Origin of the sequence: Nonomuraea composti (assembly GCF_012034275.1) — a bacterium.
Classification (GTDB): Bacteria; Actinomycetota; Actinomycetes; order Streptosporangiales; family Streptosporangiaceae; genus Nonomuraea; species Nonomuraea composti.
In genome coordinates this window covers 1-55813 of record NZ_JAATEP010000046.1, presented here as the reverse complement: position 1 = coordinate 55813, position 55813 = coordinate 1, and the positions used below count along the sequence as shown (strand labels likewise).

The 55813-nt window shown below is 70.1% G+C and carries 57 protein-coding genes and 2 riboswitches (1 of these 59 cut by a window edge); of the genes, 18 read left to right on the top strand and 39 right to left on the bottom strand.

The annotated features are described in order from the left end of the window. The 4 genes from HCN51_RS43340 to HCN51_RS43325 all read right to left on the bottom strand — a co-directional run. Positions 1-2016: the 5' portion of a heterodisulfide reductase-related iron-sulfur binding cluster gene (locus HCN51_RS43340; protein ID WP_168017805.1), read on the bottom strand. The gene continues 90 nt to the left of window position 1, outside the view; only the first 2016 of its 2106 coding nucleotides appear in the window; its start codon is at positions 2014-2016; the stop codon falls past the left edge of the window. A gap of 139 nt (positions 2017-2155) precedes the next feature. Then, positions 2156-2740: a TetR/AcrR family transcriptional regulator gene (locus tag HCN51_RS43335; RefSeq protein WP_168017804.1), complete on the bottom strand. Its 585-nt coding sequence runs from the start codon at positions 2738-2740 to the stop codon at positions 2156-2158. A 90-nt stretch (positions 2741-2830) separates the two neighbouring features. Continuing rightward, positions 2831-3604 (bottom strand): class I SAM-dependent methyltransferase, encoded by a 774-nt coding sequence (locus HCN51_RS43330; RefSeq protein WP_206068566.1) that lies wholly within the window; start codon positions 3602-3604, stop codon positions 2831-2833. After that, complete coding sequence (locus HCN51_RS43325; protein WP_080044371.1) at positions 3601-4410, bottom strand: sugar phosphate isomerase/epimerase family protein; 810 nt, start codon at positions 4408-4410, stop codon at positions 3601-3603. The genes HCN51_RS43330 and HCN51_RS43325 overlap by 4 nt, the downstream gene beginning before the upstream one ends. A gap of 56 nt (positions 4411-4466) precedes the next feature. Here HCN51_RS43325 and HCN51_RS43320 point away from each other — a divergent pair, with 56 nt between their 5' ends. The 5 genes from HCN51_RS43320 (at position 4467) to disA (ending at position 8517) form a co-directional block, all read left to right on the top strand. Beyond that, a complete protein-coding gene (locus HCN51_RS43320; protein WP_168017803.1) occupies positions 4467-5165 on the top strand; it encodes a class I SAM-dependent methyltransferase in 699 nt (232 codons plus the stop codon). A gap of 41 nt (positions 5166-5206) precedes the next feature. Next, positions 5207-5575 carry a MerR family transcriptional regulator gene (locus HCN51_RS43315; RefSeq protein WP_080044369.1) on the top strand — a complete coding sequence of 123 codons (369 nt, stop codon included), beginning with the start codon at positions 5207-5209 and terminating at the stop codon, positions 5573-5575. 2 nt (positions 5576-5577) lie between these two features. Beyond that, entirely contained in the window at positions 5578-5883 is a 306-nt protein-coding gene (gene trxA, locus HCN51_RS43310) for a thioredoxin (RefSeq protein ID WP_206068565.1), read from the top strand. 110 nt (positions 5884-5993) lie between these two features. Then, positions 5994-7400: a DNA repair protein RadA gene (gene radA, locus HCN51_RS43305; protein WP_080044367.1), complete on the top strand. Its 1407-nt coding sequence runs from the start codon at positions 5994-5996 to the stop codon at positions 7398-7400. 40 nt (positions 7401-7440) lie between these two features. Beyond that, complete coding sequence (disA, locus tag HCN51_RS43300) at positions 7441-8517, top strand: DNA integrity scanning diadenylate cyclase DisA (RefSeq protein WP_346434005.1); 1077 nt, start codon at positions 7441-7443, stop codon at positions 8515-8517. Between the two features lie 547 nt (positions 8518-9064). On the opposite strand, the gene HCN51_RS43295 is transcribed toward disA, so the two are convergent. Beyond that, entirely contained in the window at positions 9065-9772 is a 708-nt protein-coding gene (locus HCN51_RS43295; RefSeq protein WP_206068564.1) for a hypothetical protein, read from the bottom strand. A 229-nt stretch (positions 9773-10001) separates the two neighbouring features. On the opposite strand from HCN51_RS43295, the gene HCN51_RS43290 reads away from it, so the two are divergent. Beyond that, on the top strand, positions 10002-10760 hold the full coding sequence (locus HCN51_RS43290) for an HhH-GPD family protein (protein WP_240973858.1): 759 nt from the start codon (positions 10002-10004) through the stop codon (positions 10758-10760). 28 nt (positions 10761-10788) lie between these two features. On the opposite strand, the gene HCN51_RS43285 is transcribed toward HCN51_RS43290, so the two are convergent. Next, positions 10789-11205 carry a cupin domain-containing protein gene (locus HCN51_RS43285; protein ID WP_168017802.1) on the bottom strand — a complete coding sequence of 139 codons (417 nt, stop codon included), beginning with the start codon at positions 11203-11205 and terminating at the stop codon, positions 10789-10791. 15 nt (positions 11206-11220) lie between these two features. Further along, a complete protein-coding gene (locus HCN51_RS43280) occupies positions 11221-11598 on the bottom strand; it encodes a cupin domain-containing protein (RefSeq protein ID WP_168017801.1) in 378 nt (125 codons plus the stop codon). 61 nt (positions 11599-11659) lie between these two features. Between HCN51_RS43280 and HCN51_RS43275 the strand changes: the two genes are divergently transcribed. Then, positions 11660-12130: a MarR family winged helix-turn-helix transcriptional regulator gene (locus HCN51_RS43275; protein WP_346434003.1), complete on the top strand. Its 471-nt coding sequence runs from the start codon at positions 11660-11662 to the stop codon at positions 12128-12130. A gap of 75 nt (positions 12131-12205) precedes the next feature. Here the strand turns inward: HCN51_RS43275 and HCN51_RS43270 are convergent, their stop codons facing one another. Both HCN51_RS43270 and HCN51_RS43265 read right to left on the bottom strand, forming a co-directional pair. Next, positions 12206-13144 (bottom strand): sugar phosphate isomerase/epimerase family protein, encoded by a 939-nt coding sequence (locus HCN51_RS43270; protein ID WP_080044361.1) that lies wholly within the window; start codon positions 13142-13144, stop codon positions 12206-12208. A 477-nt stretch (positions 13145-13621) separates the two neighbouring features. Then, positions 13622-13921: an ArsR/SmtB family transcription factor gene (locus HCN51_RS43265; protein ID WP_168017800.1), complete on the bottom strand. Its 300-nt coding sequence runs from the start codon at positions 13919-13921 to the stop codon at positions 13622-13624. 58 nt (positions 13922-13979) lie between these two features. Between HCN51_RS43265 and HCN51_RS43260 the strand changes: the two genes are divergently transcribed. Then, entirely contained in the window at positions 13980-14306 is a 327-nt protein-coding gene (locus HCN51_RS43260) for a putative quinol monooxygenase (protein ID WP_168017799.1), read from the top strand. Between the two features lie 122 nt (positions 14307-14428). Here the strand turns inward: HCN51_RS43260 and HCN51_RS43255 are convergent, their stop codons facing one another. The 6 genes from HCN51_RS43255 to HCN51_RS43230 all read right to left on the bottom strand — a co-directional run bounded on the left by HCN51_RS43255 (position 14429) and on the right by HCN51_RS43230 (position 22476). After that, positions 14429-16930, bottom strand: a complete 2502-nt coding sequence (locus HCN51_RS43255; protein ID WP_080044358.1) for an ATP-dependent Clp protease ATP-binding subunit — start codon at positions 16928-16930, stop codon at positions 14429-14431. A 610-nt stretch (positions 16931-17540) separates the two neighbouring features. After that, complete coding sequence (locus tag HCN51_RS43250; RefSeq protein WP_168017798.1) at positions 17541-17999, bottom strand: Clp protease N-terminal domain-containing protein; 459 nt, start codon at positions 17997-17999, stop codon at positions 17541-17543. A gap of 799 nt (positions 18000-18798) precedes the next feature. Then, positions 18799-19131 carry a histone-like nucleoid-structuring protein Lsr2 gene (locus HCN51_RS43245; protein ID WP_080047412.1) on the bottom strand — a complete coding sequence of 111 codons (333 nt, stop codon included), beginning with the start codon at positions 19129-19131 and terminating at the stop codon, positions 18799-18801. Between the two features lie 514 nt (positions 19132-19645). Continuing rightward, the gene (locus tag HCN51_RS43240) at positions 19646-20134 is read right to left on the bottom strand and encodes an RDD family protein (protein WP_168017797.1); all 489 of its coding nucleotides are present in this window, start codon (positions 20132-20134) and stop codon (positions 19646-19648) included. Positions 20135-20246: 112 nt separating this feature from the next. Continuing rightward, complete coding sequence (locus HCN51_RS62645; protein ID WP_168017796.1) at positions 20247-21809, bottom strand: RDD family protein; 1563 nt, start codon at positions 21807-21809, stop codon at positions 20247-20249. A gap of 85 nt (positions 21810-21894) precedes the next feature. Further along, positions 21895-22476 (bottom strand): amino-acid N-acetyltransferase, encoded by a 582-nt coding sequence (locus HCN51_RS43230; protein WP_080044354.1) that lies wholly within the window; start codon positions 22474-22476, stop codon positions 21895-21897. A gap of 266 nt (positions 22477-22742) precedes the next feature. Next, a riboswitch (cyclic di-AMP (ydaO/yuaA leader) is annotated at positions 22743-22894 on the top strand. Between the two features lie 99 nt (positions 22895-22993). Between HCN51_RS43230 and HCN51_RS43225 the strand changes: the two genes are divergently transcribed. Beyond that, a complete protein-coding gene (locus tag HCN51_RS43225) occupies positions 22994-23947 on the top strand; it encodes a C40 family peptidase (protein WP_230465727.1) in 954 nt (317 codons plus the stop codon). Positions 23948-24081: 134 nt separating this feature from the next. Here the strand turns inward: HCN51_RS43225 and HCN51_RS43220 are convergent, their stop codons facing one another. Beyond that, the gene (locus tag HCN51_RS43220; protein ID WP_043615366.1) at positions 24082-24294 is read right to left on the bottom strand and encodes a LuxR C-terminal-related transcriptional regulator; all 213 of its coding nucleotides are present in this window, start codon (positions 24292-24294) and stop codon (positions 24082-24084) included. A 503-nt stretch (positions 24295-24797) separates the two neighbouring features. Here HCN51_RS43220 and HCN51_RS43215 point away from each other — a divergent pair. Further along, a complete protein-coding gene (locus tag HCN51_RS43215) occupies positions 24798-25610 on the top strand; it encodes a cytochrome P450 (protein ID WP_168017795.1) in 813 nt (270 codons plus the stop codon). Here HCN51_RS43215 and HCN51_RS43210 read toward each other — a convergent pair. Next, the gene (locus HCN51_RS43210; RefSeq protein WP_168017794.1) at positions 25543-25938 is read right to left on the bottom strand and encodes a winged helix-turn-helix transcriptional regulator; all 396 of its coding nucleotides are present in this window, start codon (positions 25936-25938) and stop codon (positions 25543-25545) included. The genes HCN51_RS43215 and HCN51_RS43210 overlap by 68 nt on opposite strands. Before the next feature lie 84 nt (positions 25939-26022). On the opposite strand from HCN51_RS43210, the gene HCN51_RS61790 reads away from it, so the two are divergent. Continuing rightward, positions 26023-26952, top strand: coding sequence for an NADP-dependent oxidoreductase (locus tag HCN51_RS61790; RefSeq protein ID WP_277350229.1), 930 nt, complete (start codon positions 26023-26025; stop codon positions 26950-26952). An 81-nt stretch (positions 26953-27033) separates the two neighbouring features. On the opposite strand, the gene lysX is transcribed toward HCN51_RS61790, so the two are convergent. After that, positions 27034-28515 carry a bifunctional lysylphosphatidylglycerol synthetase/lysine--tRNA ligase LysX gene (lysX, locus tag HCN51_RS43200; RefSeq protein ID WP_168017793.1) on the bottom strand — a complete coding sequence of 494 codons (1482 nt, stop codon included), beginning with the start codon at positions 28513-28515 and terminating at the stop codon, positions 27034-27036. Positions 28516-28683: 168 nt separating this feature from the next. Here lysX and HCN51_RS43195 point away from each other — a divergent pair, with 168 nt between their 5' ends. Further along, positions 28684-29154, top strand: coding sequence for a hypothetical protein (locus HCN51_RS43195; RefSeq protein WP_168017792.1), 471 nt, complete (start codon positions 28684-28686; stop codon positions 29152-29154). A gap of 50 nt (positions 29155-29204) precedes the next feature. Here the strand turns inward: HCN51_RS43195 and HCN51_RS43190 are convergent, their stop codons facing one another. The 6 genes from HCN51_RS43190 to HCN51_RS43165 all read right to left on the bottom strand — a co-directional run bounded on the left by HCN51_RS43190 (position 29205) and on the right by HCN51_RS43165 (position 35446). Beyond that, a complete protein-coding gene (locus tag HCN51_RS43190; RefSeq protein WP_168017791.1) occupies positions 29205-29987 on the bottom strand; it encodes a type III pantothenate kinase in 783 nt (260 codons plus the stop codon). Positions 29988-29990: 3 nt separating this feature from the next. Next, a complete protein-coding gene (locus tag HCN51_RS43185; protein WP_168017790.1) occupies positions 29991-32516 on the bottom strand; it encodes an L-aspartate oxidase in 2526 nt (841 codons plus the stop codon). A gap of 112 nt (positions 32517-32628) precedes the next feature. Then, positions 32629-33135 (bottom strand): DUF6624 domain-containing protein, encoded by a 507-nt coding sequence (locus HCN51_RS43180; RefSeq protein WP_168017789.1) that lies wholly within the window; start codon positions 33133-33135, stop codon positions 32629-32631. A gap of 20 nt (positions 33136-33155) precedes the next feature. Next, positions 33156-33992, bottom strand: coding sequence for a pantoate--beta-alanine ligase (panC, locus tag HCN51_RS43175; RefSeq protein ID WP_168017788.1), 837 nt, complete (start codon positions 33990-33992; stop codon positions 33156-33158). 22 nt (positions 33993-34014) lie between these two features. Then, positions 34015-34905, bottom strand: a complete 891-nt coding sequence (locus HCN51_RS43170; RefSeq protein ID WP_080044343.1) for a Rossmann-like and DUF2520 domain-containing protein — start codon at positions 34903-34905, stop codon at positions 34015-34017. A 310-nt stretch (positions 34906-35215) separates the two neighbouring features. Then, on the bottom strand, positions 35216-35446 hold the full coding sequence (locus HCN51_RS43165) for a chaplin family protein (RefSeq protein WP_346434002.1): 231 nt from the start codon (positions 35444-35446) through the stop codon (positions 35216-35218). A 190-nt stretch (positions 35447-35636) separates the two neighbouring features. On the opposite strand from HCN51_RS43165, the gene HCN51_RS43160 reads away from it, so the two are divergent. Continuing rightward, positions 35637-36599 (top strand): SAM-dependent methyltransferase, encoded by a 963-nt coding sequence (locus HCN51_RS43160; protein ID WP_168017787.1) that lies wholly within the window; start codon positions 35637-35639, stop codon positions 36597-36599. A 12-nt stretch (positions 36600-36611) separates the two neighbouring features. Here HCN51_RS43160 and HCN51_RS43155 read toward each other — a convergent pair whose 3' ends face one another. Together HCN51_RS43155 and HCN51_RS43150 are read right to left on the bottom strand one after the other, a co-directional pair. Continuing rightward, a complete protein-coding gene (locus tag HCN51_RS43155; protein WP_346434001.1) occupies positions 36612-37775 on the bottom strand; it encodes a cytochrome P450 in 1164 nt (387 codons plus the stop codon). A 29-nt stretch (positions 37776-37804) separates the two neighbouring features. After that, entirely contained in the window at positions 37805-38545 is a 741-nt protein-coding gene (locus tag HCN51_RS43150) for a TerC family protein (protein ID WP_168017785.1), read from the bottom strand. A gap of 119 nt (positions 38546-38664) precedes the next feature. Next, positions 38665-38780: riboswitch (SAM riboswitch) on the top strand. A 45-nt stretch (positions 38781-38825) separates the two neighbouring features. Here HCN51_RS43150 and HCN51_RS43145 point away from each other — a divergent pair. Beyond that, positions 38826-40118, top strand: coding sequence for an aminotransferase class V-fold PLP-dependent enzyme (locus HCN51_RS43145; protein ID WP_168017784.1), 1293 nt, complete (start codon positions 38826-38828; stop codon positions 40116-40118). Between the two features lie 111 nt (positions 40119-40229). Here the strand turns inward: HCN51_RS43145 and HCN51_RS58455 are convergent, their stop codons facing one another. Beyond that, a complete protein-coding gene (locus tag HCN51_RS58455) occupies positions 40230-40895 on the bottom strand; it encodes a DoxX family protein (RefSeq protein ID WP_206068562.1) in 666 nt (221 codons plus the stop codon). Between the two features lie 123 nt (positions 40896-41018). On the opposite strand from HCN51_RS58455, the gene HCN51_RS43135 reads away from it, so the two are divergent. From HCN51_RS43135 to HCN51_RS43125, 3 genes are read left to right on the top strand one after another with little or no spacing between them, the layout of a single operon-like run. Next, the gene (locus HCN51_RS43135; RefSeq protein ID WP_168017783.1) at positions 41019-42164 is read left to right on the top strand and encodes an NADH-quinone oxidoreductase subunit D; all 1146 of its coding nucleotides are present in this window, start codon (positions 41019-41021) and stop codon (positions 42162-42164) included. Further along, complete coding sequence (locus tag HCN51_RS43130; protein ID WP_206068561.1) at positions 42161-43288, top strand: acyltransferase family protein; 1128 nt, start codon at positions 42161-42163, stop codon at positions 43286-43288. The genes HCN51_RS43135 and HCN51_RS43130 overlap by 4 nt, the downstream gene beginning before the upstream one ends. Continuing rightward, entirely contained in the window at positions 43281-43466 is a 186-nt protein-coding gene (locus HCN51_RS43125; RefSeq protein ID WP_168017782.1) for a hypothetical protein, read from the top strand. The genes HCN51_RS43130 and HCN51_RS43125 overlap by 8 nt, the downstream gene beginning before the upstream one ends. Here HCN51_RS43125 and HCN51_RS43120 read toward each other — a convergent pair. The 11 genes from HCN51_RS43120 to dacB all read right to left on the bottom strand — a co-directional run bounded on the left by HCN51_RS43120 (position 43463) and on the right by dacB (position 53492). Next, complete coding sequence (locus HCN51_RS43120) at positions 43463-43915, bottom strand: DUF3180 domain-containing protein (RefSeq protein ID WP_168017781.1); 453 nt, start codon at positions 43913-43915, stop codon at positions 43463-43465. The two genes, HCN51_RS43125 and HCN51_RS43120, sit on opposite strands and share 4 nt — an antisense overlap. Continuing rightward, on the bottom strand, positions 43912-44415 hold the full coding sequence (folK, locus tag HCN51_RS43115; protein ID WP_168017780.1) for a 2-amino-4-hydroxy-6-hydroxymethyldihydropteridine diphosphokinase: 504 nt from the start codon (positions 44413-44415) through the stop codon (positions 43912-43914). The genes HCN51_RS43120 and folK overlap by 4 nt, the downstream gene beginning before the upstream one ends. Further along, on the bottom strand, positions 44412-44777 hold the full coding sequence (gene folB, locus HCN51_RS43110; protein WP_168017779.1) for a dihydroneopterin aldolase: 366 nt from the start codon (positions 44775-44777) through the stop codon (positions 44412-44414). The genes folK and folB overlap by 4 nt, the downstream gene beginning before the upstream one ends. After that, positions 44767-45213 (bottom strand): nuclear transport factor 2 family protein, encoded by a 447-nt coding sequence (locus HCN51_RS43105; protein ID WP_168017778.1) that lies wholly within the window; start codon positions 45211-45213, stop codon positions 44767-44769. The genes folB and HCN51_RS43105 overlap by 11 nt, the downstream gene beginning before the upstream one ends. Next, positions 45210-46067 carry a dihydropteroate synthase gene (gene folP / locus HCN51_RS43100; protein ID WP_168017777.1) on the bottom strand — a complete coding sequence of 286 codons (858 nt, stop codon included), beginning with the start codon at positions 46065-46067 and terminating at the stop codon, positions 45210-45212. Before folP ends, HCN51_RS43105 begins: the two co-directional genes overlap by 4 nt. Before the next feature lie 68 nt (positions 46068-46135). Then, positions 46136-46714, bottom strand: coding sequence for a GTP cyclohydrolase I FolE (gene folE / locus HCN51_RS43095; protein ID WP_080044329.1), 579 nt, complete (start codon positions 46712-46714; stop codon positions 46136-46138). Beyond that, the gene (gene ftsH, locus HCN51_RS43090) at positions 46711-48705 is read right to left on the bottom strand and encodes an ATP-dependent zinc metalloprotease FtsH (RefSeq protein ID WP_080044328.1); all 1995 of its coding nucleotides are present in this window, start codon (positions 48703-48705) and stop codon (positions 46711-46713) included. Before ftsH ends, folE begins: the two co-directional genes overlap by 4 nt. Before the next feature lie 237 nt (positions 48706-48942). Next, complete coding sequence (hpt, locus tag HCN51_RS43085; protein ID WP_080044327.1) at positions 48943-49494, bottom strand: hypoxanthine phosphoribosyltransferase; 552 nt, start codon at positions 49492-49494, stop codon at positions 48943-48945. A 10-nt stretch (positions 49495-49504) separates the two neighbouring features. After that, positions 49505-50506 carry a tRNA lysidine(34) synthetase TilS gene (gene tilS / locus HCN51_RS43080; RefSeq protein ID WP_168017776.1) on the bottom strand — a complete coding sequence of 334 codons (1002 nt, stop codon included), beginning with the start codon at positions 50504-50506 and terminating at the stop codon, positions 49505-49507. A gap of 440 nt (positions 50507-50946) precedes the next feature. Continuing rightward, entirely contained in the window at positions 50947-52023 is a 1077-nt protein-coding gene (locus HCN51_RS43075; RefSeq protein WP_186404522.1) for a zinc-dependent metalloprotease, read from the bottom strand. Between the two features lie 68 nt (positions 52024-52091). Continuing rightward, positions 52092-53492 (bottom strand): D-alanyl-D-alanine carboxypeptidase/D-alanyl-D-alanine endopeptidase, encoded by a 1401-nt coding sequence (gene dacB, locus HCN51_RS43070; RefSeq protein WP_206068560.1) that lies wholly within the window; start codon positions 53490-53492, stop codon positions 52092-52094. A 108-nt stretch (positions 53493-53600) separates the two neighbouring features. Here dacB and HCN51_RS43065 point away from each other — a divergent pair, with 108 nt between their 5' ends. After that, the gene (locus tag HCN51_RS43065; protein ID WP_043615308.1) at positions 53601-54092 is read left to right on the top strand and encodes an inorganic diphosphatase; all 492 of its coding nucleotides are present in this window, start codon (positions 53601-53603) and stop codon (positions 54090-54092) included. A gap of 7 nt (positions 54093-54099) precedes the next feature. Here HCN51_RS43065 and HCN51_RS43060 read toward each other — a convergent pair whose 3' ends face one another. Continuing rightward, positions 54100-55200 carry a C40 family peptidase gene (locus HCN51_RS43060; RefSeq protein ID WP_168017774.1) on the bottom strand — a complete coding sequence of 367 codons (1101 nt, stop codon included), beginning with the start codon at positions 55198-55200 and terminating at the stop codon, positions 54100-54102. Between the last annotated feature and the right edge of the window lie 613 nt (positions 55201-55813).

Genomic DNA, 55813 nt, shown 5'->3' with positions numbered 1-55813 from the left:
GTTGATCGCGTCGCCCAGCATCACCATGCAGAACGGGCAGGCGGTGGAGACCGTGTCGGGGTTGGTGGTCAGCGCCTCGTCCACCCGCTCGGTGTTGATGCGCTTGCCGATGCGCTCCTCCATCCACATGCGCGCGCCGCCGGCGCCGCAGCAGAAGCCGCGGTCCTTGTGGCGGTGCATCTCCTGCGTCTGGACGCCGGGCACCTTCGCCATGATGTCGCGCGGCTGGGAGTAGACCTTGTTGTGGCGGCCGAGGAAGCACGGGTCGTGGTAGGTGATCTTCTCCTCGATCGGCGTGATCGGGGTGAGCAGCCCCTCGTCCACCAGCTTCGCCAGCAGCTGCGTGTGGTGCACGACCTCGTACGTGCCGCCGAGCTGCGGATACTCGTTGGCCAGCGTGTTGAAGCAGTGGGGGCAGGTGGCCACGATCTTCTTGACGCCGGCCTCGTTGAGCGTCTCGATGTTCTGCTGGGCCAGCATGTTGAACAGGTACTCCATGCCCAGCCGCCGCGCCGGGTCGCCGGAGCACGCCTCCATCGGGCCGAGCACCGCGAACTTGACGCCCGCGATGTGCAGCAGCTCCGCGACGGCCTTGGTGGTCTTCTTGGCCCGGTCTTCGAGCGCGCCCGCGCACCCGACCCAGAACAGGTACTCGGTGTCCTCGGGCATCTTGTCCTCGACCATCGGGACCTCGAAGTCGAGCTCCTCGATCCAGTCGGCCCGCTTCATCTCGGACATGCCCCACGGGTTGCCCTTGTTCTCCAGGTTCTTCACCATCACCCCCGCCTCGGACGGGAACGACGACTCCACCATCACCTGGTAGCGGCGCATGTCGAGGATGTGGTCGATGTGCTCGATGTCCACCGGGCACTGCTCGACGCAGGCGCCGCAGTTGGTGCACGACCAGAGCACGTCGGGGTGGATCACGCCCTCCTCGCCGACGAGCGGCTTCTCCAGCAGCGCCAGCACGTCGGTGTCCTTGTGCTCGACGCCCGCCTGGGCGGCCAGCAGGTACGGGGCCACCTTGAAGGCGTGGTCACGCTGGTCGAGGATGAGCATCTTCGGCGACAGGGGCTTGTCGGTGTTCCACGCCGGGCACTGCGACTGGCAGCGGCCGCACTCCGTGCAGGAGTAGAAGTCGAGGAAGCCCTTCCACGTGGTGTCACCGATCTTGCCGCGGCCCAGCCGCTCGGGGTCGAGGTCCTCGTCCTCGAAGTCGACCGGCTTGCCGTCCACGCGCATCTCGGGCGCGCCGCCGAGGCCGTCGGGGCGGCGCGAGAAGAGCACGTTCAGCGGCGCGGTGAAGATGTGCAGGTGCTTGGAGTTCACCACGATGACCAGGAACACCAGCATGAAGCCGATGTGCAGGAGCAGCGCGATCTCCTCCAGCAGCCCGCTGGCCGGCAGTACGTCGCCGAGCGCCAGCGAGACGAAGGCGCCCGAGGAGTAGGGGAAGTTGCCGTTGGCGGCGGCGGCGCCGCGGGCCAGGAAGAGCGTCCAGATGATGTTGAAGATCATGAACAGGACGAGCCAGGCGCCGCCGAGGTGAGAGCCGGAGAAGCGGGAGCGGCGGCCGAGCGTCTTCGGCGAGTTCTTCACCCGGATGATCGCGAAGGCGACCAGGCCCAGCAGGCACGCGACCGCGATGAAGTCCTGGAGGAAGCCGAGCACCCCCCACGTCCCGATGAGCGGGATGTGGAAGTCGGGCGTGCCGGTGATCGCCCCCTGGATGATCGCGCCGTACGCCTCGATGTAGACGGTCAGCAGGATGAAGAACGCCCACATGACGAAGAAGTGCGCCACGCCCGACGGTGTCCACTTGAGCAGCTTCCGCTGCCCGAACACCTCGACGAGCTGCGCCTTGATATCGTCACCCACGTGCGTTCTGGCGTACTCGATGCGCTCGGGCGCGGGCGCGCCCACCGTGGCGAGCTTGAACAGGAACATGACCCTGCGGCCGGCCACGGCCACCGCCGCGACGGTCATGACCAGCCCGATGATGGCTACCCAGAGCACGGGGTCCTCCCACAGACGACGTTGACTGTCAGCGTACGGTCACCCGCTGCGCAGGCATGTGCCAGCAATCCTACCCACGAGTAACTTTACTGGGTTACGCGACATACCCTAAGGTCATCGCCGTCTCCAGAACAATGCTCTATCCCGTGAAGTACCGCTGAATCGTCGGCGCCAGAATCTCCACCAGCTCGTCGTGGCTCGCACCGGCCAGCGGCTCCAGCTTGAGCACGTACCGGGCCATGACCACCCCCAGCATCTGCGCGAACGCCGCCTCGATCCGCAGGTGCGGCACGCCCAGCCGGTCGGCCACCTGGAAGAGCAGCGCCGAGGTGAAGAACTCCCTGATCATCCCCACCGCCTGCTCGTTGCTCACGGCCGAGCGCAGCAGCGCCAGCATCGGCGCCCGCGTCTTCTCCTCGGCCGTCAGCCGCAGGAGCAGCCGCACCAGCCGCTCCCCCACCTCCTCGTGCGGGCCTTCGAGCAGCACCGGGAGGATCTGCTGAGGGTTGATCGGCAGCTCCATGGCCGCCGCGAACATGCCCTCCTTGGTCTCGAAGTAGTGATGCACCAGCGCCGGATCGACCTGGGCCTCCCGCGCGATGCCGCGTACCGTCGCCTTGTCGAACCCCTTCTCGGAGAACACCCGGCGCGCCGCGGTCAGGATCTCCCCGCGCGTGTCGGCCGCCCCGGGCCTGCGCCCGGGACGCCTTCTGTCTGTGCTCATCGCCTCGCTCCGTGAGGCGGCTCCATCGCCCGGACGCCGCCACTTCCTCGCGTCACCTGCCCACCGCCAGGACGCCGCCACATCCTCGCGTCACCTGCCCACCGCCAGGTAGACCCGCATCGGCACGGACAGCACGCCCTCGGGGAACTCCGCCCGCAGCGCCGCCCGCTGCCGCTCCACCACCTCGTCGGCGCGCTGCGCCGACAGCGCTGCCATGTACGAGTGCGAGCGCAGATCGAGCAGGAAGTCGTCGATGCCGATCAGCCGGGTCCAGGGGATCCAGCGTTCCTCGATCACCTCGAAGGCCGCGGCGATCGGCGGCACCGACCACTGCTCGACCGCCGGCCCCCAGTAGGCGGGCACCTCCTCCGCCAGCCGCGCCTCGTAGGCGGCCAGCCAGTCGGCCTGCGCGGCGTGGTTGAGGTTCCAGCAGCCCACGATGGCGCCCTTCGGCCGCAGCACCCGCCGGGCCTCCGCGATCGAGGCCACCGGGTCCAGCCAGTGCCACGACTGGGCGTAGGTCACCAGGTCGGCCACCTCGTCGGCCAGCGGCAGCGCGTTGCCGTCGGCCAGTAGGGCACTCACGCGGGTGCCGTTGGGACGGCCCGCCTTGGACACCAGGCGGGCCAGCATCGCCTCGCCCGGATCCACCGCGATCACGTGGGAGCCGCGCGCCCGCAGCGCGTGCGTCATGATGCCGGTGCCCGCGCCGACGTCGACCGTCGTGGCACCGTCGAGCTCGACCCCGGACAGCTCGCTCAGCGCCCGGTAGACCTCGTCGGGATAGCCCGGCCTGGCCGCGTCGTAGGCGTCGGCCACCAGGTCGAACGTCCTGCCCAGATCCTTGATCGGTCCTGTGTTCATGTGGATGCCGCCAGGTGCAGCCTGGCGAAGGCCAGCCCTTCCGCCAGATCGTCGATCCGCTCGGTCCTGCTGGCCGCCTTGCGGGTGTTGATCTCCAGCACCACCAGGCCCGAGTAACCCGTGTTGGCCAGCCGCTCCAGCATCTGCGCGCACGGCTGGTTGCCCCTGCCGGGCACCAGGTGCTCGTCCTTGTTCGTGACGCCGACGCCGTCGGCCAGGTGCAGGTGCGCGAGCCGGTCGCCGAGCTTGACCGCCATCTCCATGGCGTCGGAGCCCGACACGGCGGTGTGCGACAGGTCGAGCGTGACCTGCGGGAAGTCGTGGTCGATCGGGTTCCAGTCAGGTGAGTACGGCACCACGTCGTTGCCCCTGGCCCGCAGCGGGAACATGTTCTCCACCGCGAACGTGACGTCCGTCTCGTCCCGCATCCTGGCCAGCCCGCTCTCGAAGTCGCGGGCGTAGTCACGCTGCCAGCGGAACGGCGGATGGACCACGACCGTCGAGGCGCCGAGACGCTCTGCCGCCTTCTGGGCCTTGACCAGCTTCGCCCACGGGTCCCGGCCCCAAACGCGCTGGGTGACCAGCAGACAGGGCGCGTGGATGGCCAGGACGGGCACCTCGTAGTGGTCGGACAGACGCTCGATCACGTCGATGTCCTGGCTCACCGGGTCGGCGCCGACCATGATCTCGACGCCGTCATAACCCAGGCGCGCGGCCAGCTCGAACGCGTCAGGAGTGCGTTCCGGATATACCGAGGCGGTGGACAATGCGATCTTCGCATTGGGCACGCGGATGACATCAGCCACGCTGCCAGCCTAAGCCGGAGAAGCCGATCTGGCGCGTCAGCCCCTAGCGTTAGGACATGACCCGGATAGCGAAAGGTGCGATCCCGAGCCCGAATATCTGGAACACGCCCCAGATCTACGAGCTGGAGAACCGCGCCGTCGACCCCGACGGCGCGGCCGACGCGGCGATGCGCGCCCTGCGCCCTTGGGACGGCGCCACCGTGCTCGACATCGGCTGCGGCACCGGTTTCCACCTGCCCGTCCTGGCCCGCGAGGCGACCCGCGTGATCGGCGTGGAGCCGCATGGAGACCTGGCCGCGCTGGCCCGCCGCCGCTGTGCCGGCCTGCCCGGCGTGAGCGTGCACGCCGCCGCGGCCCAGGACCTGCCGCTGCCCGACGCCTCGGTGGACGTCGCCATGGCGCGCTGGGCGTACTTCTTCGGGCCCGGCTGCGAGCCGGGGCTGCGCGAGCTGTCGCGGGTCGTGCGGCGCGGCGGCGCCGCCTTCGTCGTCGACCTCGACGCCACGCGCGGCTCCTTCGGGCGCTGGTTCTCGCGCACCGTGCCTGCGTACGCGCCGCGCGAGGTCGAGGCGTTCTGGCAGCGGCACGGCTGGCAGCGCCGCGAGCTCGACCTGCGCATGGTCTTCCAGCGACGCGCCGACCTCGAAGCCGTGCTGCGCATCGAGTTCGCCCCCGAGGTGGCCGAGCAGGCCATCGCCGAGACGCCCGGCCTGGAGCTGGCCTATCCGAACGTGCTGCGCTGGCGCTACTTCTGAGCCTTGACATTGACACCGACGTCAACGTTTACCTTGGAGACATGCGCATCGGTGAGCTGGCGGAACGCACCGGAGTGAGCACCCGCTCACTCCGTTACTACGAGCAGCACGGGTTGCTGCGCGCCCGGCGCGCCTCCAACGGCTACCGCACCTACAGCGAGGACGACGTCAAGCTGGTCTCCGAGATCAGGGCCCTGCTCCAGATCGGGTTCACGCTGGAGGAGACCCGCCCGTTCGTCGACTGCCTGCGCCAGGGCCACAGCACCGGCGGCTCCTGCGCCGAGTCGGTCGAGGTCTACGAGCGCAAGCTCAGCGAGATCGACCACGAGATCCGCGTGCTGCTCGCCCGCCGCGCCGAGGTGGCCGCCCAGCTCGCCCAGTCGTGCCCAGGTTGTTTCGTAAGGGGATGAAGATGATCACACTGACCACCGACAACTTCGAGGAGCAGGTCCTCAAGAGCGACAAGCCGATCCTGGTCGACTTCTGGGCCGAATGGTGCGGGCCGTGCCGGATGGTGGCGCCCGTGCTGGAGCAGATCGAGAACGAGCACGGCCTGACGATCGGCAAGCTCAACACCGACGAGAACCCCGAGATCATGGCCCGTTACGGCGTCATGGGCATCCCGACGCTGATCCTGTTCGAGAACGGCGAGCCGGCCAAGCAGGTCGTCGGCGCCAAGCCGAAGCGCATGCTGGTCTCGGAGCTCGGCCTGGCATGATCCGGTCGGGCGTGATCGTCGGTACGAGCGTGATCGTCCCGAGCCTGTTCGCCGGTACGGCGTGATCGTCCCGGGCCTGTTTGTCGGTGCGAGCCGCTAGCCTGCACCACATGGCCAAGACTGCCCAGAAGCCCGGATACCGCTGCGCCGAATGCGGCTGGCGCACCACCAAATGGGTCGGCAGGTGCGGAGAGTGCCAGGCGTGGGGCACGGTCGACGAAGAGGGCGCCAGAGCCGGCGTCAACGTCGTGCAGGCCGGGGCCACCACCGCCCCCGCCCTGCCCATCGGCCAGGTCAAGGCCGAGGTGGCCACCGCCCGCACCACCGGCGTGGCCGAGCTCGACCGGGTGCTGGGCGGCGGCCTCGTGCCCGGCGCCGTGGTGCTGCTGGCGGGCGAGCCCGGCATCGGCAAGTCCACGCTCCTGCTGGAGGCGGCGGCGCGCATCGCCGAGCGGGCCACCGTCCTCTATGTGACGGGCGAGGAGTCGGCGGCCCAGGTGCGGCTGCGCGCCGACCGCATCGGCGCCATCCAGGACCAGCTCTACCTCGCGGCGGAGACCGAGCTGTCGGCGCTGGTCACGCACGTCGAGAAGGTGCAGCCGCGGCTGCTGGTCGTCGACTCCGTCCAGACGATCGGCTCCGCGCAGGCCACCGGCGTGCCCGGCGGCGTGACGCAGGTGCGGGAGGTCGCGGCCAACCTCGTCCGCATGGCCAAGGAGCGCAACATGGCCACCGTCCTCGTCGGCCATGTCACCAAAGAGGGCTCCATCGCCGGCCCCCGCACCCTCGAGCACCTGGTCGACGTCGTGCTCAACTTCGAGGGCGACCGCCACTCCAGGCTCCGCATGGTCCGCGCGATCAAAAACCGGTTCGGCCCCACCGACGAGATCGGCTGCTTCGACCTGCACGAGCGGGGCATCGAGGGCATCACCGACCCCAGCGGCCTGTTCGTCTCCCGGCGCAGCGAGCCGGTGCCCGGCACCTGCGTCACCGTCACCGTCGAAGGCACCCGGCCGCTGCCCGCCGAGGTGCAGGCCCTGGTCGCCCGCACCGACGCCCAGCAGCCCCGGCGCACCTCGTCGGGCCTCGACACCTACCGCGTCCAGATGATCCTCGCCGTCCTTGAGCGCCGGCTCAACGCCCGCCTCGGCGGCTGCGACGTGTTCACCGCCACCGTCGGCGGCATCAAGCTCGCCGACCCGGCCGTCGACCTGTCCGTCATGCTCGCCGTCGCCAGCGCCGCCGGCGACAAGCCGCTCCCCCCGGGGCTGGTCGCGCTCGGCGAGGTCGGCCTGGCCGGCGAGCTGCGTCCCGTCAAGGACGTGCGCAGGCGGCTCACGGAGGCGGCCCGCCTGGGCTTCAAACGCGCGCTCGTACCGGCCGGCTCGCTGGAGGAAAGCGGCACCAGGCGCGGCGGCCAGCGCGCACTCGTGCCCGTCGGGCCGGTCGCGTTCGCGCCCGGCTTCGAGGTCGTCCAGGCGGAGAACGTCTGGGACGCTCTCACACACGTGACATGAGCGCGGCTAAGCTGAGGTGACCGATCGACACGGGGGTCAGGTGGATAGGAGTCTGGACGACCGCCGTCGCGAAGCCCTGGCCGCGGTAGCGCCGGGCACACCTCTGCGCGACGGCCTGGAACGGATCCTGCGCGGGCAGACCGGCGGGCTGATCGTGCTCGGCTACAACAAGGTCGTCGAAGCGGTCTGCAGCGGCGGCTTCGAGCTCGACGTCGACTTCTCCGCCACCCGGCTGCGCGAGCTGGCCAAGATGGACGGCGCCATCGTCCTCAGCGACGACCACAAGATCGTCCGCGCCGCCGTGCACCTCGTCCCCGACCCCGCCATCCCCACCGACGAGTCCGGCACCCGCCACCGCACCGCCCAGCGCGTCGCCCGGCAGACCGGCCTGCCCATCATCGCCATCAGCAAGTCGATGCGCATCATCGCCCTCTACCTCGACGGCATCCGCTACGTCCTCGAAGAGTCGGCCGCCATCCTGTCCAAGGCCAACCAGGCCCTGGCCACCCTCGAACGCTACAAGCACCGCCTCGACGAGGTCTCCGGCACCTTGTCCGCCCTCGAGATCGAAGACCTCGTCACCGTTCGCGACGTCGCGGCCGTCGCGCAACGCCTCGAAATGGTCCGCCGCATCTCCGACGAGATCAAAGGCTACGTCGTCGAGCTCGGCACCGACGGCCGCCTCCTGTCGTTGCAGCTCGACGAGCTGGTGGCCGGCGTCGACTCCGAACGCGAACTGGTCATCCGCGACTACCTCCCCGCCCCCGCGGGCCGCCGCCAGAAACGCCTCCTGGAAGCCCTGCACGAGCTCGACGCGCTCTCCGGAGCCGACCTCCTCGACCTCTCCGTGGTCGCCCACGTCCTCGGCCACAACGGCACCGACCAGCTCGAAACCCCCGTCAGCCCCCGCGGCTTCCGCCTGCTCGCCAAGGTCCCCCGCCTGCCCGCCACGGTGGTCGACCGCCTGGTCAACCACTTCGGCGGCCTGCAAAAGCTCCTGGCCGCCAGCATCGACGACCTCCAGGCGGTCGGCGGCGTCGGCGAATCCCGGGCCCGCAGCGTCCGCGAGGGCCTGTCCCGCCTCGCCGAATCCTCCATCCTCGAACGCTACGTCTGAACCGACCGCAAGATCCTCGCTGGTCGCTCGGGCGCCCTCCCAACTCGCGCCCACCCCAATCCCATTTACCTGCATGGGACTGGCGCCCTTTGACCGAGATCCGGTTGGGGCAGGCATGAGGACATGATCGGTTCCCGGCCGAACTCGTCGCTCGCCGGGCTGATGGTCGATCAGCAAGAAGGTCCAAGGCCGTGGCGAGATGCCGGCTCGACCAACAGGACGTCTTCATACCCCAGGGTGACGCCCGCCTGACCGTTCATGGCCGCGTGCTGCCGCTGCGGCGTGTCCGTCAGCCGTCTCGAAGATCCGGGAACGCGCCTGAGCCAGCTCCTCCTCCGTGAACTCCCCGTACTCCCTCTGGTAGCGCAGCAGGTCGGCCCCGAGGAGTCGATGCCGAGTCTGACGGGCTGAAGATGCGTCCATGAGCGCCATTGTCCACGTGCGCAAAGATGAGCGCAGATCTTCGTCCGAGGACGAGTGCAGGTCTTCGCCCGCAAACCACGTATCCGCCCGAGCGCGACGCCCCACCGCGGGTGAGCGGAACACCTCAGCGCAGGTGGAAGACGCCCTTCTCGGTGCGCATCTTGCCCATCCGCGCCACCGCCACATAAGTCCCCGGCAGGGCGACGGGAGGGGTGGAGCGGCAGTCGGAGCTGGAGCGCCGCCGGTCCCATTCCAGGGACCGCACGTACGGCACCCCCCGCTGCAACTCCTTGATCTCCGTGCCCTCGCCGCTCACGCAGTCGGCCGTGGACCAGATGCGGTCGGCGCCCGAGGTGATGCGGATCTCCATGGCGCGCGGGCCCACGTCGGCGGTGCACATCACGGAGCCGGTGTTCACCAGGGTGACGAGGAAGGTGGGGCGGGCGGTGCCGGCGTAGATCGGCTCCTTGCCGCCCTGGAGGCTGAGCACGAGGTCCTTCTCCTCGCACGGCTCACCCGGCCGCCTGGGCCGCTCCGACGGGCTCGCCTTGGGGGTGGGCGTGGGGGACGGGCTGGCGGTGCCCATGGCGAGCGTACGCAGGCCCGCCAGCAGCGGGTCCACCGCCGGCGCGGTCTGGGCGCCCGTACTGGCGCCCGCGCCGGGGCTCGCGCTGGGTGAGGACTGCGCGCTGGACGAGCGTTCGGGGCCGCTGCCGCCGCTGGAGCACGCCCATGCCACAACGGCCACCACGACGAGCACCGCCACCAGTACGCTCATCCGGCGCCGCCAGTAGATGTCACCGCCGTCGCCACGCATCGTATCCGGGTCCATACAGCACAGGATGGTGAGCGGGCAATGACGGGGAGTGACGACACGCCGATGGATGCCATCTCCTGGAACGTCGGCACGCCAAGGGTTGTCATCGCCCCATACCCTTGACCGCGTGGTTGAGCCGAACGTCCTGCACACCGCCGTTCTCGACTGGTACGAGGACAACGCCCGCGACCTCCCGTGGCGGGCACCCGACGCGACCCCCTGGGGCGTGCTGGTGAGCGAGATCATGCTGCAGCAGACCCCGGTCGTCCGAGTCCTGCCCGTCTGGCACGAATGGATGGAACGCTGGCCCACCCCCAAGGCGCTGGCCGCCGAGCAGCCCGGCGAGGCCGTGCGCCACTGGGGGCGGCTCGGGTATCCGCGACGGGCGTTGCGCCTGCACGCGTGCGCCCGCGCCATCACCGAGGAGCACGGCGGCGAGGTGCCGTCCGACCACGCGACCCTGCTCGCCCTGCCCGGCATCGGCGAGTACACCGCGGCCGCCGTCGCCAGCTTCGCCTTCGGCGGGCGGCACGCGGTGCTGGACACGAACGTGCGGCGGGTGTTCGCGCGGGTGGTGCGTGCCGAGGAGTATCCGCCGGCCGCCACTTCGGCGGCCGAGCGGCGGCTGGCGGAGAGCCTGCTGCCCGAGCTGGGCGCCGCCCGGTGGGGGGTGGCGGTCATGGAGCTGGGCGCCCTGGTGTGCTCGGCGCGCTCCCCGCGCTGCGCCGACTGCCCGATCACGCACGTGTGCGCGTGGCGGCTGGCCGGCAAGCCGCCGCACGAGGGGCCCGCGCGCAAGGGCCAGACGTACGCGGGCACCGACCGCCAGTGCCGGGGCCGGCTGCTGGCGGTGCTGCGGGAGGCCCACGGGCCGGTGCCCAAGGCGGCGCTGGACGTGGTGTGGGACGACGCGGTGCAGCGCGAACGCGCCCTGGACGGCCTCGTGGCCGACGGCCTGGCCGAAGCGCTGGAGGACGGCACCTACCGCCTGCCGCACGCCTGAGCCTCCGGGGCCGCTAGCGCATCCAGGGCTAGCGCAACCAGGCCGGCACGAGCCGTTCGGCGTCCTTCGGGGCGAGGTCGCAGGCGTCAGGGTCGGACACGCCGCCCGGGTTGTAGACCTGCGCCCCGGCCGGAGCCACCACGATCGAGACGAACCCGTGCTCGGCATCGGCGACCATCTGCCGGGTCACATCGGCGGGCAGCACCATGGTGTCCCCCGCCCCCACCTCGTACCGTTCACCGCCGAGCTCGACCACGGCACTGCCGTCGAGCCACGTCCACACCAGCTCGGCGTCGAACGCGTGCAACGGCCCGACCATGCCGGGCTTGGCGTCCACCCGCCAGACGGCCTGCCCGGCGGAGCCCTGGGTGGGGGAGGCGAGGGTGGTCATGACCCCGTTCGGGGTCTCGATCCTGCGGGAGCCGGCTCCCAGGACAACACTCATCGACAAGCTCCTTTTTCAGACGATCCACGGCGGGACACCGAACTCGGCGCCGTCGGGCCCGTACGCCTTGGCGCCGGCCGGTGCGGTGACGACGGCGATGTAGCCGGTGTCGGGGTCGGCCAGGACCCGCCGCACCGTGCGGGCGGGCATGATCACGGTGTCGCCGGCGGTGACGGTGTACGTCTCGCCGCCCAGCTCGACGGTCGCCGCCCCGGCGACCCAGCTCCACACCTGCTCGCTGTCGAAGTCGTGCACGGGCCCCTCGGCCCCCGGCTTGGCCTCGACCTTCCACAGGGACCGTGAGGCCCCTCCTTGCGTCGGCGAGGCGAACGTCGTCATGACCCCGCCGGGAGTCTCGGATCGCCGCGCGTCGGCGTCACGGATGACGGTCACGTCTCTGCACCCCTTAAGATAGGCAACTACGTTGTCCATATAGTTAACCAGGTTGTCTATCGTGTCAAGCTACGTCCCCGGTTTCGAGCTGCCGCTGCGCCTGCTGCTCGCGTTCAGGATGTTGATCGACGAGCTGCACACCGAGCTCGGCAAGCAGGGCCATCCGGACCTGAGGCCCATGCACGGGTTCGTCATGCAGGCGATCGGCCCGCACGGCACCACCGCCGCCGAGCTCGGCCGTACGCTGGGCGTCTCCAAGCAGGCGGCGGGCAAGACCATCGAGACGCTCGAACGCATCGGCTACGTCGAGCGCACCACCGACCCCCACGACACCCGCCGCAAGATCGTTCGCCTGACCCCGTACGGCATGGACGCCCTCGACCGCTCGGCCCGCATCTTCGACGCCCTGCGCACCCGCTGGGCGGCCGAGCTCGGCGAGGAACGGCTGCGGGCGCTGGAGGCGGACCTGCGCAGGATGACGCCCGGCAACCCCTGGCGGCTGGACATGCCGGGCTGGTTCGGCAACCTCTGACGGGGCGCCACCGAGAGCACGACCCGCCCGGCGCGCCCCGCTTCAGGAAAGTCGCGATCCCCCGCCGGACCGCGCTTACGCGGCGAGCTGCAGCCCCAGGCTGGTCAGGTTCGTACGGGCCCAGTCCAGCTCCTCGGCCAGCATCGACACCAGCGCCCCTGGCCCCTTGGCCCGGCCGGGGACGAGGAGGTTGTGCGTCTCGACCTCGATGTGCGCGCTGCCGTTCACCGCGCCGGACAGCATGGCCGTCAGCGTGTCCTGGAGCACGGCGCCGGTGCCGGGGACCTCGCCGGTGTGGTTGTGCACGTGGCCGAGCTTGACCACGGGCGCGCCGGCCTCGGCCAGGCCCTTCAGGGCCGCGCCCGGCTCGCCGGCGTCGCAGGCCAGGTGGCAGGCGTCGAGGCAGACGCCCAGGTGCTCGGAGTCGATGCCGCACACGCGCTCCAGCGCCTGCTCGGTCGTCTCCAGCACGCAGCCGGGCCACGGCTCGAACCCGACCCGGATCGTCTTGCCGGTCGTGCTGTAGATGCCGCGCAGCTCGCGGGCCAGCCGCTCCAGCCGGCGGGTGGCGATGGCGTGCAGGTCGGCGGGCCAGTCGCGGCGCCAGCCGATCGGGATCGTCGAGATGCTGCCGAACCGGACGTCCTCCGGCAGCAGGAACGCGAGGATCTTGGCCAGGGCCATGGTGTAGCGGTAGCGCTCGGGCTTGGCCCAGTCGGGGCCGGGGACCTCCTGGTTGCGGCCGCCGGTGCCGTTGAGGCTGACGACCTCCAGGCCGCGCTCCTCCAGGGAGCGGCGCAGGCGGACGAGCTCGATCCGGTCGGCCGTGAGGTGGTCGGCGACGCTCGGGGACAGCCACAGCCCGATGCCCATCCGCTCGACGCCCAGCCGCTTGCGCACCGGCACCGCGTAGCGGGTCAGGTGCGCGATGAGGTTCTCCAGGTCCTCAGCGGGGTGGACGCCTGCGTTGTAGGCGAGGTGAACGAGCGTTCCGTCATCGTGACGCAGGCGCATCGGTTTCCTCCAGGGCTTGCATTAGTGTTCCCGTCGCCCGCCTCGGACGTGCGAACCATGTGAGCATGCCTCCGAGGCCGTGGCACGCGCGTCCGCCCTGAGTTGACTTCCAACTACTCCCCAGGGAGCAGGCCCCCAGCTTGGGAGCATGCTCTTGTGCCTCACTTGGATGAGACTTGGCGAAGCTCTACGCAGTGTAGTACTACTCGCGGTGGTGGTATACCCGCTCACCCAACAATTACGCAACGACGGCAACCCTCTCACTTCTTCACATCGCGGATGTGAAGATCGCCGAAGATGCCGTACATGCCGCTCACGACCACGCCCGGCGGCCGCCGGACCGCCATGGACGTCGTCGACCCGCCGAATCCCGCAAGCCGTCGTCGGCGTTCTCAGGGCCACCGCGAGCCTCCTCAGCCTGGATCGCCCGTACACCCCTTATGACTGAACAGCTCGCCCTTTTGTGACAGATCCCAGCTAGTCGGCCGCGGCGCCCCCGGCCTTCAGCTCTTCGGACAGCAGCCGCAACAGGCCGGGCAGCCGGCGCTCGATGTCCTGCCTGGGCAGCGAGACGGCGCTGCCGTTGCCGTGGTCACGCTGGATGATCAGCCCCGCCTCGCGCAGCACCCGGAAGTGGTGCGTGCGCGTGGCCTTCTTCACCGGCAGGTCGAACGAGCCGCAGGCCCGCTCCCGGTCCTCGGGATCGGCCGCGAGTTCGGCCACGACCCGCCGCCGGGAGTCGTCGGCCAGCGCGTGGAACACCTTGCCCAGATCCATGGCTCCCTCCTAGGTACGACTTGCATCGTACCTGAGGGAGTGGCTAGCGTTGGGAGGTATGAAGATTGTCGTACCTGAAGGGGACGGGCCAGTGGGCATCTACGGCTTCGCCCGGCCCAAGCCCGAGCGCGCCGACGAGCTGGAGCGGCTGCTGCTGTCGTTCGTGGCGCCGACCAGGGCCGAGCCCGGCTCGATGCAGTACCAGGTGCACCGCGATGCGGCTGATCCCAGCACGCTCGTGTTCTACGAGCTGTGGCGGTCGGCCGACGACCTGCGCGCGCACCTCGCGCGTCCGGAACTCGCACACTTCCAGCAGCACCGCATGGACTACCTGCGGGAGGACCTGGAGATCCACTGGCTGACGCCCCTCAGCGCGACCCCCTGAACGGCAGGCCCTGAACGGCGGGCCCCTGAACGACGGGCCCCCGAACGACGGGCCCCCGAAAAGCGGAAAGCCCCCGCGGGAGGCGCTGTGGCCTCACGCGGGGGCTTCCCCCAGATCCAGGGTCAGTTCTGGATCGGAGCGGCGATCGCGGCAGCCGAGTCGGGGATCTTCGAGGCGGACTCGCCCTTGAAGATGAACTTGGCGTTGTCGCCCTCGCCCTCGACCGTGACCTTCACAACCTGGCCCGGCCGGAGCTCGCCGTAGAGGATCTTCTCCGACAGCGAGTCTTCCAGCTCGCGCTGGATCGTGCGCCGCAGCGGCCGGGCGCCCATGACGGGGTCGTAGCCGCGGTCGGCGAGGAGCTGCTTGGCCTCGGGCGAGACGTCGAGCCCCATGTCGCGGTCCTTCAGCCTGGCGTCGACCTGGGCGAGCATCAGATCCACGATCTTGATGATCTCGTTCGGCGTCAGCTGGTGGAAGACCACGATGTCGTCGACACGGTTGAGGAACTCGGGCCGGAAGTGCTGCTTGAGCTCCTCCTGGACCTTCGCCTTCATCCGCTCGTAGTTGGACTCGGTGTCGTTGGACTTCGCGAACCCGACCCCGATGCCCTTGGAGATGTCACGGGTGCCGAGGTTGGTGGTCATGATGATGACCGTGTTCTTGAAGTCGACCACGCGGCCCTGGGCGTCGGTCAGGCGACCGTCTTCCAGGATCTGCAGCAGCGAGTTGAAGATGTCGGGGTGGGCCTTCTCGATCTCGTCGAACAGGACCACGGAGAACGGCTTGCGCCGCACCTTCTCGGTGAGCTGGCCGCCCTCCTCGTAGCCGACGTAGCCGGGAGGCGAGCCGAACAGCCTGGAGACGGTGTGCTTCTCCATGAACTCCGACATGTCGAGGCTGATCAGAGCGTCTTCGTCGCCGAAGAGGAACTCCGCCAGAGCCTTGGACAGCTCGGTCTTACCGACACCGGAGGGGCCGGCGAAGATGAACGAGCCACCGGGACGGCGCGGGTCCTTCAGGCCGGCGCGGGTGCGCCGGATGGAGCGCGACAGGCCCTTGATGGCGTCGTCCTGGCCGATGATCCGCTTGTGGAGCTCGTCCTCCATGCGGAGCAGGCGCTGCGACTCCTCCTCGGTCAGCTTGAAGACCGGGATGCCGGTGGCGGTCGCCAGGACCTCGGCGATGAGCTCCTGGGTGACCTCGGCCACGACGTCCATGTCGCCGGCCTTCCACTCCTTCTCCCTGCGCTCGCGCTTGAGCTGGAGCTGCTTTTCCTGGTCGCGGAGGGCAGCCGCCTTCTCGAAGTCCTGCGCGTCGATCGCGGACTCCTTGTCGCGGCGCACGTTGGCGATCTTCTCGTCGTACTCGCGCAGGTCCGGTGGAGCGGTCATCCGGCGGATGCGCATCCGGGAGCCGGCCTCGTCGATGAGGTCGATCGCCTTGTCGGGCAGGTAGCGGTCGCTGATGTAGCGGTCGGCCAGCTGCGCGGCGGCCACCAGCGCGTCGTCGGTGATGGACACGCGGTGGTGCGCCTCGTAGCGGTCGCGCAGACCCTTGAGGATCTCGATCGTGTGGCTGAGTGAGGGCTCGGCCACCTGGATCGGCTGGAAGCGCCGCTCCAGCGCCGCGTCCTTCTCCAAGTACTTGCGGTACTCGTCGAGCGTGGTCGCGCCGATCGTCTGCAGCTCGCCGCGGGCCAGCATCGGCTTGAGGATGCTGGCGGCGTCGATCGCGCCCTCCGCGGCACCCGCACCCACGAGCGTGTGCAGCTCGTCGATGAACAGGATGATGTCGCCGCGCGTGCGGATCTCCTTGAGCACCTTCTTCAGGCGCTCCTCGAAGTCACCGCGGTAGCGGGAGCCGGCCACCAGGGCGCCGAGGTCAAGCGTGTAGAGCTGCTTGTCCTTCAGCGTCTCGGGCACCTCGCCCCTGACGATCTTCTGCGACAGGCCCTCGACGACGGCGGTCTTGCCGACGCCGGGCTCGCCGATGAGAACGGGGTTGTTCTTGGTCCTGCGGGACAGGACCTGCATGACCCGCTCGATCTCCTTCTCACGGCCGATGACCGGATCCAGCTTGCCCTCGCGGGCGGCCTGGGTCAGGTTACGGCCGAACTGGTCGAGCACCAGGGAGGTCGACGGCGCCGACTCCTGCGGACCGCCCGCCGCGGCCGGCTCCTTGCCCTGGTAACCGTGGAGCAACTGGATGACCTGCTGCCGGACACGGTTGAGATCAGCTCCAAGCTTGACCAGCACCTGGGCCGCCACACCCTCACCCTCGCGGATGAGCCCGAGCAGGATGTGCTCGGTGCCGATGTAGTTGTGGCCCAGCTGCAAAGCCTCACGGAGCGACAGCTCGAGGACCTTCTTGGCCCGCGGGGTGAACGGAATGTGCCCCGACGGAGCCGACTGGCCCTGGCCGATGATCTCCTCGACCTGCTGGCGCACACCCTCAAGGCTGATGCCGAGGCTCTCCAGAGCCTTGGCGGCCACGCCCTCACCTTCATGGATCAAACCAAGAAGAATGTGCTCAGTGCCGATGTAGTTGTGGTTGAGCATCCTGGCCTCTTCCTGGGCCAAGACGACAACACGCCTCGCTCGGTCGGTGAACCTCTCGAACATCTCGTCGCTCCTCACAGAGCGGTCAGTCAGGCCGGTAAATCCGGTCCCGTCCTCCCGCATGCTAGCCCTGGCTCGGCGAACCGTGCCCACTGCCGCTGACACGCTCTATATCAGAGACGTTCCCCGAGAGCAGGGCGTTCACCCTCCATCCAACTACTGTTCGGGGGTGACGTGTTCCCGATACGCCGCAAGCGAACGATGTTTAGGACGCTCGCGGAAGCGGCTGTGAATGGCCGCCCATGACGCATACGGACTCACACGGATCGTCCTTCGGACGCCTGGCGCGGAGCCGGCGCGGGGACGCCGCTTTCGCCCCTGCATCTGAGATGCCGCGTCCGTATCTATTACGTAATCATCTTATGTCGCGGCCGATGCAAGTCCAAGCGAGCAGGCTACGCCCTGAGCACAACGCGGCACACGCTGCTCACCGCCCCGCGCCTCCCCGCTCTTCAGCTCACGCCTCTCCGCCCGTCGCCCCACGCCTCCCCGCTCATCACCTCACGCCTCCCGCTCACTGCCCCGCGCCTCCCGGCGGTCAGCGGGATGCCTGCGGTCGGCGGGACGGCGGCGCGCCGGCGGGTGCACAGGCTGCGCGAGCGGGACGGCCGGGTCAGGGGGACGGCGGGGCGGCCTGGTACCTCGCGACGATCTCGTTCACGACCTCCGCGACCCGGCCGAGGTCGGCGCCGAGCTTGACCAGCGCCTCGGCCCCCGCGCCCTCACCCTCAAGGACGAGCCCGAGCAGCAGATGCTCCGTGCCGATGTGGTCGAGCCCCCGGCCCTGCGACTCGCGGCCGGCCCGCTGCAACGCCCGAGTAGCGCCGGCGGTGAACGGCAGGTGCCCCGACGCCGGCGCCGCACCCTGCCCGACGAGCTCCACCACCTGCCGCCGCGCGTCGTCGAGGCCGATGCCGAAGCTCTCCAGCGCCTGGGCGGCCACCGCCTCACCCTCCCGGAGCATGCCCAGCAGGAGGTGCTCGGTGCCGATGTGGTGATGGTGGAGCGCCCTGGCCTCTTCCTGGGACAGGACGATCACGCGCCGCGCCCGGTCGGTGAACCTCTCGAACAACTCGCCGCTCCTCTACTAAGCAGTCGGTCAGGACGGTGAATGCGTCCCATCCTTCCGTATGCCGGCGAGCGGGCGGCAATTCGCGATCATGGCGGGCGAAGGCGGCGCGCGGCATCCGTACGGACCCTCATCGGTAATCCGCCATCCGGTCAGCCCGGTTACCGGACGTGTCCTCGTGCGGCGGGAGTGACGGCATTGTGCGGGGATGCCGGCGGAACCGGCATTGTGCGAGGGATGCTCATACTTGCCGCTTATGCCCGGCTCATCCGAGCAAGAGGCGGGTTATGCGGGACCCCGCCCTATGCGTTCCGGCTACGGTTTTCCGGCAACCGCGTCAGGAGATACCTGACATGAATGTCACAGCGAGTGAAGACGGCTCCGCGGGTTTTTTCTCATGGCCCGTTCCATGGACGCGTCCGGCGAACGGCTCGGTGCGACGGACCACAACCTCCGCGCGAACCTCAAAGCCCGCCGCACAAGCCAATGCGGAGCGGCCACCGCCAGTTCGTACGCCCGGTTCTCTCACACAGTGAGACGCCTGAACGTACGTTGAATGAGGCATGGCCGCCCCACACGGCATTTGCGCCCGCCGCCCCCACATATGCCGCCACCGCCGGTGAAACGGCACCGTGGAGGGGCCGGACAACGCCTGCACCCAAAACGCCCGCATATGGGCGCCTCAGGAGATCAACTTCCGGGACGCTCCACATTCGGGCGCGCCGCGGAAACGATCATGCGCTTATGGCGGCCGCCGGGGTCCGAGGCGAGCATCATAAGCGCATGGTCGAGAGCCGGCCCCTTAGTGGGCGGCTTCGTACTTCTCCACGACGGTGGAGGCGATGCGGCCGCGCTCGCTGACCGGCAGGCCGTGAGCCTTGGCCCACTGCCGGATCTCGGAGCTCTTCTCGCGGCTCATCGCACGGTTGCCGCCCCGGCCCCGCCGGCGCGGTGATACGGCGCCCGCCCTGCGCGCGTGCTGCACGAAAGGCGTGAGAGCGTCCCGCAGCTTCTTCGCGTTAAGGTCGCTGAGGTCAATCTCATAGGTGGAGCCGTCAATAGCGAAGCTGACCGTCTCATTGGCCTCGCCCCCATCGAGGTCATCGATGAGAATCTCCTGGATCTGCTTGGCCATGTACGCAATCCTTTCGCGGAGCATTGTTTCATTCGCCTGCCCAAACATATACCCGGAAAGGCGTTGAGACAATTCAGCGCTACGGGGATTCGGCTGACTGACCGATCAGTTCTGGCTCTCGGGCTGATCCTCGCGGTTTCGCCGGCCCCCCAGGGCCTCGGACCGGACCAACTTCACTACGCCAAAGATGAAGGCGCCGCCCACCACGACCGGGGGGATGAGCGCTGACAATACGTCTGTAAGGGCTTCCATTCGTCCTCGCCTCCACGGCTTGCGGGGTTTCGGGGGCGCATTAAGCGCTGGGAGCGTGTCCACGAGGAGCGCGGCCCCGCTCATGGCACCCAGGCGGCAACCGCCCGTACCTGACCATAGCGTCACACAGATGCCCTGCGTGTCCCAGGGGCGCCGACATCCGGCAACCCGGACGCCCCATAGCCTAATGCCAGTCTCTCCAGGCTCCTTACCGGATCAACCGAAAATTTTGCGAAAAGGCGTAGCCCCAGGTACGCGCACCTCAGGGAAGATCTTTTACCACCCGCGTTCCCGCCGCCCGGTCGTGCGGGCCGCGCTCCAGCGGCTTGTCCATCAGGATGAGCAGCCCCACCCCGAACAGCAGCATTCCCGCGAGCAGATTGACGACGGGAATGCCCATGAGCATCACCGGGGCGGGATAGACCAGCGTCCGCTTGAGCAGAACCCGGCGCGGCAGGCCCTCCGGCGCCAGCCGAATCCTCATGATCGCCTTACCGAACGTGCGCCCCCGCCGGGAAAGCGCCCACCAGTCGTAGCCCGCATAAGCCGCCCCCGCGCCCAGCCACGCGAAGACCCCCGGCAGCCGGCCGCCGAAGACGTCGGCCATCCCGACAGTCCGGAAGACGGCCCACAGCGCGATGAACAGAATGTAATAGAAGACCCCGAAGACGAGCGCCTCAATCAGCCGGGCACCGAGGCGTTCCCACCATTCGGCAGGCAGCACGTCCGTCCGCGGCGCCGTCCCGGCCATAACTCCCACCTCGCGTCGTCGGGGGCTCGGGTCGCTAACTAATTCTGGTACAGGTCCACGCACAAAACATAGGGGCCGGCGAGGCCGGCCCCTATGTCGTGTCCGCGAGAGACTACTTGATCTTCACCACCACGGTCTTCGCGACCTTGTCGGCGAACGTCTGCTGCAGCGGCTTGTCCCACAGCTGCGAGGCGCCGTTCACGGCCACCACGGCCCACGCCAGCAGGCTGGAGATGAAGCCCAGCGGGACGGCGTTGAGTATCCACCCGCCCCACGTGACCGCGGCCCGCTTCAGCGCCGCGTCCGTGGGCAGGCCGCCGGGCGGCACCGGCTGGCCCACCTGCACGACCTTGATGCCCATCACCATCTTGCCGACGGTCTGGCCCTTGGCCTTCAGCAGGAAGAAGTCGAAGGCCACCCACAGCGCTGTCACGACGATCGACGAGATGATCGACGCCACCGTCACCGTGAGGAACCCGCTGCTGCTTCCGTCCAGGGTCGAGTAGCTGGCCACGGCGAACAGGCCGATGACCAGGCCGATGACGAGGTTCAGGATGAACAGGATGACGAAGTCGATGATCCTCGCCACCAGGCGCTGCCACCACTCCGCCAGCGGCGCCGGCGCCCCCGGAGGCTGCACGCCGACCGGCTGGCCGTACTGCTGGCCGTAACCGGGCTGCGCGTAGCCGCCCTGCCCGTACTGCTGCGGCTGCTGGCCGTAGCCCTGCTGCTGACCGTATTGGTCGTAACCCTGCTGCTGGCCGTAGCCAGGCTGGGCGTAACCGGGCTGGGACTGCTGCTGCTGACCGTAGCCCTGCTGACCGTAACCCTGCTGGTCGTAGCCGGGCTGCTGGCCATAGCCCTGCTGCTGCTGACCGTACGCGGCCTGCTGGCCGTACTGGCCCTGCTGGCCGTAGTCGGGCTGCGACTGGGGCTGCTGGCCATAGGCGGCCTGCTGGCCGTAGTCCGGCTGCGATTGCGGCTGCTGGCCGTACTGAGCCTGCTGGCCGTAGTCCGGCTGGGACTGCGGCTGCTGGCCGTACTGAGCCTGCTGGCCGTAGCCGGGCTGCGACTGGGGCTGCTGGCCGTAACCCTGCTGCTGCCCGTACTGGGGCTGCTGGCCCGACTGCGGCTGCTGGCCGTAACCGGACTGCTGGCCGTACTGCTGCTGGCCATAGTCCGGCTGGGACTGCTGCTGCTGACCGTAGCCCTGCTGGCCGTAGCCGGGCTGGGACTGCTGCTGCTGGCCATAGCCCTGCTGCTGCCCGTACTGGGGCTGCTGGCCCGACTGCGGCTGCTGGCCGTAACCGGACTGCTGGCCGTAGCCCTGCTGACCGTAGTCAGGCTGGGACTGCTGCTGCTGACCGTAGCCCTGCTGGCCGTACTGCTGCTGCTGGTCGTAACCGTGCTGCTGGCCGTACTGGGGCTGCTGGCCGTAGCCCTGCTGACCGTAGCCTTGCTGCTGTCCGTACGGGGGTTGTTGCTGACCGTAGCCCTGCTGCTGGCCATACTGGGGCTGCTGGCCGTAGGCGTCGTCCGCCCGGTAGCCGACCACAGTCACGTCCGGGTCGGGCTCGCCGGGGTGGCGGCCCTGGTTGTGCTGCCCGTAAGGGGTGCCGGGCGGGGGATTCTCGCCGGAATCGTCCTGTGGATACGGCGGCTGTCCGGTGCTCACCGTGTCACCTCGCTTCGAGTGCGCATGTGGCACGTGTCAGGACACATGCCTGTGCTGCCCAACGTATCGACATAGGTATCAACAATCACCTTTCCAAGTGGTCAAGGTCCGCGTCACCCGATGTCAGATGGAGCAGCATCCGGGTGTTGCCCAGGGTGTTCGGTTTGACGTGTTCCAGGTCCAGGAACTCAGCCACGCCCTCGTCGTACGAGGCCAGGAGTTCGGCGTACACCTCGGGTGAGACCGGCGTGCCCTGAATCGGGCGAAAGCCGTGCCTCGCGAAGAAGTCGACCTCAAAAGTCAGACAGAATACACGTCGCAGACCCAGATCCTTCGCGTGCTGTATCAGCGCCGAGACGATCCGATGGCCGACGCCCATGCCGCGGCACGCCGGATCCACGGCCACGGTGCGGACCTCCGCGAGGTCCTCCCACAGCACGTGGAGCGCGCCACAGCCGACAACCTGCCCGCCCCGCTCGGCCACCCAGAACTCCTGCACGTCCTCGTACAGGGTCACGGTGGCTTTCTCCAGGAGCCGCGGACCCGCGCCCGCGTAGGTGTCGACCAGCCGCCTGATCGCCCGGACGTCGGGCGTGCGGGCACGCCGGACCACCACCGCGGTCTCGGGCCCGGTTTCGGACGTCGCCAGCTCGGCCACCTGCTCCATGGCTCTCCAGAGTACAGATGTCATTACGGCTCAGCCTTAACTCCCACGTCTCCGCCCATCCTGTTACATCCGGTGGCCATATGAGCACGCTCTCCACATCCGGCAGAAGGGGCATCGAACGTGACATAAACCCCGTTCTGCCCGGCCGGGCACGAGATCACCTTGTGACCCTTCGGTTGTGAAACCTCTATGAACTCGGCAGTTCCGGTTGAGCACGAACTCGGAGTGCATTAGTGTCCAGCGACGATGTTCCCCGCGTGTCGCGCGCGCGGGACACGCCAAATCCCCGCGAGGGGAGCCGGGGACCCACCGGCGGCGACCCCCATCGCCGTCACCCGGGGTGAATCCGAGTCCGTTCGGTAGGGCTGCTCCGGCCCGAACCCGTCAGCTAACCCGGTAGGCGTCGAGGAAGGGAGCTTGGTTGGTGAAGGGCACGCGCAACGGCGGGCACAGGACGGCGGGCAGGCACGCCCGCCCCCAGGAGAGGGCCGGGCTGTCACGGCGCCTCGGCGGTGTGGTGAGTATCACAGTGGCCGCGCTCCTGATCGCCCTTCCCGTCGGCCCGGCGTCCGCCGACCCCAAGCCCTCGCTGCAAGACCTGGCCAAGCAGGTCGAGAAGATGCACAACGAGATCGAGACGCTGACCGAGGAGTACAACGGCCAGCGGGAGAAGCTCAAGACCGCCAAGAAGGCCGCCGACGCCGCCCAGAAGACGCTGGCGACCAGCGAGGCCGATCTCGACGCCAAGCGCGCGGAAGTCGCGATGCTGGCCCAGAACGCCTACATGACCGGCGGCCTCAACCGCCTGCTGGCCTTCGCCGGCTCCGGCGACCCCGACTCCTTCCTCGACCGCGCCGCCACCATGGACGTGCTGGAGCAGCAGCAGGGCGCCGAGGTCAACCAGGTCACCCAGGCCAGGGAGGCCGCCGAGCGCGCCAGGGCCGGAGCCAAGGCGCGCATCGACGAGGTCCAGAAGATCGTCAGCGAGCTCGACACCAAGCGCGACAAGATCACCAAGCTGGTGACCAAGGTCGAGAGCAACCTGTTCAAGCGGGCGCTCGGCGAGGCCGGCCGGCCCGGCACCCGGGCACAGCGCGTCAACCTGCCGATCGTCGGCAGCGGCAAGGCCGCCCAGGCCGCCCGGTGGGCGCTCACGCAGCAGCTCAAGCCGTACGTGTGGGGCGCCGAGGGCCCCGGCTCCTACGACTGCTCCGGCCTCGTCATGGCGGCCTACCAGAAGGTCGGCATCTCCCTGCCGCACTACACCGGCAGCCAGTGGACGGCGGGCAGGCACATCTCCCGCGAGGAGCTGCGCCCCGGCGACCTGGTCTTCTTCTACAGCGACCTGCACCACGTGGGCATCTACCTCGGCGGCGGCATGATGGTGCACGCCCCGCAGACCGGTGACGTGGTACGGATCGCCTCGATCGCCAACAGGCCGTTCGCCGGCGCGGTCCGCATCGCCGACTGACCGGGAAAGCGCCTCGCATCGCCGGCTGATCGGAAACGCGGTATCGCGTCTCCGGGTGATCGGGAATCGCGCGGTACGCCTCGCCGGCTGAATCGGTATCCCTTCAGCCGGCCCCTCCCCCGTACCGCTCGCCGCTAGATCAACTGGCGGCGGGCCGCCCAAGCCACGGCCTCTATGGCCGTGGCCACGCCGATACGGTCACAGATCCCACGTAGTCTCCTGCGCACTGTGCGCCCGCTGATATCCAGCCGTCTGCCCACTCGGTCTACCGTGACCCCCTTGGCCAGCTCCGCCAGCAACGCAAGGTCCGCATGGCTCAGCTCAACGCCTTCAGTGAGCACGTCCATCGGGAGCCCTCCCCCCCAACAGCTGAACTTGGGCCTCTTGACCGGCCCGAAGTCGCTCCTCGCAGACGGTAAACGCATCCTGGAAAGGTCGTCAAGCATAACAATCTACGCCCTTGACGAGCGCTATTGACATGATCCGATATATGTGACGTACTCGCGATATGTCGGCACCGATCACCTCGCGATGAGCGATCTCGTGGAGCCTTCCGGCGCTCCGAATCCCGAGGTTTGGAGCGCGGCCGACGTCCTGGGTTTTGATCCGTTCGATCGGGAGTTTCTGCGTGATCCTTACTCCCGCCATCGCGAGATGAGCGCGCGCGGCGCCTTCTTCCGTACGCGCGCGGGGCTGCTCGTCGCCACCTCTCACGAGCTCTGCGCGGCCCCTGCTGCGCGACCCGCGCTTCGGCCGCGGCCCAGCCGGGCGGAACGGCGGAGGCGCAGGTCAGCCCGCCGCGTCGTTCCTCTGGCTGGACCCGCCCGACCACACGAGACTGCGCGCCCTGGTGAGCAGGGCGTTCACGCCCCTCATGGTCGAACGGCTGCGCCCGCGCGTCGAGGCGATCACCGCGTCGCTGATCCGCACGCTGCCCGAGGAGGCCGACCTCGTGTCCGCACTGGCGTACCCGCTGCCTGTCATGGTGATCAGCGAGATGCTCGGGGTGCCTGCAGAGGACCGTGAACGCTTCCGCGCCTGGAGCGAGAAGCCGGCGCGCGGCCTTGACCCGATGCTTACAGAAGACCTCTTATCGGAAACCGGACAGGCCAGAAGGGAGTTCGGCGCCTACTTCAGCGACCTCGCCGCGAGGCGTCGGAAGCGGCCCGGCGACGACCTCCTGAGCGAGCTGACGCGGGTGCGGAAACCGACCGAGCCGGAGCTGCTCGCCACTTGCGTGCTGCTGCTCGTCGCCGGCCACGAGACGACCGTGAACCTCGTCGCCAACGGCGTCCTGCCCCTGCTCAGGCACGGGCTGCTGCCCGAGGCGGCGCGGCGGCCCCGGCAGGTGGTGGAGGAGGTGCCCCGCTACGACCCGCCGGTGCAGCCCACCTCCAGGGTCGCGCTGGAGGACGTGTCGCCGGCCGGCACGCCCGTACCGGAGGGCACGCTCGTGATTGCGGTGATAGGCGCGGCCGATCGCCACCCGGCGATCTTCCGGAGCCCGACCGCCTCGCCGGGCCGGCGCCGCCGTACAAGGAGAACGTCGTGCCGCGCGGGCTGGCCGCCCTGCCGGTACGCCTCTCAGGCAGGGGCTAGGCGGCGTCGTAGCGCCGTCTGGCCGCCTCCACGTCCTCGATGTGCTCCTGCGCCCAGCTCTTGATCGCGGACACCAGCGGCATGAGGCTCTGGCCGAGCGGGGTGAGCTCGTAGTCGACGCGGACCGGAACGCTGGGCGTGATCGTGCGCGAGACCAGGCCGTCGCGCTCCAGGACGCGCAGGGTCTGCGTGAGCATCTTCTGGCTGACCCCGGCGATCCGCCTGGACAGGTCGCTGTAGCGGCGCGGGCCCTGCGACAAGGCGGTGAGCACCAGCGTGACCCACTTGTCGCTGAGCCGGTCGAGCAGCTTCCTGGAGGGGCACTCGGCGAAGTACGCGTCGAACGCCTGCCGGGCCTCCTCGCGCCGCTCCGCCGCCGTCTTGGTGGCCACTCTTCCTCCACTCCCTCGGGGTTGGTTACATACTTTCAGGTGCCTACTTACCAGAAGAGAGTAGCCTTTTCTAGGGTCCGAGGCATGACGAACATGCGTGCACTCATCGGTGGCTCCGGCGCTCCCAGGCTGGTGGAGGTGCCCGTGCCGGAGGCAGGCCCCTTCCAGGTGCGGATCAAGGTGGCCGCGGCGGCGGTGAACCCCTTCGACCTCGCGGTCGCCGCCGGCACCGTCGCGGACTACGGGGTGGCCCGCCGGCTGGACTCCTACGGGCTGGGGTTCGACGTCGCGGGCGTCGTGGACCAGGTGGGCCGGGGAGCGGCCTTCGAGGTCGGAGAGGAGGTGATCGGCCTGGCCGCCCGGCTGGAGCTGCCGACCAAGGCCCAGGCCGAGTACGTGGTACTGGACGCCTCGGCGGTGGCGCGGGCACCCCGGGGGCGTACGGCCGTGGAGGCGTCCACGATCCCCCTGAACGCGCTCACCGCCTGGCAGGCGCTGGACCGCGCCGGGGCCGGGCAGGGCCGGACGTTGCTGGTCACCGGGGCAGCAGGGGCCGTGGGCGGCTACCTGGTCGAGCTGGCCGCCCTGCGCGGCGCCCGGGTGGTGGCGGTCGCGGGGGCGGCCGACGAGGAGCTGGTACGCGGCTTCGGCGCCGAGTGGTTCGTCCCCCGGGGCGACGGCCTGGCCGAGTCCGTACGGGCTCTGGTACCGGGCGGGGTGGACGCCGTGGTGGACGCGGCGGTGCTCGGCCTGGCGGCGCTGGACGCGGTCAGGGACGGCGGGACGTTCGTGGCGCTGTCGGCCGGGGTGGCGCCGGTGGGGCTGCGCGGCATCGACGTGGCCACGGTGTTCTTCAGGGCCGACGCGGGGCAGCTCGCCGAGGTGGTGCGGCTGGTGGAGGCCGGACGGGTGACGCTTCGGGTGGCCGGGACGTACCCGCTGGAGAAGGCCGCCGACGCCCACGCCAGGATGGCGGCGGGCGGCCTGCGCGGCCGCCTGGTCCTGGTCCCCTGAGGTTCAGGGTGGTCTCACAACCCGCACAACGCCCGAGGCCCGGTCGTCGGGACGACCGGACCTCGGGCGACGCGCGTTGCTCTACTGGGTGGGCTTGACCAGCGGGAACAGGATGGTCTCGCGGATGTTCTTGCCGGTGAAGGCCATGATCAACCGGTCGATGCCCGCTCCCATGCCCCCGGTCGGCGGCATGGCGTACTCCAGCGCCTGGAGGAAGTCCTCGTCGAGTTGCATGGCCTCGGGGTCGCCGCCGGCGGCGAGCAGGGACTGCTCGACCAGCCGGCGGCGCTGGTCGATCGGGTCGTTGAGCTCGGAGAACGCGGTGCCGAGCTCGGTGCCGAAGCCGATCAGGTCCCACTTCTCGGTGAGGACCGGGTCGTCGCGGTGCACGCGGGCCAGCGGGGAGGTCTCCACCGGGTAGTCCATGACGAACGTGGGCTGGATCAGCGTGTGCTCCACCAGCTCCTCGAACAGCTCCTGCACGAGCTTGCCCGGCCCCCACTTCGGATCCCAGTGGATCTCGCGACGGTCGGCGATCTTGCGCAGCTCGTCGAGCGTGGTGGCGGTGGTGATCTCCTCGCCGACGGCGTCGGAGACGAGCTGGTAGAGCGGGACGCGCGGCCACTTCTCGCCGCCGAGGTCGACCTCGGTGCCCTCGTGCACGACCACGGTGCCGCCCAGCGCGGCCTCGGCGGCCCGCTGGATCATCCGCTGCGTCAGGTCGGCCATGTCGTGGTAGTCGAGGTAGGTGCCGTAGGCCTCGACCATCGTGAACTCGGGGTTGTGCGTGGAGTCGGCGCCTTCGTTGCGGAAGGTGCGGCTGATCTCGAAGACCTTCTCGATGCCGCCCACGACGAGCCGCTTGAGGTAGAGCTCGATCGCGATGCGAAGGTAGAGCTCCATGTCGTAGGCGTTGATGTGGGTCTTGAAGGGCCGGGCCGCCGCGCCACCGTGGATCGGCTGCAGCATCGGCGTCTCGACCTCGAGGTAGCCCTCCTCGTGCCAGAAGTCGCGTACGGCGCGCACGGCGGAGCTGCGCAGCCGGGCCATCTTCCTGGCCTCGTCGTTGACGATGAGGTCGACGTAGCGCTGGCGGACCCGCGCCTCGGGGTCGGTGAGCCCGACGTGCTTCTCCGGCAGCGGGCGCAGGCACTTGGCGGTGATCTGCCAGCTCTCGGCGAGGATGGACAGCTCGCCGCGGCGGGAGGTGATGACCTCGCCGGTCACGCCGATGTGGTCGCCGAGGTCGACGTCGCGCTTCCAGCGGGCCAGCGACTCCTCGCCGACCTTGTCGAGCGAGATCATCACTTGCAGGTCGGCGCCGCCGTCGCGGATGGTGGCGAAGCAGAGCTTGCCGCCCACGCGGTTGAGCATGACGCGCCCGACCACGCCGACGCGGTCGCCGGTCGCGGTGTCGGGCTCCAGGCCCTGGTATTTCTCCCTGACCTCGGCGTTGGTCGCCGTGCGTGGGAAATTCACCGGGTAAGGGTCGACGCCCTCGCTGCGAAGGCGGTCGAGCTTCTCCCTCCGGATGCGCATCTGCTCGGGAAGTTCGTCGCTCACAACAACAAAGGGTAGGGGATATGGCGAACTGCAAGGGCTCGTCGGTCCCCTGAAGGAGCGCTGCAGGGTCGCTGAAGGAGCGCTGCAAGAGCCCCGGTTTACAAATTCTTCACGAGCTCGGGGGGGAGCCGGTAGGGAGCCGGCCCAAGGGAGCTCTGGGAGAGAAAGATGTTGAAGAAGATCGTGACCGGTTTCGCCGCCGTCGCCGCCACCACCGCCGTGGCCCTGTCACTGCCCGCGTCGGCCCAGGCCGACTCCTACGACTACTCCGAGTACTGGGGCCCCGTCTACGCCAAGCACTACCTCGCCAAGGCGCAGGGCTGGGTCGGTGTCGACTGGGACCACGAGGGCGAATCGAACGAGGTCACGGTCAAGGGCAGGCTGTTCGACCTGGACAACCGCTCGTACGACGAGGGCGGCAAGTGCGCGTACGTGCAGTTCGAGGCCAGTGACTTCGACGGCGACTGGTCCCCGGTCTACTCGAAGAAGTACTGCGGCTACCCCGGCTACAAGAAGTTCGGCTTCGAGGAGCACGACGTCTACAGCCTGCGGGTGAAGGTGTGCCAGGTCGGCCCGCAGGGCGGCTACCCGAAGAAGTGCGGCCCGTGGGAGTACCTCTACACCGCTGAGAGCGAGTGACCTGGCCGTTGAAGGCGGCCCCCACCCGGCAAGGGGTGGGGGCCGCTTCTTCATGACGTGTTGCGGTGGTAGATCAGCCGGAGCCCGATGAGGGTGAGCCACGGCTCGTGGACGTCGATCGAGCGCGACTCGCCCACGACCAGGGCCGCGTGCCCGCCGGTGGCGACCACGGTGACCTCGTCGGGATCGTCGGCCAGCTCGGCCGCCATGCGCTCGACGATGCCGTCCACCTGGCCGGCGAAGCCGTAGATGATGCCGGCCTGGAGGGCCTCGACGGTGTTCTTGGCGATCACCGAGCGCGGCCTGACCAGCTCGACCTTGTGGAGCTGCGCGCCGGCGGCGGCCAGCGCGTCCACGGAGATCTCGATGCCGGGGGCGGTGACGGCGCCGACGTACTCGCCCTTGGCCGACACCGCGTCGAAGGAGGTGGCGGTGCCGAAGTCGACGATGATGCAGGGGCCGCCGTACTGGTCGATGGCGGCCAGCGCGTTGACGATGCGGTCGCTGCCGACCTCCTTGGGGTTGTCCATGCGGACGGGGACCCCGGTGCGGATGCCCGGCTCCACGATCACCGCGGTCACGTCGCCGTAGTAGCGGCGGCACATCTCGCGCATCTCGTTGAGCACGCTGGGCACGGTGGAGCAGATGGCGATGCCGTCGACGTCGGCCCCCTTGAGCAGCGGCGACTGGGCCAGCAGGCCCTGGAGGACGACTGCGATCTCGTCGGCGGTGCGGCGGGCGTCGGTGGCCAGCCGCCAGTGCTCGATGACGTCCTCGCCCTCGAACAGCCCCAGCACCGTGTGCGTGTTGCCGACGTCGATCGTGAGCAGCATCAATTACCCCCGCAGATCCAGTGCGATGTCAAGGGCCGGCGCTGAGTGCGTTAGCGCTCCCACCGCAAGGTAGTCGACGCCAGTGTCCGCCACATCACGGGCCGATTCCAAGGTCAATCCCCCGCTGGCCTCAAGAGCAACCCTATTTTTCGCCCGATTTTTCACGATATGGACGGCACGGGCTGTGTCCTCGATCGTGAAGTTGTCGAGCAGGATCAGCTCGGCGCCCTCGTCCAGAACCGGATCGAGCTGGTCGAGCCGGTCGATCTCCACCTCGATCGGCAGATCCGGGTAGCGCTCCCTGACCGCGCGGAACGCCTCGGCCACGCCCCCTGCGGCCACCACGTGATTGTCCTTGATCAGCGCGGCGTCCGACAGCGACATCCGGTGGTTGACGCCGCCGCCGCAGCGCACCGCGTACTTCTCCAGGGCCCGCAGCCCCGGCAGCGTCTTGCGGCTGTCGCGCACGCGGGCGGTGGTGCCGCTGATCGCCTCGGCCCAGCGGGCGGTCAGCGTGGCCACCCCGGACAGGTGCGTGAGCAGGTTGAGCGCGGTGCGCTCGGCCGTCAGCAGGCCCCGCACCGGGCCCTCGACGGTCATCAGCACGTCGCCGGCCCGGACCTGCTCGCCGTCCTTGGTCACGCGCTCGGCCCTGGACGCGCCCAGCCGCACGAACACCGCCTCGGCCACGGCCAGCCCGGCCACCACGCCGTCCTTGCGGGCCACCACGTCGGCCACCGAGCGCTGCCCGGCCGGGATCGTGGCCAGGCTCGTGACGTCGCCGGCCTCTTGCAGGTCCTCCTCCAGCGCCCGGTCGATCAGCGCGTCCACCTCCGCCGGGTCCAGCCCGGCGGCGGTCAGCTCGTGCGCCAGGCGCGGCGGCATCGTGTCGCCGTGCGGCGTGTACGTCATGCGCAGGCCCTCCTCCGTCAGGGTCACGTCGAGGTGACCCAGCCATTCGTTGTCGTCGCGGGTCTCGTGGTCCTCGCGCCAGTGTGAGCCGCGCGTCTCCAGCCGGGCCGCCGCCGCGCCGGTCAGGGCGGTGGCGACGGTGAGCAGGTTCGTGGCCTCCCATGACTCGGTACGGGCGGGCACCTGGACCGGGGTCCAGCGGGCGTCGCGCAGCGCCCTGGCGGTGGCGGCCAGGGAGTCGCGGCTGCGCAGCACGCTCGCCCCGGTGCTCATGTGGGCCTGGATCCTGGGCCTGACCCGCGGGTCCACCAGCCCTTCCGGCGCCCGGTTCGGCACCGGGTCGCCGGGCGCGGGGCGGGTGGCGTGGATGTCCTCGGCGATGCGCTCGGCGAAGACGAGCCCTTCGAGCAGGGAGTTGGAGGCGAGCCGGTTGGCGCCGTGCACGCCGGTGCAGGCGACCTCGCCGCAGGCGTACAGGCCGTCGATGGAGGTGCGGCCGTGCAGGTCCGTACGGACGCCGCCGCTGGCGTAGTGGGCGGCGGGCGAGACGGGGATCGGCTCGGTGGCCGGGTCGATGCCGTGCTCGCGGCAGACCGCGTAGATCGTCGGGAAGCGGGACTCCCACTTCTCGCGCCCGAAGTGCCGGCCGTCGAGGTAGACGTGCTCGCGCCCGGTCTCGCGCAGCACGCGCAGGATGGCCTTGGCGACGACGTCGCGCGGCGCCAGGTCGGCCAGCTCGTGCACGTCCGCCATGAACCGGTTGCCCTCGTGGTCGGTCAGGAAGGCGCCCTCACCCCTGACCGCCTCCGAGATGAGCGGCTGCTGGCCGGTCGAGCCCTCGCCGAGCCACAACACGGTCGGGTGGAACTGCACGAACTCGATGTCGCGCACCACGGCCCCGGCCCGCAGGGCCAGCGCCACGCCGTCGCCGGTGGAGACGGCGGGGTTGGTGGTGGCCGCGAAGACCTGGCCCATGCCGCCGGTGGCCAGCACCACGGCCCTGGCGCGGACCGCGCCCACGCCGTCGCGCGCGCCCTCGCCCATGACGTGCAGCGTCACTCCCCTGGCCCGGCCCTTGGCGTCCTTGAGCAGGTCGAGCACCAGCGCGTGCTCGATCACCTCGATCCCGCCGGCCCTGACGGCCTCGACGAGGGCCCGCTGCACCTCCGCGCCGGTGGCGTCGCCGCCGGCGTGCACGATCCGGCGCCGGCGGTGGCCGCCCTCGCGGGTGAGCTGGAGCTCGCCGTCGGCGGTCCGGTCGAAGCGGGCGCCCCTGTCCATGAGCCGGCGCAGCGCGCCGGGACCCTCGGTGACGAGCGCGCGCACCGCCCGTACGTCGCAGAGCCCCACTCCGGCGATCAGCGTGTCGTTCAGGTGCTCGTCGGGGGTGTCGTGGGGGTCGAGCACGGCCGCGATGCCACCCTGGGCCCAGCGGGTGGAGCCGGCCGACAGCACGTCCTTGGTGACGACCAGCACCTTGGCCGCCGGCTCCAGCTCCGTGTACCGCAGGGCCACTGTCAGGCCCGCGACGCCGGAGCCCACGACGACCACGTCCGCCTCGACGGTCCAGCCGGGCTCCGGCGCGGTCAGCCGCAGGGGAATCACCGGTGCGCTCATTGGGGTCTCCTCACTGAGGGCAATCTCGTCAGACTGACGATAAACCCTGGAGTGGTGATTTCGTCAATATGACGATAACGCCTGGAGTGACGGGAACATGCCCCGGGGGTGCTCAGAGGCTTTCGGTCTTCCTGATGAACGCCTCGTACTCCGCGAACGGCTCCAGCCCGACGGCCCTGCGGCGCTCGTCCAGCAGCTCGGCGTCCGCGATCGGCATGGGCTCCAGCCCGCTCGCGCCGTCGTGGAACTGGGTGCCGTAGAGCTGGGGACGGCCGGAGCGCACGCGTACGCGGTCCACCAGGTACGCGAAGTCGCGCGGCGACGCCTCGTCCGACTCCACCGCGTCCGCCATCACCTGGAGGAACAGGCGTTGCACCGCGCGGGAGGTGGCGTGCTGCGCGAGGAGCCAGGCCGCCCGCGCCGCCCGCTCCCCCACCTGCGAGATCAGCGGCCAGCCACGGGTGGCGACGACGGAGTAGAGCCAGGCCGTGTTGCCCTCGTCGAGCCGCTGCAGGCGGGCCAGCCGCTTGTCGCCGGGAAAGCCCTTGGCCGGGTCGCGCATGGCCTGGTCCATCTCCATGCGGCGGAGCAGCTCGGCCTTCAGCTCCTCATCCGTCATGCTCCCGACGGTAATCGGCCTCAGGCGGGATTCAAGGTGACGGTGACGTTGTCGATCAGCCGGGTGGTGCCCACCTTCGCGGCCACCGCGAGCACGGCCAGCCCCTCGTAGTCGTCGCTCACCTCGGCGAACGTGGCCGGATCGACCAGGGCCAGGTAGTCGACGTCGAGCTCGGGGCCGGCCTCGTCGAGCACCGCGCGCGCGGTCTCGCGGATCTCGGCCGGGGCGAGCCGGGCCGCGCCCGCGCGCAGGGCCCGCGAGAGCGCCAGCGCGACCCGCCGGTCGTCGGCGGACAGGTAGCGGTTGCGGCTGGACAGCGCCAGGCCGTCGGGCTCGCGTACGGTCGGCGCGCCCAGGATCTCGATCGGCAGGTCGAGGTCGGCGACCATGCGGCGGATCAGGGCGAGCTGCTGGGCGTCCTTCTGGCCGAACACCGCGAGGTCGGGCTGCACCAGGTTGAACAGCTTCAGCACGACCGTGAGCACGCCGTCGAAGTGGCCCGGCCGGTAGGCGCCCTCGACGACCCGGCCCATCTCGCCGGCCGAGACGCTGACCTGGCGGTCGGGGGCGTACATGTCCTCGGCGGCCGGGTGGAAGACGACGTCCACCTCCTCCTCCCGGCACACCTCAAGATCGGCGTCAAATGTACGGGGATAACGCGAAAAATCCTCGTTTGGGCCGAACTGGAGGGGATTGACGAAGATGCTGACCACGACCTGATCGGCGCGGACCCGGGCCTGCCTGATCAGCGACCGGTGGCCCTCGTGGAGCGCACCCATGGTCGGCACCAGCGCCACCGTGCCTCCACGGCGCGCCTTGACCAGGTCTTCCCGGCCCCTGGCGACGATCAGCTCCATAACAGCCCTTTCCACGCGACGGTCAGGTCCATATATTGCCCCCCAGTGCGTCGAGCAGCCGCTCCGCCTCCTCCGGTTTGAGCAACCCGGCGGCCAGCGCCCGGTCCGCCGTGAGCCGGGCCAGCGCGATGTAGGCGTCGGCCGCCTCGGGGGCGGCCAGGATCAGCGCGTCGACGTGCTTGCGCACGGTGCCCGCGTCACCGCGGACGACGGGGCCGGTCAGGCCGGCGATGCCCAGCCGCAGCACGTTGTCGAGCGCCGCGCCCAGCAGCGGGCCCAGCATGCGGCCCGGATGGTCGACGCCGATGCCGCGCAGCAGGTCGGAGGACTCGGCGATGAGCGTGACCATGTGGTTGGCCGCGTTGGCCAGGGCCGCGTGGTAGAGCGGGCGGTCGGCGTCGGCGATCCAGACCGGCTCGCCGCCCATCTCGATCACCAGGGCCTCGGCGACGGGCCGCAGCACCTCGGGGGCGGTGACGCCGTAGGAGATGCCGGTGAGCTTGTTGAGGTCGTCGTCCCGGCCCGTGAACGTCATCACCGGGTGCAGCGCGAGCGGCAGCGCCCCCGCCTCGGTCGCCGGGTCGAGCACCGACAGCCCGTACGCGCCGCTGGTGTGCACGAGCATCTTGCCCTGGAGGTCGGCGCCGGTGCTGGCCAGCCCGCTGACGAGGTCGGGCAGCGCGTCGTCGGGCACGGTGAGCAGGACGAGCTGGGCCGCCGCCACCACCTCGTCGGGCCGGGACGGCGTGACGCCGAGCCGGTCGGCCGCCCATCGCTGGGAGTTGTCGGAAACCCCGCTGGCGGCCACGACCCGGTGCCCGGCCTGCGCCAACGCGGCACCGAGCGCGGAGCCGACCTTGCCCGCCCCGAGCACGCCGACGGTCAGCCGTGCCGGGCGATCCCCTGCGTCCATGACGTCTCACCCCTGTCGACCGTGATGGCACTGCCGACCAGCGTAACGGCCTCTCAGGGTGGCGAGCGTGACCGGTGTTTTGCCGCGCGTTGAGTTATTCGCAAAAGCGACAAGGGGATACAAACCGTGCACCCCCTGTCGGAAGAGATGAGGAGAGGGGTTCACCGCATGGCAGCGGGCGCCGAGTCCTGGATCGAGGCCCGACGCCCGCGCGGTCTTACCCCTTGGAGGTGCGCCGACCGGTCATCCGCCGACTGACCGGCCGGAGGACGAGCCCGGGCCGACCTGCGTCGGCCCGGGCTCCTTCTCCTCAGTAGTGGCGCGGACCGTTGACGGCGGCGCCGCCCTTGCAGCCGGCGACGCCCACGCCGACGACGGGCACGGCGATGCCGCAGGCGTTGACGGGGACGTTGACGGGAACGACGAGCTGGTTACCGCCGAGCACACTGCCGTTGCCGCTGGTGGTGATGTCGGCGTGCGCCGGCGCGGCCAGGGACATCATGGCGACGGCTCCGGTGAGGACCAGGACCTTCTTCAGCACGAGGGCTCCTCTCGGTATCGCGGCACGTTGGGCCGCGGTGCGTGTTGGGGAGCGATCGGCATCAGCCAATTGGGGGTTGGCAGAACGCGACCACTCGGTGACAATGGGTAAACGTTACCGCAAGTTCGCGACCTTGAGTAGTCAGATCGTGACGGTGCGTGCCAGCCACAAGTCATGAGATAGTCCAGGCATGTGGCTCACCTGGCGCGTCGCAACGGAGCGCGCGCTGTACGGCGAGGAGGGCTTTTACCTCCGCGAACGCCCTTCGGGCCACTTCCGCACCTCCGTCAGCGCCTCGGCGGCCTTCGCCGACGCGGTGCTGGCGCTGCTGGCGGAGGTGGACGCGGAACTGGGCGCCCCAGACGTGCTCGACCTGGTCGACATCGGCGCGGGCGAGGGCATGCTGGTCACCCAGGTGCTGGAGGCGGCGGAGCCGCGGCTGCGCGACCGGCTGCGCGTCACGGCCGTCGACCTCTCCCCCCGACCGGCCGGCCTGCCCGAGCGCGTCGAGTGGTCGCCGAGCCTGCCCACCGAGATCACCGGCCTGGCCATCGCCAACGAATGGCTCGACAACGTGCCGCTCGACGTGGTCGAGCAGACCGCGGAAGGCCCGCGCCTGGTCATGGTCAACGTGCACACCGGCGAGGAGCGCATCGGCGGCCCCCTCCGGCCCGCCGACCGCGACTGGCTGGAGCAGTGGTGGCCGCTCGGCAGGGTGGGCTCGCGGGCCGAGATCGGCCGCCCGCGCGACGAGGCGTGGGCCTCCGTTCTCGTGCGCCTCACCAGGGGCCGGGCGATCGCCATCGATTATGCACACCCTGTGGACAACCGGCCGCCGCACGGCACGCTGACCGGCTACCGCGACGGGGCGGTCGTCACCCCCGTACCCGACGGGACCTGCGACATCACTGCTCACGTCGCGCTCGACGCGTGCGCCGCGGCCGGGCGGCGGGCCGGTGCGATATCCACAACCTTGTCCACACAGCGGGAGGCGCTGCAGGAGCTGGGGATCATCGGCGTGCGGCCGCCGCTGGAGCTGGCCCGCACCGATCCGCGCGGCTACCTCCGGGCCCTGGCGCGGGCCTCGGAGGAGGGTGAGCTGATCGACGCGTCGGGGCTCGGCGGCTTCGGCTGGCTCAGCCAGTCGAAGTGACTCCGCCGCCTTTCATGCGGTGGCGGTGAGCTCCAGGGCGTGCAGGCCGCGGATGACGTAACCGGGCTTCCAGGACGGCTCCTGCCGCAGCTCCAGCGTGCCCGCGCGGTCCAGGAGCGCGCCGAACGACTCCAGCAGCTCGATCCTGGCCAGCGGCGCGCCCAGGCAGAAGTGGATCCCGGCGCCGAAGGAGATGTGCGGGTTGTCGGCGCGACCCACGTCGAGCCGGTCCGGGTCCTCGAACACGTCCGGGTCCCGGTTCGCCGAGCCGAACAGCAGCGCCACCTCCGAGCCGCGCGGGATCCGCACGCCGTGCACCTCGATGTCCTCCAGCACCCAGCGCTCGAACATCTGCAGCGGCGTGTCCCACCGCATCAGCTCCTCGACCGCCGTGGGCAGCAGGGAGCGGTCGGCGCGCAGCCGCTCCAGCTCCCCCGGGTTCCTGAACAGCGACCACCAGCCGTTGCCCGTCACGTTCACGGTGGCCTCGTGGCCGGCGTTGAGCAGCAGCACGCAGGTGCCGACCAGCTCGTCCTCGGTCAGCTCGTCGATGGCGGCCAGCGCGCTGACGAGGTCGTCGCCGGGGCTCCTGCGGCGCTGGGCGGCGAGGTCCTTGAGGTAGGCGGAGAACTCCGAGGCCGCGCGCACCGCCGTGTGCTGAGCCTCGGGCGACGGGTTGAGCTCGTACATGCCGCAGATGTCGGCCGACCAGGGGCGCAGCAGGTGGCGGTCCTGGTCGGGGATGCCGAGCATCTCCGCGATCACGGTGACGGGCAGCGGCTCGGCGACCTCCGCGATCAGGTCGCCGCCGCCCTTCTCGACGAACGCGTCCACGAGGCCGGTGGCGATGGCCCGCACGCGGGGACGCAGTGACTCGACCATGCGCGGCGTGAACGCCTTGGAGACCAGCCGGCGCAGCCTGGTGTGCACCGGCGGCTCCACGTCGAGCATGCCCGCCCTGATCACCCTCCAGAACGGCTCCTGGAACTCCGGCTCCGCCGGCCGGCCGAACTCCTCGTGGGTGGCCACGTGCAGGTAGGAGCGGCCGAGGCGGCGGTCTCTGAGCAGCGCGTTGACGTCGGCGTGGCGCGCGATGAGCCACTGGCCCGTCGGCTCGAAGTAGCTGACGGGCGCCGCGCGTCTCAGCTCGTCATAGACCCGGTACGGGTAAGCCACGAAATCCGGATTCCAAGGATCAAAGCCCACTATTTCATCTTAGGAGTGGCTTCTTGGTGCTTGGCGTGCTTGCTCCGCATCCGGATGTTGAGCAGCTCCACGATCACCGAGAACGCCATCGCGAAGTAGATGAAGCCCTTCTCGATGTGCTGGTCGAGCCCCTCGGCCACGAGCACCACGCCGATCAGCACCAGGAACGCCAGCGCCAGCATCTTGATGCTCGGGTGGTGCTCCACGAAGCGGCTGATCGGCCCGGAGGCGAACAGCATCACCAGCACCGACACGATGACGGCCGCGATCATCACGCCGATGTTGTTGACCATGCCGACCGCGGTGATCACCGAGTCCAGCGAGAAGACGACGTCCAGGATCATGATCTGTACGATCACGGAGGCGAACGAGGCCGCGGCGGCCTGCTTGCCGTCCTTGCCGGGGCCCTCCATGCTGTGGTGGATCTCCGTGACGCTCTTGCCCAGCAGGAACAGGCCGCCGAGCAGCAGGATCAGGTCACGTCCTGAGATCTCGTGGCCGAAGACCGCGAACAGCGGCTCCGTGAGCTGCACCACCCACGACAGGCCGAGCAGCAGGAGCAGCCGGCTGATCAGGGCGGCGGCCAGGCCCAGCACCCGGGCCCGGTCCCGCTGTTCGGGAGGTAGCTTGCCGGCCAGGATGGAGATGAAGATGATGTTGTCGATCCCGAGGACGATCTCCAGGGCGACAAGGGTGAAGAAGCCGATCCAGATGTTCGGGTCGGTCACCCAATCCAACATCTGCTCACCTCCATGACTCAGGGGGCTTGACGGGGGTTTCCCGGTAGCAACGAGTCACGGGCGGCATAAGTTCGCGGTCTTGCGTTTCCTGCCCGGGTGTCGGTTATAGTTCCGACGTAGGTCATGAGTGCCAGCGACAAGCCCCGGCTAGCTGGCCGGCAACCCTCGCGTCCGCGGCGGGGTGCCCCGGGTGAAGACCTGGTCCGCCACGGGGTGTGGCGGGCAAGCGCGGGCTCCGTGGCTGCTCCCAGGGGTCCGATGACCCTTCAGGAGGTATGCCGTGTCCACGCTGACGATCTTCAACGCCGCCGCCCGCGACGCCGCCGAGGCCGCCCCGTCCGCCACGACGAGCCGCCCCATCCCCGCCGTCATCGGCGCCGACCTCGAAGTGCCGGTCAAGGGCGGCCGGCTCGTCGGGTACGCCAACCTCGACTACGCCGCCAGCGCGCCCTGTCTGGAGCCGGTCAGCGCCGCCGTCGCCGCCGCGCTCCCGGCCTACTCCAGCGTCCACCGCGGCGCCGGCTACGCCTCGCAGCTCACCACCGCCCGCTACGAGCAGGCCCGCCACACGGTCAGGGCGTTCGTCGGCGCCCGCCCCGACGACGCCGTGATCTTCACCCGCAACACCACCGACGCCACCAACCTGCTCGCCGGCTGCCTGCCCGCCGGCACCACCACCGTGGTCTTCGACACCGAGCACCACGCCTCCCTGCTGCCCTGGCCGCAGGCCGTCCGGCTGGCGCCGCCCGCCTTCCCCGGCGCGGCCGTGCGCGCCGCCGACGAGGCCCTGGCCGCGATCGACGGGCCGAAGCTGCTCGTCGTCACCGCCGCCTCCAACGTGACCGGCGAGCTGTGGCCGATCGCCGCCCTGGCCCACATCGCGCACCGGCACGGGGCCCGGATCCTGGTGGACGCGGCGCAGCTCGTCCCGCACCGCAAGCTGAACCTGACCGCGCTCGACCTCGACTACGTGGCCTTCTCCGGGCACAAGCTGTACGCGCCGTTCGGCGCGGGCGTGCTGATCGGGCGGCGGGACTGGCTGGCCGAGGGCGAGCCGTACCTCAAGGGCGGGGGCGCGGTGCGCGCGGTCGGGGACGACGTCGAGTGGCACGACGACCCCGAGCCCCGGCACGAGGCCGGCACCCCGAACGTGCTGGGCGCCATCGCCCTGGCCGCCGCCTGCGACGCGCTGTCCGCCACCGGCTGGACGGAGCTGGTGCGGGAGGAGGAGCGGCTGATCGCGCGGCTGCGGGCCGGGCTGGCCTCGATCCCGGGCGTACGGGAGCTGTCGCTGTGGGGGGACGACCACCCGCGGGTCGGCATCGTGTCGTTCACCGTGGCCGGGTACTCGGCCCGGGAGGTGGCCGAGGCGCTGTCCGGCGAGTACGGCATCGGGGTGCGCGACGGCAAGTTCTGCGCGCACCCGTTCGTGCGGCACCTGCTCGGCACGGCCGACGGCGGCTGCGAGGACGGCACCGCCTCCGCGGTGCGGGCCTCGATCGGGATCGGCACCACGCAGGAGCACGTGGACCGGCTGGTCGAGGCCGTGCGCGACCTCGTCTCCCGCCTCTGAAGCACCCGCCCCTGAAGCATCCGCCTCCGAGCCGCCCGCCTTTGAGCCGCCTTTGAGCCCGCCTTTGAGCCACCCGCCTTCAAAGCCCGCCCGCCTTTGAAGCGGGGTGGGTCAGGCGGTCGGCGGCTTGCGGTGGCGGGGCGGCTCGTCTGAGACGAGGGCGTCGATGTCCCGCATGTCCTCGTCGTTGAGCCTGCCCTGCGCCGAGGTGGGTGCGGTGGGCTGCCGGGGCACTTCGGGCGTTTCGGGCGGCGTGTGGGCGGGCGTCGTCGGCCCGCCCGCGGGCGTGGTGCCCGCCAGGCCGCCCGCCGTGGTGCTGCCCGGCCGGTACGCGGTCAGCTCCTCCTCGGCCGCCCGCCGGTCGGAGCGCCGGCGGAACATGGCGCCGAAGATGCCGTCCAGGCCGATCCGGCCACCGCCCAGCGCCAGGAACAGCAGGCTGAGCGCGCCGAGCGCCCCCGCCAGCTCCCAGCCGCCCTCGCCGACCATGACGCCCTTGCCGCCGTGCACGAACGCGATCGCGCCGAGCATGTTGAGCAGCAACAGCAGTGCCACCGGGCGGACCAGCAAGCCGAGGATCAGGAAGATGCCGCCGACGGTCTCGATGACGGACGAGAACCCGGCGGCCAGCTCGGGCATCGGGATCCCCATGTCCCGGAACATCTGCGTGGTGGCGCCGAGCCCGCTCTGCCACTTCTGCCAGCCGTGCGCCAGGAAAATCACGCCGGTCGCGACGCGCGCGATCAGTGCCGCGACATCAAAGAGAACTCTCTTCATGGTGTTTTCTCCCCCCGTTCCCGATATTCCTCCCCATGTCCGGCTTCACGATGCGTTTCCATGCCATGTCTTGACCTGCCCCCACGCTGGATCACCACGGGCGGCGGTGGCAGCATGGCTCGTATGACGGAACGTGTGGTCGGGATCGGCGCCGGGGCGAAAGAGCTGGCCACGGAGGACATGATCCTCAACATCGGCCCCCAGCACCCGTCCACCCACGGCGTGCTCAGGCTGCGGCTGACACTCGACGGCGAGCGCATCGCCACCGCCGAGCCCATCGTCGGCTACATGCACCGGGGCGCGGAGAAGCTGTTCGAGGTGCGCGACTACCGCCAGATCATCATGCTGGCCAACCGGCACGACTGGCTGTCGGGTTTCGCCAACGAGCTCGGCGTGGTGCTCGCCGCCGAGCGCATGCTGGGGATGGAGCCGCCGGTGCGGGCCGTCTGGGCGCGTACGCTGCTGGCCGAGCTCAACCGCGTGCTCAACCACCTGATGTTCCTCGGCTCCTACCCGCTGGAGCTGGGCGCGATGACGCCGCTGTTCTACTCCTTCAACGAGCGCGAGCGCATCCAGGCCGTGATGGAGGAGATCTCCGGCGGGCGCATGCACTACATGTTCAACCGGGTCGGCGGGCTCAAGGAGGACCTGCCGTACGGGTGGCTCGACCGCGTCTCCGCCGCCGTCGCCGAGACCCGCCGCCGCGTCCCCGACATCGAGAACCTCATCCTGCACAACGAGATCTTCATCGCCCGCACCAGGGGCGTCGGCGTGCTGACCCGCGAGCAGATCATGCAGTACGGCGTCAGCGGCCCCGTCTCCCGCGCCTCCGGCGTCGACTTCGACCTGCGCCGCGACGACCCCTACCTCGCCTACCCCGAGCTGCCCGTCAAGGTCGTCACCCGCGGCGCCGGCGACTGCCACGCCCGCTTCGAGGTGCTGCTCGACCAGCTCAAGGTCTCACTCGACCTGGCCGACGCGTGCGTCGACCGGCTGCGCTCGCTGCCGCCCGGGCCGATCAACCAGCGGCTGCCGAAGGTGCTCAAGGTGCCCGAGGGGCACACGTACGCGTGGACGGAGAACCCGCTCGGCATCAACGGCTACTACCTCGTCTCCAAGGGCGACAAGACGCCGTGGCGGCTCAAGCTGCGCTCGGCCTCCTACAGCAACATCCAGGTGCTGCGCGAGATGCTCCCCGGGCACCTCGTGGCCGACATGGTGGCCATCCTGGGCTCCATGTTCTTCGTGGTGGGTGACATCGATAAGTGAAGGCTCAGGAACGCGACAAGTACGTCGACTGGCTGCGCGCGCTCAGCCTGATCGTCGTGGTGGTGTGGCACTGGGCCTTCACGATCCTCGACTGGAAGCCGACCGGCCCCGAGCCCACCAGCCCGCTGGGCTTCACCAGCGGCCTGTGGATTCTCACCTGGCTGCTGCAGGTGCTGCCGCTGTTCTTCTACGTCGGCGGGCACGTGCACCTGCTGTCGTGGCACCGGGCCAGGGCGCGCGGCACCGGCATCGGCTCGTTCGTCTGGCGGCGCATCCGCGCGCTGGCCTTACCCGCGCTGTTCCTGTCCGGCGTGTGGATCGCGGTCGGGGCGGCCGTGACGTACACGTTCGGGGTGGACTGGATGTGGCGGGTGGTGCTGCTGGTGCTCAGCCCGCTGTGGTTCCTCGGCGTCTACCTCGTCCTCATCGCGCTGCTGCCCGTCGCGCTCTGGCTGCACGAGCGCTACGACGTGCTGACCCTCATCTGGCTCGGCGGCGCCGCCCTCGTGGTGGACGTGCTGCGCTTCCGCTACGACATCGAGGGCGTGGCCTGGCTCAACATGATCATCGTCTGGGGGCTGGCGCACCAGGCGGGCTTCTTCTACGACCGGGTCGTGGCCCTGCCCAGGCGCTACGACATCGCGGTGCTGTGGACCGGGCTGTTCGCGCTGTTCGGGCTGGTCTACTCGGGCATCTACCCGGGGTCCATGGTCGGGGTGCCGGGTGACAGGTTCTCCAACATGGCGCCGCCCACGTTCGTGATCGTGGCGCTGCTGCTGTTCCAGATCGGGCTGGTCGAAGTGCTGCGGCCGGCGATGGAGCGGGTGCTGGAGCGGCCGCGCTGGCAGCGGCTGAACGGCTTCATCAACCGGTACTCCCTGCCGCTGTTCCTCTTCCACACCACCGGGATGGCCATCTCCCTGGGCCTGTCGTGGTGGTTCTTCGGCACGCTGGGCGACCGGATCCCGCCCGACTCGTGGTGGTGGCTGGAGCGGCCGATCGCCATCGTCGGGCCGCTCATCTGCACCGCCCCCGTCATCTACCTGTTCGGCCGGCGGCCCAGACCCGTCGCGCAAACGCCGGACAGGGACGTCAGCGGGTCCATAAGCTCTGACCATGGCTGACATCGCCTTCCGGGCCAACGCCGAAGACGAGCGGATCATTCGGACCGCGCTGCGGGACGGCGAGCGGCCGAGCGACGTCCTGCGCCGTGCGCTGCGCCTGCTCCAGCGCGAGATCTGGCACGACCGCCTGGTCTCCGGCAGCTTCCGCTCCGTCGAGGGCCTGCCGGACGAGCACTAGTCGCGGGTCGCGTCGGGGTCCTTCGGGATGCGGCAGGCGTGCTCCAGGTAGAGGGCCGCGCAGACCAGCACCACGCACGACACGAACGAGCCCGTCGCGACGAAGAACTCCCCGCGCGGCGTCTCACGGTCGAGGATCTGCGCCGTGTGCAGGGCGAACCCGGCGAAGATCCCGCCGAACACCGCCCCCGCGTACGCCGACGCCTTCGCCAGCGCCGCAAGGCGCGCCACCGCCAGCGGCTCCACCGGCTTCGTGCCCGGCTTCCGCGCGATCCTGGCCCTGGTCGCCCAGCCGCTGTACGCCTCGCCGATGGACAGCAGCAGCACCGTGGGGATCGCCGTCCACGGCATGAGCGGCAGCTCGGAGTACATCTGCCTGACCACGGCCCAGGTCAGCAGGGCGATGACGACGACGATGCCGACCAGGGGGCCGGGGCGGGTGGGCTTCAATCGGGCCTCTGCAGCTTCAGGTCGTCGCGCAGGCGTACGCCCTGGTCGCCGAGCCCCTCCAGCAGCCGCGCCACCGGGCCGTGGCCGGGCAGCGCACCCTCGGGGTCGGCCTTCGACCACGGCACCAGCACGAACGCGCGCTCGTGCGCCCGCGGATGCGGCAGCGTGAGGTCGGGGTCGTCGCAGACGGTCTCGCCCACCACGATCAGGTCGATGTCGAGCGTGCGCGGCCCCCAGCGCTCCTCGCGGACGCGGCCGAAGGCGTTCTCGACGCTCTGCGCCCGCTCCAGCAGCGTGCGCGGCGCGAGCGTGGTCTCGGCGACCACGACCGCGTTGAGGTACGGGCGCTGCCCGCCGGGCCCGCCCACCGGGTCGGTCTCGTAGATCGGCGACGCCCGGACGAACTCCAGCCCCGGCGCGTCGAACAGCGTGTCGACGGCGCCCTGCAACGTCTGGAAGCGGCGCCCGAGGTTGCTGCCGAGAGAGAGCACCACCTTCATGCGCGGCTCCGCTCGATCGTGACGACCACGTCGTCGAAGGGCAGGGGGATCGGCGCCGCCGGCTTGTGCACGCTCACCTCGACCCGGTGCACCAGCTCGCTGGCCAGGCAGACGTCGGCCAGCCGCTGCGCGAGCGTCTCGATCAGCTCGACCGGCTCGCCCTCCACCACCTCGGTCAGGGCCTGCGCCAGCTCCCCGTAGTGGACGGTCTTGGTCAGGTCGTCGCCGGCCGCGGCCGGCGCCGTGTCGAGGAACAGCGTCGCGTCCACCACGAACTCCTGCCCGAGCTCCCGCTCGGCAGCGAGCACGCCGTGCCTGCCCCGGGCCCGCAGGCCCTTCAGGGCGATGCGATCAAGGCTCAAGCTCGCCTTCCTCCTCCTCGTCGTCGTCTCCCTGCAGAACCGGCGAGCCGTGGTGCATCCACAACCGCCAGCCCTGCGGGGTGCGGAGGTAGACGTTGCTGGCCACCACCTTGCCCGCCGCGAAGCTGGCCTCGCCCTCCTCGCCGGCGGTCAGGATGTTCTCGACGCAGGTCAGCACGGCCACGTCACCCAGCACCGTCGTGTTGACGTCGGTCAGCACGAACTGGATGTAGGTGGTGTTGGCCATGATCAGCGCCCAGGACCGCAGCACCTCCTGGCGGCCCGTCAGCAACGTCCAGCCAGGGTGCACGCAGCTCACCTGGTCATCGGTGGTGTCCTCGGCCCAGATCTCGGTCATCTTGTCCAGGTCCGCGCTCTCAATGGCGGCGTAGAACTCCTGGTTGACCGTCTCGATCGCGGCGGTGTCGACGCTCATGTGCCTGCTCCGGCTCTCTTCCATGCGGCGGCCACGCGCACGGCATCGGCGTTGGGACCTACCTCGTGCACGCGTACGCACCAGGCGCCGGCGTGCGCCGCCAGCGCGGTCACGGCCAGCGTGGCGTCGTCGCTGCGGCTGAACGGCCGTGGCGTGCCGTCGGGATCGGCCAGCAGCCGCCCCAGGAAACGTTTGCGTGATGCCCCGATGAGCAGCGGGAAGCCCAGCTCGGCCAGGCGCGGGATGCCTGCCAGCACGGCCCAGTTGTGCTCGGCGTTCTTGGCGAAGCCGAGGCCCGGGTCGAGCACGATCTGCTCCTCCGTGACCCCCTCGGCCAGCACCAGGTCCACCCGCTTGCTCAGCTCCTCGCGCACCTCCGTGACCACGTCGGCGTAGACGGCGCGGGAGTACATGTCATGGCTGTGGCCGCGCCAGTGCATCACCACGTACGTCACGCCGGTCGCGGCCACCACCCGCGGCATCTCCGGGTCGGCCAGGCCGCCGCTCACGTCGTTGACGATGCGGGCGCCCGCCTCCACCGCGGCCTTGGCGACCTCGGCGCGCATCGTGTCGACGCTGACCACCACCCCCTCGGCGGACAGCTGCCTGATCACCGGGACGACGCGGGCCAGCTCTTCCTCCATGGACACCCTGGCCGCGCCCGGGCGGGTGGACTCACCGCCCACGTCGACGATGTCGGCGCCCTCGCGCACCAGCTCACGGCCGTGCTCGATGGCGGTCTCCGCGTCGAACCACAAACCGCCGTCGGAGAACGAATCAGGCGTCACGTTGACCACACCCATGACGAGGCACCGCTCCGCACCTCCCGGCACGCTGATGGGCACGCTAGTCATGGGCCAAGCCTAGGCGCTTCCCCACACCTCGTGACATCGCGGGTACCCCGTTCGGTCTCCAGCGGGCCTCAGCGCCCCAGGATCAGCGCCATGGCCTCGGAGCGGGTCTTGTCGCTGGTGCGGAAGTCGCCCCGGACGGCCGAGGTGACGGTCTTGGCGCCCGGCTTGCGTACGCCGCGCATCGTCATGCACAGGTGCTCGCACTCGACGACCACGATGACCCCGCGCGGCTCCAGCACGCGCATGAGCGCGTCGGCGATCTGCGAGGTCATGCGCTCCTGCACCTGCGGGCGGCGGGCGAACACGTCGACCAGGCGCGCCAGCTTCGACAGGCCGGTGACCTGGCCCCGCTCGTTGGGGATGTAGCCCACGTGGGCCAGGCCGTGGAACGGGACGAGGTGGTGCTCGCACGTCGAGTAGACCTCGATGTCGCGCACCAGCACCATCTCGTCGTGATCGACGTCGAAGACCTTGTTGAGCACGTCTTCGGGCGTCTGGCCGAGCCCGGAATACTGCTCGGCCATCGCTCTGGCGACCCGGGAGGGCGTCTCGACCAGGCCGTCACGGTCGGGATCCTCGCCGATGGCGTACAGGATCTCGCGAACGGCCTTCTCGATCCGCCCCAGGTCTACGTCGTGCTGCGTCACGCACTGTCCCCGGAGGGCAGGGCGTCCTGGCGGCCCGTGGTCAGCGAGCCGTTGGCCGACTGCTCCTTCGGGGTCAGGATCGGCGGGCGGTCGGACGGGAGCCGCTTGCCGTAACCCGCGTACGACGGGCGGTGCTCCTTGACGACCACCGGCGCGAAGATCTGCAGCACCTGCTCGCGGGAGAGGGTCTCCTTCTCCATGAGCTCCAGCACCAGGTTGTCGAGCACGTCGCGGTATTCGACCAGGATGTCCCAGGCCTGGTCGTGCGCCGTCTCGATCATCCGGCGGACCTCCTCGTCGATCGTCGAGGCGATCTTCTCGGAGTAGTCGCGCTCGTGGCCCATCTCGCGGCCCAGGAAGACCTCGGCCTGGCCGGTGCCGAACTTACGGGCGCCGAGCTGCTCGCTCATGCCGTACTCGGTGACCATGCGGCGGGCGACGGCCGTGGCCTTTTCGATGTCGTTGGAGGCGCCGGTGGTGGGCTCGTGGAAGACGAGCTCCTCCGCCGCGCGGCCGCCGAGCAGCATCGCGAGCTGGTCCATCATCTCGGACCTGGTGGCCAGGAACTTGTCCTCCATCGGCAGCGTCATCGTGTAACCGAGCGCGCGGCCGCGGGACAGGATCGTGATCTTGTGGACCGGGTCGGAGTTCGGCAACGCGTGCGCCACCAGTGCGTGACCGCCCTCGTGGTAGGCGATCATCTTCTTTTCCTTGTCCGACATGACCCGCGTCTTGCGCTCGGGCCCCGCCATGACGCGGTCGATCGACTCCTCCAGGACGTCCATCGTGATCAGCTTCTGGTCGGCCCGCGCGGTGAGCAGGGCCGCCTCGTTGATCACGTTGGCGAGGTCGGCGCCGGTGAACCCGGGGGTGCGGCGCGCGATCACGTCGAGGTCGACATTCGGGGCGAACGGCTTGCCGCGGCCGTGCACCTTGAGGATGCCCTTGCGGCCCTCGAGGTCGGGACGGTCGACGGTGACCTGCCGGTCGAAACGGCCCGGGCGCAGCAGCGCCGGGTCGAGGATGTCGGGCCGGTTGGTGGCCGCGATGAGGATCACGCCGCCCTTGACGTCGAAGCCGTCCATCTCCACCAGGAGCTGGTTGAGCGTCTGCTCGCGCTCGTCGTGACCGCCGCCCAGGCCGGCGCCGCGGTGGCGGCCGACGGCGTCGATCTCGTCGATGAAGATGATCGCCGGGGCGTTGGCCTTCGCCTGCTCGAACAGGTCGCGAACCCGCGAGGCACCCACACCGACGAACATCTCGACGAAGTCGGAGCCGGAGATCGAGTAGAACGGGACACCCGCCTCGCCGGCGACCGCGCGGGCCAGCAGCGTCTTACCGGTGCCGGGCGGGCCGTACAGCAGCACACCCTTGGGGATCTTGGCGCCGATCGCCTGGAACTTGGCCGGGGCCTGAAGGAACTCCTTGATCTCCTGGAGCTCCTCGATGGCCTCGTCGGCACCCGCGACGTCGGCGAACGTGGTCTTGGGGGTGTCCTTGGTGATCAGCTTGGCCTTCGACTTGCCGAAGTTCATCACCCGGGAGCCGCCGCCCTGCATCTGGTTCATGATGAACAGGAAGATCAGCACGATGATGACGATCGGCAGGAAGCTCACCAGGAGGCTGAGCAGGATGTTCTCCTGCGGCACCTCGGTGGTGAAGCTCTTCGTCTTGCCCGCGTTGACCTGAGCCTGCAGCTCGTCGGTCAGCTTGCTGCCGTAACCGGTGACCCAGCTCGACTGGATCAGCTTCGTCGGGGCGTCGCCCTGCTTGACCGAGATCGGGCTCGCCAGCGTCACCTCGATCCGGTTGTCCTTGTCGATAATCTTGGCGTTGCTGACGTTGCCGGCCCGAATCTGCTCAAGGACCAAGGACGTGTCGGCCGTCTTGAAATTTCCACCGCCACTCCAGAGCTGAGTGACGAGGAGGAGCAGCACGACGATGCCCAGGATCCACAGCAGTGGCCCACGTGTAAATCGCTTGAGATCCATCCGATGCGGAACCCCTTGCGGGCCCGTCCCTTCCTGACCATGGCCTGGAACCCCGGGCATGCCCGGGGCCGCGGCATCCGACACCGCGACTTCTGACTACCCGAAGGGGACGCGTGGTCACCCTCCCGGAGTCTGAAGGTACACCGGCAGAGCGCACGGAGGGACCGCCCGCTACACCGGTCTTGCCCTATCAACGTACGTCACGTTGCGCGATGTTCCCCGCCACGGCGGAGATTGCTACTTGTAAACGTGTGGGGCGAGAGTGCCGATGAAGGGCAGGTTCCGGTATCTCTCCGCGTAGTCGAGGCCATAACCGATGACGAACTCGTTGGGAATGTCGAAGCCCACGTATTTGACCTCGATCGGCACCTTCACCGCGTCGGGTTTCCGCAGCGCGGTGCAGATCTCCAGCGACGCGGGATTGCGCGACTTCAGGTTTTCCAGCAGCCAGTGCAGGGTCAGGCCGGAGTCGATGATGTCCTCGACGATCAGCACGTGCCTGTTCAGAATGTCGGTGTCGAGGTCTTTCAGCACCCGCACGACGCCGGACGACTTGGTGCCCGCGCCGTACGACGACACCGCCATCCAGTCCATCTGCACCGGCACGTGCAACGCTCTGGCCAGGTCGGCCATCACCATGACCGCGCCCTTCAACACACCGACGAGCAGGACGTCCTTGCCCGCGTAATCCTCGTCGATCCGGCCGGCGAGCTCTTTGATCTTCGCCTGGAGCTCATCCTCGGGAATGAGCACTTTTTCCAGGTCATTGCCCATGTCGGCAGCGTCCACCTGTGGTTCCTTACGCGATGGGACTGATGGCGAATATCAGGGTGCCATACCGCCGGACGGCCGACAGACCCCCGGGCAGGTCAACGGCTTTCTGGCCACGCCAGTGCGTGATCAGCCGGTCTACGGCCAGCACATGCGTGGCCGACAGGGCACCGGACGGGGACCCGGCGGCGATCGCCGCGCGCCGCAGCACCCGCCGCCGGACGGCCGCCGGGAGCTTTTCCACCTCGGCCACGGCCAGCTTCACCGACTCGCCGATATCGCTAAGAGCGCAATTCTGGAACGCCGACTCCGCCCACTCGTCGAGCGCGTCCGCATCCTCCCGCGCCAGCGCCGCCGTCCGCGCCAACGCCTCCGCCACCCCCGGGCCCAGCTCCTTCTCCAGCACCGGCAGCACCGTCCGGCGAACCCGCACCCGCGTGAACCGGACGTCCTCGTTGTGCGGATCGTCCCACGGGGTCAGACCGAGCGCCTTGCACGCCGCCACCGTCGTCTGCCGCGGCAGCCCCAGCAACGGCCGCCGATACCGGCCCGCCCGCGCCGCCATCCCCGACAACGACCGCGGCCCACTCCCCCGCGCCAACCCCAGCAGCACCGTCTCGGCCTGATCGTCCCGCGTATGGCCCAGCAGCACCGCCTCCGCCCCCAGCCTTTCCGCCGCCTCGTCCAGGCCCGCGTACCTCGCCTCCCTCGCCGCCGCCTCCGGCCCGCCCTCCTTCCCCACCGTCACCGTCAGCACCTCCACCGGCGCCAGGCCCAGCTCCGTGGCCAGGTCCTTCACCGTCGCGGCACGGGCGGCCGAGCCCGGCTGCAACTGGTGATCCACGGTCAGCAGGCCGGCCCGCAGCCGCATCCTGGGGGCCACGAACGCCAGGGCAGCGGCCAGAGCCAGCGAATCAGCCCCGCCACTGCAGGCCGCCAGGACCAGGGCCTGGTCGGGGACGTCCGCCAGGGCATCGCGAACTGCCCTTCGGAGGTCGGCTACGGCTGGATGTGGGCCCACGGGTGCCATCGTCGCATCCGGCGGTGGGTGTGCGGGCCGGATGTGTCTTACTGGGGTCGTTGGCGGGGTGCCGCTACTCGGGCGCACGCGACCGACCCGCCGCCACGGCCCTGCGTGGGAGCGGCCGTTCGAACGTGCGCAACCGTCCCACCGACGCGGCGCTTCGAGGGGCGCGCCTGCGTGAACGCGGCCGGCCCGCCGACGCCCCGGTGGCCGGGCACCGCACACGGCGCTGAGCCCCACCGCACCACGGCCCGCCGACGCGGCGCAGGGTCCGTGCGTCCGCTCGCCGCACACGACCCGACCGCCGACGCACCCCGACGCGGCGCTCCGAAAGGCGCGCCCGCGTGGACGACGCCGACCGCCGACGCGGCGCTACGAGGGCGCGGGGCCGGTTGGGCGGTGTGAACGGCTTGCCGGCGTCAGGCGCTGGTGGGCGCGTGCGGGGGTCAGGCGGGGAGGGCTGGGGTGCCGATGACGCGGGTGATCCAGGCGTCGGGGTCGGCGATCTCCGTGCTGGTCGGCAGCGTCTCCGGGGAGGTCCAGACCTTGTTGAAGCCGTCCATGCCCACCCGGTCCACCACCGTGCGGACGAAGGCGGAGCCTTCCGCGTACTGCTTCATCTTGACCTCGATGCCCAGCAGGCGGCGCACCGTACGGTCGAGGCGGGAGCCGCCCTCGCGGCGTTGGGCGAACTTGGCGCGGATCTCGGCCACCGACGGCACCACGGACGGGCCGACCGCGTCCATGACGTAGTCGCCGTGGCCCTCGACGAGGGTCATGACGGCCGTGAGGCGGTCGAGGATCTCCTTCTGGCCGGGCGACTGGATGGCGTCGATGAGGTTGCCCTCGCCGCCGCGCACCACGTCGGCCACCGTGTCGGCGGCGTTGCGGAGGCGTTCGAGGAGGGTGGGCAGGTCGAGGTCGGAGGCGAGCAGGAACTCGGTCATCTGTGAGCGGACGTACTCGCGCAGCCACGTGACCCCGGTGAACTGCACGCGGTGGGTCTCCTCGTGGAGGCAGACCCAGAGGCGGAAGTCGTGCGGGTTGACGTTCATCTCGCGTTCGGCGTGCACGATGTTGGGCGCGACGAGCGTGAGGCGGCCGACGGGCTCCTGGCCCGTGGGGTCGGGCGGGAGGAAGAGCTCGTACTGGCCGAGCACGCGGGAGGCGAGGAAGGCCAGGACGGCGCCGACCTCGACGCCCGTGATGCGGGAGCCGACGGCGGTGACGATGGCCGGCGCCTGGTTCGCGCCGGCGCTCATGCGTTGCGTGAGCGGCTCCAGGACGACGCGGAAGCCCTGGACGTTGGCCTTGATCCAGCCGGGCCGGTCGACGATGGTGGCCGGCTGCGGCGCGGTCTCGGTGTGAATCTTGGTGAACTGCCGGACGTGGCCCTCGGCCTCGCGCGACAGGGTGCGGAGCTCGGTGACGGCCTGCCTGGCCTCCTCCCGGCTCACCTGTGGGCCGGGGCGCACCAGGCGCGTGCCGGTCGTGACGGCCAGATCCCAGTCGATCACCTGCATACCGTCCACCGTACGTGGTTCTGGCCGAGTGTGGGCGAAGGAGCCCCTACGCGTTCCCGAGGCCGCGCTCAAGAGCGGGCGACGATGGCGGCGAGGCGGTCGAGGACGGGCTCGGCGTTGACGGGCACGCGATCGGCCATGAAGGCGTAGGTGACGAGCCGCCCGTCCTTGGTGGTGGCCAGCCCGGCCAGCGTGTTGACGTGGTTGAGCGTGCCGGTCTTGGCGCGGACGAGGCCGACCTGGCCCTTGCTGTCGCGGCCGACGAAGCGGCGGCCGTTGCCGAGGGTGCCGGAGAAGCCGGCGATGGGCATGCCGGAGGCGATGGCGTGCAGGCCGGGGTGGGCGGCGGAGCCGGACAGGGCGATGGCCTTGGCGAGGGCGTTGGGGCTGATGCGGTTGCGGATGGACAGGCCGCTGCCGTCGTCGAGGGAGACGCCCTGGGTGATGCCGAGGCGGCTCATGACCGCGGCGACGGCTTTGGCGCCGCCGGCGAAGGACGCCTCCTGGCCTTCCTTGATGGCGACGTGCCGCATGAGGGCTTCGGCCATGTCGTTGTCGCTGTGGGTGAGGGTGTGCTCGACGAGGGCGTAGAGGGGGGCGGAGTCGACGCGGCCGAGCTCGGCGGCGCCGGCGGGGGCCTTGGCGGGGCGTACGGACTTGGCGACCTTGATGCCCTGCCTGGCGAGGAGCCTGGCGAAGGCGTCGGCGGCGTACTGGGGCGGGTTGGGGACGCGGGGGGCGCGGTAGCGGGGGTCCTGGCGGCCGACGTCCATGGTGAGGGCGTAGACGGGGGCGACCTCGCCGTCGGGGATGTAGTTGGGCTTCCAGCCGGCGGCCTTGGCGGTGCCGGTGAACAGCGACGTGTCGTACGAAAGGGTGATCTTTTGGACGCCCCGGGACTTGAGCGTCGCAGCGGTACGGGCGGCGAGCGTGGCGAGGCTGGCCTGGGCGGGGTAGCCGTCGCGCTTGGCCGAGGGGCCGGCGAGGAGCGGGTCGCCGCCCCCGACGAGGACGACGGCGCCGGGCGTCGCGCCCTGGACCACGCGGGTGGAGAAGCGGGTGTCGGGGCCGAGCGAGGCCAGGGCAGCGGAGCACGTGATGATCTTGGTGGTGGAGGCGGGGGTGAGGGCGGTGTCGGCGCCGGCGGCGTAGAGCTGCTCGCCGGTGACGGTGTCGATGACCGAGACGCCGACGCGGTCGCCGAGCGCATCGTCACCCAGGGCGCTGGCCAACTGCTTCGTCAAAGTACCCTTAGTCGGGAGAGGTCCGTCTCCGGGCTTCACCGGGAGCTGGGCCAGCACAGGCCCCGCGGTGACGACGGGGGCGGTGGGAGTGCCTTCCGCCGGTGACGCCGTCGGCTCGGTCGGTGAAGACCCGCTCGTCAGCGCGCTCAGGCTGAGCTCGGTGGTCATCGCGTAAACGCCGGTGACGATCGTCAGGGCCTGGAGCACGGCGAGAGTGGTCAGCATCACCAACCGGTCGCGCCGCGCCACGTCGCCTGCCCTCTCTCCTGTGTTCGCCTACGAGACATTAACGCCCAGCCGGGGGTGCCCGGGGGCCTGAGCGGAGGAACCGCGGTGGAGTTCGACGTTGTCGTTGAGATTCCCAAGGGGCAACGGAACAAGTACGAAGTGGACCACGAGACCGGGAAGATCAGGCTTGACCGGCTCCTGTTCACCTCCACGCAGTATCCCGCCGACTACGGCTTCATCGAGAACACCCTCGGCGAGGACGGCGACCCGCTCGACGCGCTGGTGCTGCTCCAGGAGCCGACGTTCCCGGGCTGCTACATCACGTGCCGTGCGGTGGGGATGTTCCGGATGACGGACGAGAAGGGCGGTGACGACAAGGTGCTGTGCGTGCCGTCCACCGACCCCCGGATGCACCACATCCAGGACATCCATCACGTGTCGGAGTTCGACCGGCTGGAGATCCAGCACTTCTTCGAGGTCTACAAGGACCTGGAGCCCGGCAAGTCCGTCGAGGGCGCCAACTGGGTGGGCCGCATCGAGGCCGAGGCCGAGATCGAGCGCTCGTTCCGGCGCGCCAAGGAGGAGGGTCACCACTGACCCCGCTCTAGCGGGGCCTGGTGGCGCCCACCAGGTCCCCGCGCCAGATCGAGGCGACCCGCACCACGTCGCCGGTCTGCGGGGCGTGCACCATCTGGTCGCGCCCGACGTAGATGCCGACGTGGTGGATGGTCGACGGGTCGCCGGTGTGGGCGAAGAACAGCAGGTCGCCGCGGCGTAGCTGGTCGAGCGGCACGTGCGGGCCCGACGTCCACTGGGTGCCCGTCCAGTGGTCGAGCCGCACGCCGGCCCGCTCCCAGGCCCGCATCGACAGGCCGGAGCAGTCGTAGGTCTCGGGGCCCGCGGCGGCCCACACGTAGGGCTTGCCGAGCTGGGTGAGCGCCCAGTTCGCGGCCACGTCCCCCATCGTCGAGCCGCCGGTGACCAGCCCGGACAGCGCCGCCGCGCGCCGTCTGGCGAGCAGCTCCGCGCGGTCGCGCGCGGCGTCCACCGCGCGTTGCAGGCTCTCCTTGCGCGCGGTGAGCTGCCTGGTCTCGCGCCGCCTGCTCCGCACCGCCTGCTCGGCGGCCAGCTTGGCCTGCCGGGCGCGCTCGGCGGCCGCCTGCCGCGCGGCGTGGGCTCCGGCGGCCTGGGTACGCAGGATCGCCGCGACCTCTTGCGCGTCGCGCATCCGGCCCAGAACGGCGGCCCGCTCCTCGTTCATGTGCCCGAGCACGCCGGCCCGGTGCAGGAACCCGTCGGCGCCGCCCCGGTCGGACAGCATCCCCACCATCGGGTTGAGCGGGCCGAGCCCGCCGTAGCTCTCGGCCGCCAGCAGCGCCACGGCCTGCCTGGCCCGCTCGACCTCGGCGTCGGCCGCCGCCAGCCGGGCGGTGGCCTGCTGGTGGGCCTGCTCGGCCTGCCGCAGCCGGACGACCTCCCCGTTGTACGCCTCCACCAGCCGCTCCACCTCGGCCGTCAGCGCGTCGAGGCGGGACTGGGCGGTCACCAGCGCCGCGGTGGTCCTGCCCAGCTCCTTGGAACGCTCGCGTACGGCCTGCTTGGCCTTCCTGACGTCGTGCGAAGAGGGCCCGGGATCGGCCGCCACCGGCGGGCACATGCCGGCCACCAGGCATGCGACGAGGACCCCTGTCGGGAATGCGCGCATAGGTCCCCCTGAAGCCACATGGTTACTCTATGCACACAGTTCCCGCCAATTCACTCACGTAACGTAAAGGTCCGGCAGCCTCAGGAGGGGGTCCCCGAGGGTGTCCCCGGCGGCTCCTCGGTGGGGGTGGGAGTGGCGGGGTCCGGGGGGGTGGGGGGGGGGGGGGGGGGGGGGGGGGGGGGGGGGGGGGGGGGGGGGGGGGGTGGGGGTGGGGGGGGGGGGGGCGGGGTGTGGGTGGGGTGGGGGGGGTGGGGGGGGGGTGGTGGAGGGGGGGGGTGGGCAGGAGGGGGGGGGGGGCGTTGAGCCAGAGGGTGTGGTCGCGTTCGATGGCGAGGATGTCGGCGTGGCGGGTGATGGCCCAGAAGGGGTTGTAGCCGGGGGCGGTGACGTGGTGGACGGGTGCGTGGTGGCGCAGGAGGGTGAGGGCGCTGTGGAGGTGGTGCTCGTCGGTGTAGGTGGCGGGGTCGGCGAGGGCTTGGCCTGCCTGGGTGAGGGCCTGGGTGGGGGTGGTGGCGGGCATGGTGTCTCCGTGGGCGGCCTGGGTGCGGGTTGGCCCGAGGAGGCATTCCCGTGGCCGGCGGGGCCGAATCAGGGGGCCGGATCAGGGGGCCGG

Bases quoted from the DNA above. Each gene is read 5' to 3' on its own strand.
- HCN51_RS43335 (WP_168017804.1), bottom strand. From the start codon at position 2,740: ATGAGCACAGACAGAAGGCGTCCCGGGCGCAGGCCCGGGGCGGCCGAC.
- HCN51_RS43330 (WP_206068566.1), bottom strand. From the start codon at position 3,604: ATGAACACAGGACCGATCAAGGATCTGGGCAGGACGTTCGACCTGGTG.
- HCN51_RS43320 (WP_168017803.1), top strand. From the start codon at position 4,467: ATGACCCGGATAGCGAAAGGTGCGATCCCGAGCCCGAATATCTGGAAC.
- HCN51_RS43315 (WP_080044369.1), top strand. From the start codon at position 5,207: ATGCGCATCGGTGAGCTGGCGGAACGCACCGGAGTGAGCACCCGCTCA.
- trxA (WP_206068565.1), top strand. From the start codon at position 5,578: ATGATCACACTGACCACCGACAACTTCGAGGAGCAGGTCCTCAAGAGC.
- radA (WP_080044367.1), top strand. From the start codon at position 5,994: ATGGCCAAGACTGCCCAGAAGCCCGGATACCGCTGCGCCGAATGCGGC.
- HCN51_RS43295 (WP_206068564.1), bottom strand. From the start codon at position 9,772: ATGGACCCGGATACGATGCGTGGCGACGGCGGTGACATCTACTGGCGG.
- HCN51_RS43290 (WP_240973858.1), top strand. From the start codon at position 10,002: ATGCTGCAGCAGACCCCGGTCGTCCGAGTCCTGCCCGTCTGGCACGAA.
- HCN51_RS43285 (WP_168017802.1), bottom strand. From the start codon at position 11,205: ATGAGTGTTGTCCTGGGAGCCGGCTCCCGCAGGATCGAGACCCCGAAC.
- HCN51_RS43270 (WP_080044361.1), bottom strand. From the start codon at position 13,144: ATGCGCCTGCGTCACGATGACGGAACGCTCGTTCACCTCGCCTACAAC.
- HCN51_RS43265 (WP_168017800.1), bottom strand. From the start codon at position 13,921: ATGGATCTGGGCAAGGTGTTCCACGCGCTGGCCGACGACTCCCGGCGG.
- HCN51_RS43260 (WP_168017799.1), top strand. From the start codon at position 13,980: ATGAAGATTGTCGTACCTGAAGGGGACGGGCCAGTGGGCATCTACGGC.
- HCN51_RS43255 (WP_080044358.1), bottom strand. From the start codon at position 16,930: ATGTTCGAGAGGTTCACCGACCGAGCGAGGCGTGTTGTCGTCTTGGCC.
- HCN51_RS43245 (WP_080047412.1), bottom strand. From the start codon at position 19,131: ATGGCCAAGCAGATCCAGGAGATTCTCATCGATGACCTCGATGGGGGC.
- HCN51_RS43240 (WP_168017797.1), bottom strand. From the start codon at position 20,134: ATGGCCGGGACGGCGCCGCGGACGGACGTGCTGCCTGCCGAATGGTGG.
- HCN51_RS43230 (WP_080044354.1), bottom strand. From the start codon at position 22,476: ATGGAGCAGGTGGCCGAGCTGGCGACGTCCGAAACCGGGCCCGAGACC.
- HCN51_RS43220 (WP_043615366.1), bottom strand. From the start codon at position 24,294: ATGGACGTGCTCACTGAAGGCGTTGAGCTGAGCCATGCGGACCTTGCG.
- HCN51_RS61790 (WP_277350229.1), top strand. From the start codon at position 26,023: ATGACGAACATGCGTGCACTCATCGGTGGCTCCGGCGCTCCCAGGCTG.
- HCN51_RS43195 (WP_168017792.1), top strand. From the start codon at position 28,684: ATGTTGAAGAAGATCGTGACCGGTTTCGCCGCCGTCGCCGCCACCACC.
- HCN51_RS43190 (WP_168017791.1), bottom strand. From the start codon at position 29,987: ATGCTGCTCACGATCGACGTCGGCAACACGCACACGGTGCTGGGGCTG.
- HCN51_RS43185 (WP_168017790.1), bottom strand. From the start codon at position 32,516: ATGAGCGCACCGGTGATTCCCCTGCGGCTGACCGCGCCGGAGCCCGGC.
- HCN51_RS43180 (WP_168017789.1), bottom strand. From the start codon at position 33,135: ATGACGGATGAGGAGCTGAAGGCCGAGCTGCTCCGCCGCATGGAGATG.
- panC (WP_168017788.1), bottom strand. From the start codon at position 33,992: ATGGAGCTGATCGTCGCCAGGGGCCGGGAAGACCTGGTCAAGGCGCGC.
- HCN51_RS43170 (WP_080044343.1), bottom strand. From the start codon at position 34,905: ATGGACGCAGGGGATCGCCCGGCACGGCTGACCGTCGGCGTGCTCGGG.
- HCN51_RS43160 (WP_168017787.1), top strand. From the start codon at position 35,637: ATGTGGCTCACCTGGCGCGTCGCAACGGAGCGCGCGCTGTACGGCGAG.
- HCN51_RS43150 (WP_168017785.1), bottom strand. From the start codon at position 38,545: ATGTTGGATTGGGTGACCGACCCGAACATCTGGATCGGCTTCTTCACC.
- HCN51_RS58455 (WP_206068562.1), bottom strand. From the start codon at position 40,895: ATGAAGAGAGTTCTCTTTGATGTCGCGGCACTGATCGCGCGCGTCGCG.
- HCN51_RS43135 (WP_168017783.1), top strand. From the start codon at position 41,019: ATGACGGAACGTGTGGTCGGGATCGGCGCCGGGGCGAAAGAGCTGGCC.
- HCN51_RS43125 (WP_168017782.1), top strand. From the start codon at position 43,281: ATGGCTGACATCGCCTTCCGGGCCAACGCCGAAGACGAGCGGATCATT.
- folK (WP_168017780.1), bottom strand. From the start codon at position 44,415: ATGAAGGTGGTGCTCTCTCTCGGCAGCAACCTCGGGCGCCGCTTCCAG.
- HCN51_RS43105 (WP_168017778.1), bottom strand. From the start codon at position 45,213: ATGAGCGTCGACACCGCCGCGATCGAGACGGTCAACCAGGAGTTCTAC.
- folP (WP_168017777.1), bottom strand. From the start codon at position 46,067: ATGACTAGCGTGCCCATCAGCGTGCCGGGAGGTGCGGAGCGGTGCCTC.
- ftsH (WP_080044328.1), bottom strand. From the start codon at position 48,705: ATGGATCTCAAGCGATTTACACGTGGGCCACTGCTGTGGATCCTGGGC.
- tilS (WP_168017776.1), bottom strand. From the start codon at position 50,506: ATGGCACCCGTGGGCCCACATCCAGCCGTAGCCGACCTCCGAAGGGCA.
- HCN51_RS43075 (WP_186404522.1), bottom strand. From the start codon at position 52,023: ATGCAGGTGATCGACTGGGATCTGGCCGTCACGACCGGCACGCGCCTG.
- dacB (WP_206068560.1), bottom strand. From the start codon at position 53,492: ATGCTGACCACTCTCGCCGTGCTCCAGGCCCTGACGATCGTCACCGGC.
- HCN51_RS43060 (WP_168017774.1), bottom strand. From the start codon at position 55,200: ATGCGCGCATTCCCGACAGGGGTCCTCGTCGCATGCCTGGTGGCCGGC.